At 72.4% G+C, this 55,567-nt stretch carries 56 protein-coding genes (1 of these 56 cut by a window edge); 28 read left to right on the top strand and 28 right to left on the bottom strand.

Annotated elements, in window-relative coordinates; translation table 11 throughout:
- The 3 genes in view from pdhA to ACXJKA_RS03160 are tightly spaced (each overlapping or abutting the next) and all read left to right on the top strand, a layout consistent with a single transcriptional unit that may run on beyond the window.
- Nucleotides 1–915, top strand: partial view of a pyruvate dehydrogenase (acetyl-transferring) E1 component subunit alpha gene (gene pdhA, locus ACXJKA_RS03170; RefSeq protein WP_456823721.1) — the 3' portion only. It extends 207 nt beyond the left edge of the window; the window shows 915 of its 1,122 coding nt (coding positions 208–1,122); its start codon lies off the left edge, out of view; its stop codon occupies nt 913–915.
- Nucleotides 915–1,922, top strand: a complete 1,008-nt coding sequence (locus tag ACXJKA_RS03165) for an alpha-ketoacid dehydrogenase subunit beta (RefSeq protein ID WP_456823720.1) — start codon at nt 915–917, stop codon at nt 1,920–1,922. Before pdhA ends, ACXJKA_RS03165 begins: the two co-directional genes overlap by 1 nt.
- Complete coding sequence (locus ACXJKA_RS03160; RefSeq protein WP_456823719.1) at nt 1,919–3,283, top strand: dihydrolipoamide acetyltransferase family protein; 1,365 nt, start codon at nt 1,919–1,921, stop codon at nt 3,281–3,283. Before ACXJKA_RS03165 ends, ACXJKA_RS03160 begins: the two co-directional genes overlap by 4 nt.
- A gap of 4 nt (nt 3,284–3,287) precedes the next feature.
- On the opposite strand, the gene ACXJKA_RS03155 is transcribed toward ACXJKA_RS03160, so the two are convergent.
- The 4 genes from ACXJKA_RS03155 to ACXJKA_RS03140 all read right to left on the bottom strand — a co-directional run bounded on the left by ACXJKA_RS03155 (nt 3,288) and on the right by ACXJKA_RS03140 (nt 8,302).
- On the bottom strand, nt 3,288–4,463 hold the full coding sequence (locus ACXJKA_RS03155) for an NAD(P)/FAD-dependent oxidoreductase (protein WP_456823718.1): 1,176 nt from the start codon (nt 4,461–4,463) through the stop codon (nt 3,288–3,290).
- A gap of 87 nt (nt 4,464–4,550) precedes the next feature.
- The gene (sigJ, locus tag ACXJKA_RS03150) at nt 4,551–5,519 is read right to left on the bottom strand and encodes an RNA polymerase sigma factor SigJ (RefSeq protein ID WP_456823717.1); all 969 of its coding nucleotides are present in this window, start codon (nt 5,517–5,519) and stop codon (nt 4,551–4,553) included.
- Between the two features lie 261 nt (nt 5,520–5,780).
- Nucleotides 5,781–7,259: a DUF222 domain-containing protein gene (locus ACXJKA_RS03145; RefSeq protein ID WP_456823716.1), complete on the bottom strand. Its 1,479-nt coding sequence runs from the start codon at nt 7,257–7,259 to the stop codon at nt 5,781–5,783.
- Between the two features lie 446 nt (nt 7,260–7,705).
- Nucleotides 7,706–8,302 (bottom strand): SACE_7040 family transcriptional regulator, encoded by a 597-nt coding sequence (locus ACXJKA_RS03140; protein ID WP_456823715.1) that lies wholly within the window; start codon nt 8,300–8,302, stop codon nt 7,706–7,708.
- Nucleotides 8,303–8,407: 105 nt separating this feature from the next.
- On the opposite strand from ACXJKA_RS03140, the gene ACXJKA_RS03135 reads away from it, so the two are divergent.
- The 9 genes from ACXJKA_RS03135 to ACXJKA_RS03095 all read left to right on the top strand — a co-directional run bounded on the left by ACXJKA_RS03135 (nt 8,408) and on the right by ACXJKA_RS03095 (nt 17,619).
- Complete coding sequence (locus ACXJKA_RS03135; protein ID WP_456823714.1) at nt 8,408–10,006, top strand: carboxyl transferase domain-containing protein; 1,599 nt, start codon at nt 8,408–8,410, stop codon at nt 10,004–10,006.
- 5 nt (nt 10,007–10,011) lie between these two features.
- On the top strand, nt 10,012–11,928 hold the full coding sequence (locus ACXJKA_RS03130; RefSeq protein ID WP_456823713.1) for an ATP-binding protein: 1,917 nt from the start codon (nt 10,012–10,014) through the stop codon (nt 11,926–11,928).
- The gene (locus tag ACXJKA_RS03125) at nt 11,925–13,100 is read left to right on the top strand and encodes an acyl-CoA dehydrogenase family protein (protein ID WP_456823712.1); all 1,176 of its coding nucleotides are present in this window, start codon (nt 11,925–11,927) and stop codon (nt 13,098–13,100) included. The genes ACXJKA_RS03130 and ACXJKA_RS03125 overlap by 4 nt, the downstream gene beginning before the upstream one ends.
- Nucleotides 13,097–13,573: a MaoC family dehydratase gene (locus ACXJKA_RS03120; protein WP_456823711.1), complete on the top strand. Its 477-nt coding sequence runs from the start codon at nt 13,097–13,099 to the stop codon at nt 13,571–13,573. The genes ACXJKA_RS03125 and ACXJKA_RS03120 overlap by 4 nt, the downstream gene beginning before the upstream one ends.
- 11 nt (nt 13,574–13,584) lie before the next feature.
- Nucleotides 13,585–14,376, top strand: a complete 792-nt coding sequence (locus ACXJKA_RS03115; protein ID WP_456823921.1) for an HpcH/HpaI aldolase/citrate lyase family protein — start codon at nt 13,585–13,587, stop codon at nt 14,374–14,376.
- Nucleotides 14,377–14,679: 303 nt separating this feature from the next.
- Entirely contained in the window at nt 14,680–16,080 is a 1,401-nt protein-coding gene (locus ACXJKA_RS03110; RefSeq protein WP_456823710.1) for a dicarboxylate/amino acid:cation symporter, read from the top strand.
- Nucleotides 16,081–16,203: 123 nt separating this feature from the next.
- Nucleotides 16,204–16,329: a hypothetical protein gene (locus ACXJKA_RS03105; RefSeq protein ID WP_456823709.1), complete on the top strand. Its 126-nt coding sequence runs from the start codon at nt 16,204–16,206 to the stop codon at nt 16,327–16,329.
- Nucleotides 16,326–16,607 (top strand): SgcJ/EcaC family oxidoreductase, encoded by a 282-nt coding sequence (locus tag ACXJKA_RS03100; protein WP_456823708.1) that lies wholly within the window; start codon nt 16,326–16,328, stop codon nt 16,605–16,607. Before ACXJKA_RS03105 ends, ACXJKA_RS03100 begins: the two co-directional genes overlap by 4 nt.
- 7 nt (nt 16,608–16,614) lie before the next feature.
- Nucleotides 16,615–17,619 carry a sigma-70 family RNA polymerase sigma factor gene (locus ACXJKA_RS03095; RefSeq protein WP_456823920.1) on the top strand — a complete coding sequence of 335 codons (1,005 nt, stop codon included), beginning with the start codon at nt 16,615–16,617 and terminating at the stop codon, nt 17,617–17,619.
- Here the strand turns inward: ACXJKA_RS03095 and ACXJKA_RS03090 are convergent.
- The 3 genes from ACXJKA_RS03090 to ACXJKA_RS03080 form a co-directional block, all read right to left on the bottom strand.
- The gene (locus ACXJKA_RS03090; protein WP_456823707.1) at nt 17,606–18,430 is read right to left on the bottom strand and encodes an alpha/beta fold hydrolase; all 825 of its coding nucleotides are present in this window, start codon (nt 18,428–18,430) and stop codon (nt 17,606–17,608) included. The genes ACXJKA_RS03095 and ACXJKA_RS03090 overlap by 14 nt on opposite strands.
- A gap of 68 nt (nt 18,431–18,498) precedes the next feature.
- Entirely contained in the window at nt 18,499–18,807 is a 309-nt protein-coding gene (locus tag ACXJKA_RS03085) for a DUF5808 domain-containing protein (protein ID WP_456823706.1), read from the bottom strand.
- Between the two features lie 61 nt (nt 18,808–18,868).
- A complete protein-coding gene (locus ACXJKA_RS03080; RefSeq protein ID WP_456823705.1) occupies nt 18,869–19,687 on the bottom strand; it encodes a DeoR/GlpR family DNA-binding transcription regulator in 819 nt (272 codons plus the stop codon).
- A 320-nt stretch (nt 19,688–20,007) separates the two neighbouring features.
- Between ACXJKA_RS03080 and ACXJKA_RS03075 the strand changes: the two genes are divergently transcribed.
- The 7 genes from ACXJKA_RS03075 to ACXJKA_RS03045 all read left to right on the top strand — a co-directional run bounded on the left by ACXJKA_RS03075 (nt 20,008) and on the right by ACXJKA_RS03045 (nt 27,275).
- Nucleotides 20,008–21,264 (top strand): ABC transporter substrate-binding protein, encoded by a 1,257-nt coding sequence (locus ACXJKA_RS03075; RefSeq protein ID WP_456823704.1) that lies wholly within the window; start codon nt 20,008–20,010, stop codon nt 21,262–21,264.
- A gap of 83 nt (nt 21,265–21,347) precedes the next feature.
- The gene (locus ACXJKA_RS03070) at nt 21,348–22,313 is read left to right on the top strand and encodes a carbohydrate ABC transporter permease (RefSeq protein ID WP_456823703.1); all 966 of its coding nucleotides are present in this window, start codon (nt 21,348–21,350) and stop codon (nt 22,311–22,313) included.
- Between the two features lie 3 nt (nt 22,314–22,316).
- On the top strand, nt 22,317–23,201 hold the full coding sequence (locus tag ACXJKA_RS03065) for a carbohydrate ABC transporter permease (protein ID WP_456823702.1): 885 nt from the start codon (nt 22,317–22,319) through the stop codon (nt 23,199–23,201).
- A 50-nt stretch (nt 23,202–23,251) separates the two neighbouring features.
- Nucleotides 23,252–24,112 (top strand): ketose-bisphosphate aldolase, encoded by an 861-nt coding sequence (locus ACXJKA_RS03060; protein ID WP_456823701.1) that lies wholly within the window; start codon nt 23,252–23,254, stop codon nt 24,110–24,112.
- A 33-nt stretch (nt 24,113–24,145) separates the two neighbouring features.
- On the top strand, nt 24,146–25,336 hold the full coding sequence (locus ACXJKA_RS03055) for an ADP-dependent glucokinase/phosphofructokinase (RefSeq protein WP_456823700.1): 1,191 nt from the start codon (nt 24,146–24,148) through the stop codon (nt 25,334–25,336).
- On the top strand, nt 25,333–26,277 hold the full coding sequence (locus ACXJKA_RS03050; RefSeq protein ID WP_456823699.1) for a DUF4432 family protein: 945 nt from the start codon (nt 25,333–25,335) through the stop codon (nt 26,275–26,277). Before ACXJKA_RS03055 ends, ACXJKA_RS03050 begins: the two co-directional genes overlap by 4 nt.
- Nucleotides 26,274–27,275: a class I mannose-6-phosphate isomerase gene (locus ACXJKA_RS03045; RefSeq protein WP_456823698.1), complete on the top strand. Its 1,002-nt coding sequence runs from the start codon at nt 26,274–26,276 to the stop codon at nt 27,273–27,275. The genes ACXJKA_RS03050 and ACXJKA_RS03045 overlap by 4 nt, the downstream gene beginning before the upstream one ends.
- On the opposite strand, the gene ACXJKA_RS03040 is transcribed toward ACXJKA_RS03045, so the two are convergent.
- Nucleotides 27,258–28,115, bottom strand: coding sequence for an alpha/beta fold hydrolase (locus ACXJKA_RS03040; RefSeq protein WP_456823697.1), 858 nt, complete (start codon nt 28,113–28,115; stop codon nt 27,258–27,260). The two genes, ACXJKA_RS03045 and ACXJKA_RS03040, sit on opposite strands and share 18 nt — an antisense overlap.
- Nucleotides 28,116–28,194: 79 nt before the next feature.
- Nucleotides 28,195–29,379, bottom strand: coding sequence for a DNA polymerase IV (dinB, locus tag ACXJKA_RS03035; protein WP_456823696.1), 1,185 nt, complete (start codon nt 29,377–29,379; stop codon nt 28,195–28,197).
- A gap of 305 nt (nt 29,380–29,684) precedes the next feature.
- On the opposite strand from dinB, the gene ACXJKA_RS03030 reads away from it, so the two are divergent.
- Entirely contained in the window at nt 29,685–30,050 is a 366-nt protein-coding gene (locus ACXJKA_RS03030; RefSeq protein ID WP_456823695.1) for a nuclear transport factor 2 family protein, read from the top strand.
- A gap of 25 nt (nt 30,051–30,075) precedes the next feature.
- Here ACXJKA_RS03030 and ACXJKA_RS03025 read toward each other — a convergent pair whose 3' ends face one another.
- Entirely contained in the window at nt 30,076–30,456 is a 381-nt protein-coding gene (locus tag ACXJKA_RS03025) for a YciI family protein (protein ID WP_456823694.1), read from the bottom strand.
- A gap of 115 nt (nt 30,457–30,571) precedes the next feature.
- Here ACXJKA_RS03025 and ACXJKA_RS03020 point away from each other — a divergent pair, with 115 nt between their 5' ends.
- A complete protein-coding gene (locus tag ACXJKA_RS03020; protein WP_456823693.1) occupies nt 30,572–31,975 on the top strand; it encodes an amidohydrolase family protein in 1,404 nt (467 codons plus the stop codon).
- Here ACXJKA_RS03020 and ACXJKA_RS03015 read toward each other — a convergent pair.
- The gene (locus ACXJKA_RS03015; protein ID WP_456823692.1) at nt 31,972–32,508 is read right to left on the bottom strand and encodes a nucleotidyltransferase family protein; all 537 of its coding nucleotides are present in this window, start codon (nt 32,506–32,508) and stop codon (nt 31,972–31,974) included. The two genes, ACXJKA_RS03020 and ACXJKA_RS03015, sit on opposite strands and share 4 nt — an antisense overlap.
- A gap of 64 nt (nt 32,509–32,572) precedes the next feature.
- On the opposite strand from ACXJKA_RS03015, the gene uraD reads away from it, so the two are divergent.
- Complete coding sequence (gene uraD, locus ACXJKA_RS03010) at nt 32,573–33,040, top strand: 2-oxo-4-hydroxy-4-carboxy-5-ureidoimidazoline decarboxylase (protein ID WP_456823691.1); 468 nt, start codon at nt 32,573–32,575, stop codon at nt 33,038–33,040.
- The gene (gene uraH, locus ACXJKA_RS03005) at nt 33,037–33,369 is read left to right on the top strand and encodes a hydroxyisourate hydrolase (protein WP_456823690.1); all 333 of its coding nucleotides are present in this window, start codon (nt 33,037–33,039) and stop codon (nt 33,367–33,369) included. Before uraD ends, uraH begins: the two co-directional genes overlap by 4 nt.
- A gap of 7 nt (nt 33,370–33,376) precedes the next feature.
- Here the strand turns inward: uraH and ACXJKA_RS03000 are convergent, their stop codons facing one another.
- From ACXJKA_RS03000 to ACXJKA_RS02960, 9 genes are all read right to left on the bottom strand, one after another.
- Nucleotides 33,377–33,850, bottom strand: a complete 474-nt coding sequence (locus ACXJKA_RS03000; RefSeq protein WP_456823689.1) for a nucleoside deaminase — start codon at nt 33,848–33,850, stop codon at nt 33,377–33,379.
- A 49-nt stretch (nt 33,851–33,899) separates the two neighbouring features.
- Nucleotides 33,900–34,841: a factor-independent urate hydroxylase gene (pucL, locus tag ACXJKA_RS02995; RefSeq protein ID WP_456823688.1), complete on the bottom strand. Its 942-nt coding sequence runs from the start codon at nt 34,839–34,841 to the stop codon at nt 33,900–33,902.
- Nucleotides 34,838–35,503 carry a pyridoxine/pyridoxamine 5'-phosphate oxidase gene (locus ACXJKA_RS02990; RefSeq protein WP_456823687.1) on the bottom strand — a complete coding sequence of 222 codons (666 nt, stop codon included), beginning with the start codon at nt 35,501–35,503 and terminating at the stop codon, nt 34,838–34,840. The genes pucL and ACXJKA_RS02990 overlap by 4 nt, the downstream gene beginning before the upstream one ends.
- A 7-nt stretch (nt 35,504–35,510) precedes the next feature.
- A complete protein-coding gene (locus tag ACXJKA_RS02985; protein ID WP_456823686.1) occupies nt 35,511–36,299 on the bottom strand; it encodes a creatininase family protein in 789 nt (262 codons plus the stop codon).
- Nucleotides 36,296–37,621 (bottom strand): FAD-binding oxidoreductase, encoded by a 1,326-nt coding sequence (locus ACXJKA_RS02980; RefSeq protein WP_456823685.1) that lies wholly within the window; start codon nt 37,619–37,621, stop codon nt 36,296–36,298. Before ACXJKA_RS02980 ends, ACXJKA_RS02985 begins: the two co-directional genes overlap by 4 nt.
- 65 nt (nt 37,622–37,686) lie before the next feature.
- Nucleotides 37,687–38,862, bottom strand: coding sequence for an ABC transporter substrate-binding protein (locus ACXJKA_RS02975; protein ID WP_456823684.1), 1,176 nt, complete (start codon nt 38,860–38,862; stop codon nt 37,687–37,689).
- Nucleotides 38,863–38,936: 74 nt separating this feature from the next.
- The gene (locus tag ACXJKA_RS02970; RefSeq protein ID WP_456823683.1) at nt 38,937–39,782 is read right to left on the bottom strand and encodes an ABC transporter permease; all 846 of its coding nucleotides are present in this window, start codon (nt 39,780–39,782) and stop codon (nt 38,937–38,939) included.
- Nucleotides 39,782–40,564, bottom strand: coding sequence for an ABC transporter ATP-binding protein (locus tag ACXJKA_RS02965; protein WP_456823682.1), 783 nt, complete (start codon nt 40,562–40,564; stop codon nt 39,782–39,784). Before ACXJKA_RS02965 ends, ACXJKA_RS02970 begins: the two co-directional genes overlap by 1 nt.
- A 2-nt stretch (nt 40,565–40,566) precedes the next feature.
- A complete protein-coding gene (locus ACXJKA_RS02960) occupies nt 40,567–41,817 on the bottom strand; it encodes an amidohydrolase family protein (protein ID WP_456823681.1) in 1,251 nt (416 codons plus the stop codon).
- A gap of 211 nt (nt 41,818–42,028) precedes the next feature.
- Here ACXJKA_RS02960 and ACXJKA_RS02955 point away from each other — a divergent pair, with 211 nt between their 5' ends.
- Complete coding sequence (locus ACXJKA_RS02955; protein ID WP_456823680.1) at nt 42,029–42,967, top strand: PDR/VanB family oxidoreductase; 939 nt, start codon at nt 42,029–42,031, stop codon at nt 42,965–42,967.
- A gap of 4 nt (nt 42,968–42,971) precedes the next feature.
- Here ACXJKA_RS02955 and ACXJKA_RS02950 read toward each other — a convergent pair whose 3' ends face one another.
- Nucleotides 42,972–44,240 (bottom strand): amidohydrolase family protein, encoded by a 1,269-nt coding sequence (locus ACXJKA_RS02950; protein WP_456823679.1) that lies wholly within the window; start codon nt 44,238–44,240, stop codon nt 42,972–42,974.
- A gap of 42 nt (nt 44,241–44,282) precedes the next feature.
- On the opposite strand from ACXJKA_RS02950, the gene ACXJKA_RS02945 reads away from it, so the two are divergent.
- Nucleotides 44,283–45,284: an XdhC family protein gene (locus ACXJKA_RS02945; RefSeq protein ID WP_456823678.1), complete on the top strand. Its 1,002-nt coding sequence runs from the start codon at nt 44,283–44,285 to the stop codon at nt 45,282–45,284.
- 151 nt (nt 45,285–45,435) lie between these two features.
- Here ACXJKA_RS02945 and ACXJKA_RS02940 read toward each other — a convergent pair whose 3' ends face one another.
- Both ACXJKA_RS02940 and ACXJKA_RS02935 read right to left on the bottom strand, forming a co-directional pair.
- On the bottom strand, nt 45,436–48,144 hold the full coding sequence (locus tag ACXJKA_RS02940) for a molybdopterin-dependent oxidoreductase (protein ID WP_456823677.1): 2,709 nt from the start codon (nt 48,142–48,144) through the stop codon (nt 45,436–45,438).
- Nucleotides 48,141–48,941 carry an FAD binding domain-containing protein gene (locus ACXJKA_RS02935; RefSeq protein ID WP_456823676.1) on the bottom strand — a complete coding sequence of 267 codons (801 nt, stop codon included), beginning with the start codon at nt 48,939–48,941 and terminating at the stop codon, nt 48,141–48,143. The genes ACXJKA_RS02940 and ACXJKA_RS02935 overlap by 4 nt, the downstream gene beginning before the upstream one ends.
- Nucleotides 48,942–49,006: 65 nt before the next feature.
- Here ACXJKA_RS02935 and ACXJKA_RS02930 point away from each other — a divergent pair, with 65 nt between their 5' ends.
- On the top strand, nt 49,007–49,408 hold the full coding sequence (locus ACXJKA_RS02930; protein WP_456823675.1) for a VOC family protein: 402 nt from the start codon (nt 49,007–49,009) through the stop codon (nt 49,406–49,408).
- A 4-nt stretch (nt 49,409–49,412) separates the two neighbouring features.
- Here ACXJKA_RS02930 and ACXJKA_RS02925 read toward each other — a convergent pair whose 3' ends face one another.
- The 3 genes from ACXJKA_RS02925 to ACXJKA_RS02915 form a co-directional block, all read right to left on the bottom strand.
- Nucleotides 49,413–50,240 (bottom strand): class II glutamine amidotransferase, encoded by an 828-nt coding sequence (locus ACXJKA_RS02925; RefSeq protein ID WP_456823674.1) that lies wholly within the window; start codon nt 50,238–50,240, stop codon nt 49,413–49,415.
- Nucleotides 50,241–50,306: 66 nt separating this feature from the next.
- On the bottom strand, nt 50,307–50,960 hold the full coding sequence (locus tag ACXJKA_RS02920) for a hypothetical protein (RefSeq protein WP_456823673.1): 654 nt from the start codon (nt 50,958–50,960) through the stop codon (nt 50,307–50,309).
- 3 nt (nt 50,961–50,963) lie between these two features.
- Nucleotides 50,964–51,455, bottom strand: a complete 492-nt coding sequence (locus ACXJKA_RS02915) for a MarR family winged helix-turn-helix transcriptional regulator (protein WP_456823672.1) — start codon at nt 51,453–51,455, stop codon at nt 50,964–50,966.
- An 87-nt stretch (nt 51,456–51,542) separates the two neighbouring features.
- Here ACXJKA_RS02915 and ACXJKA_RS02910 point away from each other — a divergent pair, with 87 nt between their 5' ends.
- Both ACXJKA_RS02910 and ACXJKA_RS02905 read left to right on the top strand, forming a co-directional pair.
- Nucleotides 51,543–52,154, top strand: a complete 612-nt coding sequence (locus ACXJKA_RS02910) for an NADPH-dependent F420 reductase (protein WP_456823671.1) — start codon at nt 51,543–51,545, stop codon at nt 52,152–52,154.
- Nucleotides 52,151–53,002 (top strand): VOC family protein, encoded by an 852-nt coding sequence (locus tag ACXJKA_RS02905; protein WP_456823670.1) that lies wholly within the window; start codon nt 52,151–52,153, stop codon nt 53,000–53,002. Before ACXJKA_RS02910 ends, ACXJKA_RS02905 begins: the two co-directional genes overlap by 4 nt.
- A gap of 1 nt (nt 53,003) precedes the next feature.
- Here ACXJKA_RS02905 and ACXJKA_RS02900 read toward each other — a convergent pair whose 3' ends face one another.
- Nucleotides 53,004–53,888, bottom strand: coding sequence for a hypothetical protein (locus ACXJKA_RS02900; RefSeq protein WP_456823669.1), 885 nt, complete (start codon nt 53,886–53,888; stop codon nt 53,004–53,006).
- 62 nt (nt 53,889–53,950) lie between these two features.
- On the bottom strand, nt 53,951–55,567 hold a 1,617-nt coding region (locus ACXJKA_RS02895; protein WP_456823668.1), incomplete at its 5' end, for a helix-turn-helix transcriptional regulator.

Here is a 55,567-nt window from a genome sequence, read left to right as displayed (position 1 = left end):
CGGCAGGGGCAGCTCGGGCTGTGGCCGCCGCTCCTCGGCCAGGAGGCCGCGCAGATCGGCTCGGCCCGCGCGCTGCACAGCGACGACTTCGTCTTCAGCAGCTACCGCGAGAACGGCGTCGCCTACTGCCGCGGTGCCCAGCCGACCGACCTGGTGCGCGTCTGGCGGGGGACCGCCCTGGCGGGGTGGGACCCGCGCAGCATCGGCATGGCGACGCCGCAGGTGATGATCGGCTCGCAGACCCTCCACGCCACCGGGTACGCGCTCGGCTGCCTCAAGGACGGCGTGGACTCGGTCGCCGTCGCGTACTTCGGCGACGGCGCCACCAGCAAGGGCGACGTGCACGAGGCGATGGTCTTCGCGGCGACGTTCCGGGCGCCCGTGATCTTCTTCTGCCAGAACAACCAGTGGGCCATCTCCGAGCCGGTCGGCCTGCAGGCGCAGCGCCCGATCGCCGAGCGCGCGGCCGGCTACGGCATCCCCGCCATCCGTGTCGACGGCAACGACGTGCTGGCGGTGATGGCCGCGACGCGCGTCGCGCTCGACCGGGCCCGCAGCGGCGACGGCCCGACGTTCATCGAGGCCGTGACGTACCGGATGGGCCCGCACACGACGTCGGACGACCCCACCCGCTACGTCGACCCCTCGGACAAGGCGGAGTGGGCGGCCAAGGACCCGATCGCGCGGCTCGAGCGGCTCCTGCGCACGCGAGAGGCGCTGTCCGACGAACGCGCCGCCGCCATCACGCAGAAGGCCGAGACGTTCGCTGCCGAGATGCGCAAGGGCTGCTACGGGCTCGAGGTCCCCGAGCCGCTCAGCGTCTTCGAGAACGTCCTCGTCGAGCCGACGCCCGCGCTCGAACGCCAGCGCAGCCAGTACGCCGCCTACCTCGCGATGTTCGACGAGGAGGCGTGATGGCCACGATGACCCTGGCCGCGGCCCTCAACTCCGGCCTGCGGCACGCGCTCGACGACGACCCCACGGTGGTGCTGCTCGGCGAGGACATCGGCACGCTCGGGGGAGTGTTCCGGGTGACCGACGGCCTCCAGCGCGACTTCGGCGCCGACCGCGTCATGGACACCCCGCTCGCCGAGGCGGGGATCATGGGCGTGGCCGTCGGCCTGGCGTACCGGGGGTACCGGCCGGTCGTGGAGATCCAGTTCGACGGGTTCGTCTACCCGGCCGTCGACCAGCTGGTCACGCAGGTGGCCCGGATCCACTACCGGACCGGCGGCGCGATCCGCATGCCCATCACGGTCCGCATCCCGTACGGCGGCGGCATCGGCGCGGTCGAGCACCACTCCGAGTCGCCCGAGGCTTACTTCGCCCACACGCCCGGCCTGCGCGTCGTGACGTGCGCGAACCCGCAGGACGCGCACACGATGATCCGCCAGGCGATCGCGTGCGACGACCCCGTGGTGTTCTTCGAGCCGAAGCGGCGCTACTGGGTCAAGGGCGAGGTGGACGAGTCGTTCGACGACGTCCCGTTGCTCGACCGCGCCCGAGTCGTCGTCGAAGGCACCGACGCCACGCTCGCCACCTACGGACCGCTCGTCATGACCGCGCGGGACGCCGCGCTCGCGGCGCTCGACGACGGCCTCTCGGTGGAGGTGGTGGACCTGCGGTCCCTGTCGCCGATCGACCTCGACACTCTCGAGCTCTCGGTCCGCAAGACCGGCCGGCTCGTCGTCACGCACGAGGCCCAGGGCAACGGCGGGCTGGGCGCGGAGATCGTCGCGAGCATCACCGACCGCTGCTTCGACGCCCTCAAGTCCGCGCCGGTGCGCGTGACCGGGTTCGACACCCCGTACCCCGCCGCGAAGGTCGAGGACCACTTCCTGCCCGACCTCGACCGCCTGCTCGATGCGGTCGACCGCGTGATCGGTAGACAGAACTCGTTGACCGGTTGGAGGGCGTCATGATCCAGACGATCACCCTGCCCGACCTGGGAGAGGGCCTGACGGAGTCCGACCTCGTCGAGTGGACCGTCGCGGTCGGGGACACCGTCGAGCTCAACCAGGTGGTCGCCGAGGTGGAGACCGCGAAGGCGCTGGTCCAGCTCCCGTCGCCGTACGCCGGGGTCGTCGCGGAGCTGCTGGTCGAGGCCGGGGCGACCGTGCCCGTCGGAGCGCCGCTCATGACGATCACGGTCGACGTGCCGGCCGAGACCGCTCCGGCATCCGTCGACACGCCGCCGACGGCCGCCGTGCCCGCGCCCGCGCGCACCTCGGTCCTGGTCGGGTACGGCCCGCTCGTCGAAGGATCGGCCCTGCCCCGTCGCCGGTCGCGGTCGGCGGCGTGGATGGCGGCACACGCCGCCGCGGACGTCGAGGGTCTGGGCCTGGCGGGTCGGCGCATCGGCCCCAAGGTGCTCCCGCCCGTCCGCAAGCTCGCGCACGACCTCGGCGTCGACCTCAACCGGATGGAGGGCACCGGCAAGGACGGCATGATCACGCGCGAGGACGTCCTGCACGTGGTCTCCGGCCTCGGGTCGGCGCCGGTCGTCGACAGGTCCGAGGCGAAGGCGAGGCCGGTGAGCCGCCCCGCCACCCGCTCGACGCCCGTGAGTCCTGAGCCGCGGGCGCGCGAGGTCCGGACCCCCATCGCCGGCGTCCGCAAGCAGACCGCCGCGGCGATGGTGGCCAGCGCGTTCACCGCGCCCCACGCATCGACGTCGCTCACCGTCGACGTCACGCCGACGCTGGAGCTGCTCGAGCAGTTCAAGCTGGACCGTGCTCTCGAGGGGCACCGGATCACCGTCCTGACGCTCGTCGCGAAGGCCGTGACGATCGCGGTCGGCCGCAACCCGTCGCTCAACGCGCGCTGGGACGAGGCGGCCCACGAGATCGTGCAGCCCGCGTACGTGAACCTCGGCATCGCCGCCGCGACCCCGCGTGGGCTGCTGGTGCCGACCATCAAGGACGCCGACACGCTCCGGCTCCCCGACCTGGCGGACGCGATCGGTGCTCTGACCGAGGCCGCTCGCGCCGGCACGACCACGCCCGCCGAGCTCGCCGGCGGCACCATCACGATCACCAACATCGGCGTCTTCGGCGTCGACACCGGCACGCCGATCCTGGTGCCGGGTCAGGCCGCGATCCTGGCGATGGGCGCGATCCGTCGGCAGCCCTGGGAGTTCCGGGACGAGATCGCGCTGCGCCACGTCATGACGCTGAGCGTCTCCTTCGACCACCGCCTCGTCGACGGCGCCGAGGCGGCCCACTTCCTCACGGACGTCGGCGCGATCCTCGCCCGACCAGGCACCGTCCTGCGGATGGTGTGACCCCCTACTGCGCGGCGGCGGCGACCAGCGAACCCTCCTTCGCGGTGCGTCGCCGCCGCGCCGGGTACGGCACGGGGTGGGCGACTGCCAGCGCCGCGCCGGCGCAGACGAGCTCCTTGTACCAGGCGGCAAGTCGGCCGCCGGGCGCGAGGGACCGGGCGCGGTCGTCCGAGGTGACCATCTGGATGACGGCGTCGCGCCGCCCCAGGCTGATGCACTGGTGGACGTAGGCCAGCGGCACGCGCGGGAGCCTGCCGCCGGTGAGGCGCGCGACGATCGAGTCGGCGGCCTGCCACGACATCGGGATGCCCGAGGCGCAGGACATGCGCAGGGAGTTGCCCACCGGGCCGTGTGCCAGGGCCGCGTCGCCGACGGCGTAGACGTCCGGGTGCGAGACGGACCGCATGGTCTCGTCGACCAGGATCTGCCCGCGGTCCGTGACCGCCAGGGACGAGGCGGCGGCGATCGGGTGGACCGCGAAGCCGGCGGCCCAGATCGTCACGTCGGCCCGGATCGTCGAGCCGGCGTCGGTCACGACCGCGGTCGGGCCCACGCTGACGACACCCGTGTGCTCGTGGACCGTGATGCCGAGACGTTCGAAGGTGCCGCGCAGGTGCTTCTCGCCCTTCGGCGAGAGCCAGTCGCCGAACCCGGCCCGCGCCGCGATCGCCACGTCGAGGCGCGGGAAGGCCCCGGCGATCTCGCTGGACGACTCGATGCCGGTCAGCCCACCGCCGACGACGAGGACCCGCCCGCCGGGAGCGAGCCCGCGCAGCCGCTCGTGCAGGTGGAGCGCCCCGGGCCGGCTGGCGACCTCCTCGGCGTGCTCGAAGACGCCGGGCACGCCGTGGTCGTCGCGCGCGCTGCCGAGGGCGTAGACGAGCGTGTCGTAGCGCAGGTCGTCGGAACCCGCGAGGGAGACCGTCTTGCTGTCGACGTCGACGGCGGTGACGCGCGCGACGCGCAGGGTCACGCCCGTGCCGTCCAGCAGGTCGTCGAGGGGTCGCCGGCGCAGGTCCTGCCCGGTCGCCAGCTGGTGCATGCGGACCCGTTCGACGAAGTCCGGTTCCGCGTTGACCAGGGTGATCTCCACGTCGTCGCCGTGCAGGCGCCGCGCGAGGCGTCCGGCGGCGGAGGCGCCGGCGTACCCGGCGCCGAGGATGACGATGCGGTGTTTCATGAGTCGCTCCCTGTCGTGGATCGGTGACGCCCCTTGAACTGGACGTCGACCCGATCCCTGACAGGTGCGCGGTGTGACGGTGGTCACTCACCAACCGCTGAGCAGCGGCTCCCCGTGGTCCGACGCCGCCCACTGCCGCCCGGCGCGGCCGAGCTTCTCCGGGTTGACCTGGCTCAGCACCGCGGCGATCCCGTCGGCGGTCACTTCCAGGCTCATGACCCCGATCAGCCGGTCGCCGACCACCGCCACGAGCGCCGGGCTGCCGTTGGCGGTCCAGGCGTAGAAGTCGGGGCTGCCGCCGATGAGCGCGCGCTTGGCCTCGGCGGGCCGGAACAGGCCGCGCAGGAACTGCGCGACCGCCGCAGCGCCGAAGAACGGCTTCGCGCGCGCCGGGACGTAGCCGCCACCGTCGCCCACGCCCATCGCGTCGGCGGTCAGCACCCGGAGAAGCGGCTCGGTCTTCCCGCTCGTGGCAGCGGCCAAGAACTCGTCGACGACCTGCCTCGCCGCCGCCTGGTCGACCTCGGTGCGAACCCTCTCGGTGGCCACGTGCTGCTTGGCACGGTGGTAGATCTGCTGGCTGCTCGCCTCAGTGATGTCCAGCAGCTCGGCGATCTCGGCGTGGGAGTAGGAGAACGCCTCGCGCAGCACGTAGACAGCGCGCTCGCTCGGGGTCAGTCGCTCCATGAGCACCAGGACGGCGGTCGAGACGGACTCCCGCTGCTCGACGGTGTCCGCGGGGCCGAGCATCGGGTCCCCGGCGAGCAACGGCTCGGGAAGCCACTCGCCGACATAGACCTCCCGCCGCGCCCGGGCCGACTGCAGCTGCGTCAGGCACAGGTTGGTCAGCGCCCGTGTCAGCCACGCGGCCGGCACGCGGACCTGGTCGCGGTCGGCGCCCTCCCACCGTAGGAACGTCTCCTGCGCGGCGTCCTCGGCCTCCGCAGCGGAACCGAGCAGGCGGTAGGCGATGGCCTCCAACCTCGGCCGCAGGTTCTCGAAGACCTCGAGCTCGTCGGCCCGCAGCGGCCGCTTGTCCACGTCTCGCACACTCACGCCTCGACCTTACGACGGGGCCGGATGCGGCCCGAGCGGTACCCGGAGGACGGCACCCGGTAGCCCTCCGGTGCACATGTTCCAACGGGCCAGCGGACCCGGCACCGAAGGGCCAAGGGGTACGAACTCGCCCCGCGGGGTGGGGAGCCCTGCGCGTGCCCGGTCAGGTGGTTCGTCGCCGGTACTCGAGCACGCGGGACCTAGGGGTCGCGCCAGCACTGAATGCCGGGTGGCGATTCGCCCCGGCGTCAGACGTCGGAGTCAGAACGGTGGGTCGCCGAGGTCCGCGCGCGGTGGCGGCGCTGGTCGGTGTTCGAGCGCGCCGGCGGTGATGTGCACGGGGATGGGGTGTCGGGCGTAGGTCAGTCCGTGGCGGTCGGTCCAGGTGGAGACGCCGGTGGCGGGGTTGTAGGTGACGTTCCACCAGCCTTCGGTCGTGGCTTGGTGGTGGTGCTTGCACAGGGCGTGCAGGTTCGCCTCGCAGGTATGCGGGTCGTGGCTCCGGAGATCGGGCTGAGGGTCGTGCCCGCGGAGATCGGCCCGTGCTGGTCCCGAGCCCCCGAACGGTGGTCCGCCGTCGGAGGGTGATCCACCGTCGAAGGGTGGTCCGCCTTCGGAGGGTGGTCGGCCTTGGGTGGGTGGTCGGTCGTGGTCGTAGGGGATGCGGTGGTCGATCTCGCAGCGGGTGGCGGGTTGCCGGCAGCCCGGGAACGTGCAGGTGACGTCGCGGGCCTGGATGGTGCGGGTCAGGTCCGCGCCCGGCCGGTAGGCGGTGGTGCCCACGGAGCACACCTGCCCCGTGCCCGGGTCGGTAAGCACTCTGCGCCAGGTGCCGTCTTGGGCGAGCTCGCGGGCGACCTGCGCCGGGATCGGCCCATAGGACCCAAGGAACCCGGGGGCGTCGTCCAGGCCGAGCAACGTCGTCGCGGCCACGGTGACCTGGACGGCGACGCGTTGCCCGTGCTTGCGGGGCAGCGGGGTGCCGTCGGGGGTTGTCTGCCGGTCCAGGATGCCGGTGAACACGTCCGTGAATGCGTCCGCCCGCCGCTGGTCGATCGTGCGGGTGTCCCCGTCGAGGGTGGCGTGCCCGGCCAGGGCGTCGATCGCGGTGAACGCGGCGGTSGCCTCGGCGGCGGGCAGGTAGGCGATSAGGCGGGCCATCGCGTCGGGGGCCAGATCCAGGAACACCCCACGCCGGTCCCGCTCGGCCACSCGCCGCTGCTCGGCGAGGCCCGGGTTCAACGCGATCAGCGCAGCGCGCACGTGCCTCGTCAGCTGCGGCACCGTCATCTCGCCCGCGCGCTGGATCGCGTCACGGACCACCTCGTCCACCTCGCCGGCGGGCAGACCGGCCCCCGCTTTCGAGATCTCGTCCAGGATCACGTCGACCTTGCGCCCCTCCACGGCACCGGCCGCCCACGCGTCACCGACGGCGGGGTGCTGGGCGGCACCCCAGGCACGCAAGAACACGATCTCGGCGGACCGCTTCGTGCACACCAACGCGCACGCCAGCTCATCGGGCACGTGCCGCAACGCATCCGGGGTACGCGCCCCGAGCTCGCGAGCGAACGAACCCTGCAGCGCCTGCAGCATGGTCATCGCCTGCTGCGTCGCCGCGACCGCGTTCACCAGGGCCGCCCCAGACACCTCGGCCACCGGCACCGTGGTCAGCATCGCCACCAGGTCCGCCAACCCGACCCCGGGCAGCGGGAACTCCTCCACCGCAGCAAGGTCCACCACCCGGGCACCCGCCGGGGCCTCAGGCGTCCCGCCCGGGCGCCCTCCGTGCCCGGAGTCCGCCCACACCAGCGCGGGAACCGGGGGAATCACCGGCGAGGTAGCGGTGGGCGAGACGGGCGATGGGGCGGGTTCGTCGGACGTCGTGACAGGCAACGGTGCCGGCAGACTCGCCGCAGCCGGCGAGGGAGCCGACGCGGAAGCGGGGGCAGGAGCCGGACGCAGATCCGGGGGCGTGTCGATTCGGTCGCGTCCCTGCGCGGCAAGGTCGTCGCGCGTGCGCTCGGCCAGAACTGCCGTCATCGTCGCCACCTCCCGCCACGCGAACCGCCCGATCCGGGCATAGAACAACTGTACGACCGACCACTGACATCCGCCGCTGACCAGCGGAAACAACGGAAGACGACGTGCAGTGGGAGCGGCCCAGCAGGAGCCGCCGCGCCGCGGCTCTACCGCCCCAGCGCAGCCAATGCCATCTCCTCCAGGAGCGCGCGGGTTCGCGCGGTCGAGACCGACCGTGCGCTGTGCGGAGTCGAGTTGAGCAGCCCGAACGTCGCCTGGGCCCGCAGCCGCAGCTCGGCGCGCTCGGTCGACGGGCTGAGCCGCCGCAGCACGTCGACCCACAGGTCGACGTAGCGACGCTGCAGCTCACGAACAGACTCTTGGTCCTGCGGCGACAGGGCGGCGAGGGAGCGGTCCTGCACGCGGATCACGTCGGGGTCGCGCAGGGCGAAGTCGACGTGGAACCGCACGAGCGCGACGAGTGCTGCGGCGTCGTCGTCGGCAGACGACACCACCGCGCGGCCGCCAGTCAGCAGACCCTCGCTGACGCCGACGAGCAAAGCCGCGAGCACGGCCTGCTTGCTGGGGAAGTGCCGGTAGACCGCCGGTCCGCTGATGCCGACTGACGAGCCAAGGTCCTCGATCGACACCCCGTCGAAACCGCGGTTGGCGAACAGCTGCGCGGCGGACGACAGCAGGGCGCCGCGGCGCTCGGCCTTGGCGCGGCCGCGGGCTGTCGGGAGGGTGTCGAGCTGCTCGGCCATGAGGGCCCCTTCGTGGACAACGACGTGATCGCAGACTAGCCTGATTTCAGTTAGCGATCCCTAACCGAAGTAGATCTCTCCAGCCACCCCTTGGAGACAGCGTCGATGGAGATGCTCAGCACCACGGCCGACCCCGCCGCGCCGTCGTTCACCGCGAACGACGAGTCCCAGCGCGCCCTCGTCGGCGAGCTGCACGACCGGCTCCGGACGGCAGCGCTCGGCGGACCGCAGAAGTCCCGCGAGCGCCACGTGGCCCGCGGCAAGCTGCTCCCGCGCGAGCGCATCGACGTGCTCCTCGACGAGGGCAGCCCGTTCCTCGAGGTCGCGCCGCTGGCCGCCGACGGGCTCTACGACGGAGAGGCCCCGGGCGCCGGCGTCATCGCAGGCATCGGCCTGGTGCACGGCCGGCACGTCATGGTCCTGTCCAACGACGCGACCGTGAAGGGCGGCACGTACTTCCCGCTGACGGTGAAAAAGCACCTTCGGGCGCAGGAGATCGCGCTCGAGAACCGGCTGCCGTGCCTCTACCTCGTCGACTCCGGCGGCGCGTTCCTGCCCAAGCAGGACGAGGTGTTCCCGGACCGGGACCACTTCGGGCGGATCTTCTTCAACCAGGCCCGGATGTCGGCCGAGGGCATCCCGCAGATCGCCTGCGTGATGGGCTCGTGCACGGCCGGTGGTGCGTACGTGCCGGCGATGAGCGACGAGACCGTCATCGTGCGGGACCAGGGGACGATCTTCCTGGGCGGCCCGCCGCTGGTGAAGGCGGCGACCGGCGAGGTGGTCACGGCCGAGGACCTCGGCGGCGGCGAGCTGCACGCTCGGACCTCGGGGGTCACGGACCACCTGGCGGAGAACGACGCGCACGCGCTGCAGATCGTCCGGGACATCGTCGCGACCCTGCCGGTCCCGACGACGACGGCGTGGGAGATCCACGAGAGCCGCCCGCCCAAGGTCGACGAGGGCCAGCTGTACGGCGTCGTGCCCACCGACCTGCTGACGCCGTACGACGTGCACGAGGTCATCGCCCGGCTGGTGGACGGCAGCGAGCTGCACGAGTTCAAGCGCGAGTACGGGACCACGCTGGTGACCGGGTTCGCGCGACTGCACGGGCACCCCGTCGGCATCGTCGCCAACAACGGCGTGCTGTTCAGCGAGTCGGCGCTCAAGGGCGCCCACTTCATCGAGCTGTGCGACCAGCGCGGCATCCCACTGGTGTTCCTGCAGAACGTCAACGGCTTCATGGTCGGCCGGGACTATGAGGCCGGCGGCATCGCGAAGCACGGCGCCAAGATGGTCACGGCCGTCGCAACCACCCGCGTGCCCAAGCTGACGGTCGTGATCGGCGGCTCGTTCGGGGCCGGCAACTACTCGATGTGCGGGCGGGCCTACGACCCGCGGTTCCTGTGGATGTGGCCCGCGAGCCGGATCTCGGTCATGGGCGGCCCGCAGGCGGCATCCGTGCTGGCCACGGTGCGCCGCGAGCAGCTCGGAGACGACTGGAGCGCCGAGGACGAAGAGGCGTTCAAGGCGCCGCTGCGCGAGCAGTACGAGACGCAGGGGAGCCCCTACTACGCCACCGCGCGGCTCTGGGACGACGGGATCATCGACCCCGCCGACACGCGTCGCATCCTCGGCATGGCCCTCGACGTCTGCGCCACTGTGCCGCTCGGCGAGCCGCGCCTCGGCCTGTTCCGGATGTGACGGCCGTGTTCACCAGCGTGCTCGTGGCGAACCGCGGGGAGATCGCGTGCCGGGTGATCTCGACCCTGCAGAGGCTCGGCATCCGGGCCGTCGCCGTCTACACCGACGCCGACCGGTCCGCGCTCCACGTCTCGCGAGCCGATGAGGCCGTGCGGATCGAGAGCTACCTGTCGATCGACGAGGTGATCGCGGCAGCCCGACGCACCCGAGCCGAGGCCGTCCACCCCGGCTACGGCTTCCTCTCCGAGAACGCGGACCTGGCGCGCGGCTGCGAGGCGGCCGGGATCGCGTTCGTCGGCCCCGGGGTCAAGGCCCTGGAGGTCATGGGCGACAAGATCCGCGCCAAGGAGCACGTGTCGGCGGCCGGGGTGCCGGTGATCCCCGGCTCGTCGGTGGCCGATGCCGAGTCCGCCGAACGCGTCGGGTACCCGCTCCTGGTCAAGCCGTCGGCGGGCGGGGGCGGCAAGGGGATGGTGGTCGTCGAGCGAGCGGAGGACCTTGCCGATGCCATCGCCGGCGCCCGTCGCCTGGCCGCGTCGGCGTTCGGCGACGACACACTCCTGCTCGAACGCCTGGTGACCACCCCGCGGCACATCGAGGTCCAGCTGCTTGCCGACGAGCACGGCGCGGTGATCCACCTCGGCGAGCGCGAGTGCTCGCTGCAGCGCCGGCACCAGAAGGTCATCGAGGAGGCGCCGTCGCCGCTGCTCTCCGCGCAGACGCGGTCGTCCATCGGCGAGGCTGCCTGCGACGTCGCGCGAACCGTCGGCTACGTCGGTGCCGGGACAGTGGAGTTCCTTGTGTCCGACGACGCGCCGACGGAGTTCTTCTTCATGGAGATGAACACGCGGCTGCAGGTCGAGCACCCGGTGACCGAGATGGTCACCGGGCTGGACCTGGTCGAGTGGCAGCTGCGGATCGCGGCGGGGGAGCCGTTGACGCTCGGCGACGTCGAGCTCACCGGTCACGCGGTCGAGGCCCGCGTCTATGCCGAAGACCCTTCGCGCGACTTCCTGCCGTCGTCCGGGACCGTGCTCCTTCTCGACGAGCCTGCCGGCGAGGGCATCCGGGTCGACAGCTCCCTGCGGGCCGGGCTCGAGATCGGGTCGACCTACGACCCGATGCTCGCCAAGGTCGTCGCGTGGGGCTCGACGCGGGACGAGGCGCTCGCTCGGCTCGACGGCGCGCTGGCCCGCACGACCATCCTCGGCGTCCGCACCAACATCGCGTACCTCCGGCAGATCCTTGCCGATGCCGACGTGCGCGCCGGTCGGCTCGGCACCGGGCTGCTCGGGCGGCTGACTCCCCCGACCCGCGAACCCGACTCGGTGTCCGTCGTCGCGGCGGCGCTGTGGCTCCACGGCACGCCGGGGGATGGCCCGTGGCGGTCCGACGGCTGGCGCCTGGGCGACCCCCGACCCACCCGCTACGAGTTCCGGGACGTCGGCGAGGTCTCCGTGCTGGGCGATGCGGTCGCGATCGGCGACCGCGAGCCTGTGTCCGCGAGGCTCGTCCGGCGCGGGACCGACACGGTCGAGGTGGAGGTCGACGGCGTCGTGCACTCGCGGCGCATCGCGGTCGACGGCTCCGTCATGTGGGTCGGCGCCGACGAGCTGCGCGTCATCACCCGGGTCGAGCGGCTCGCCGAGCAGCTGGCCACGCGCAGCCGCGGCGAGCGCGCCGCGGACCCGGTCGTCCGTTCTCCGATGCCCGGCATCGTCGTCTCGACCGACGTGGCGACCGGCGACAGCGTCGTCGCAGGTCAGAGCCTCCTGGTCATCGAGGCGATGAAGATGGAGCACCGGGTCGTCGCGCCCAGCGACGGCATCGTCACCCTCACGGTCCGACCGACCGACCGGGTGGCACTCGACCACGTGGTGGCCACCATCTCCGGCCACCCCGACGAAGGGATCCCGGCATGACCTACGACCTCACCCCCGAGCAGCAGAAGCTCGCCGACGAGGTGCGCGACTTCGCCGACACCGTCGTCGCGCCGGCCGCCTACGAGTACGACACGAAGCGCGAGCTGCCGTACGAGATCCTCGCCCAGATGGGGGAGATGGGGCTGTTCGGCTTGCCGTTCCCGACGGAGCTCGGCGGCCAGGGGCGCGACTACGTCGACCTCTGCCTGGCGGTCGAGCAGCTGGCCCGGGTCGACCAGTCCATCGCCGTGACGCTCGAGGCCGGCGTGGGGCTCGGGGCGATGCCGGTGTGGCGCAGCGGGACCGAGGCCCAGAAGCAGGAGTGGATCCCGATGCTCGCGCAGGGCAAGGCGCTCGCGGCCTTCGGGCTCACGGAGGCCGACGCGGGCTCGGACGCCGGCGGGACGAAGACGACGGCGCGCCTCGAGGGCGACGAGTGGGTGATCAACGGCAGCAAGCAGTTCATCACCAACTCCGGCTCCCGGATCACCCGGCTGCTCACGATCACCGCGGTGACCGGCGAGAGCGTCCGCGACGACGGCTCGGTCAAGAAGGAGCTCACCGCCATCCTGGTCCCGGCCGGGACGCCCGGGCTCACCGTGCTGCCCGCCTACGACAAGGTCGGCTGGCACACGTCGGACACCCACCCGTTGCGGTTCGAGGACCTGCGCGTGCCGTCGGAGAACCTGCTGGGCGTACGCGGCCGCGGCTTCGCGCAGTTCATCCAGACGCTCGACGAGGGCCGGGTCGCGTTCGCGGCCCTCTGCGCGGGCGCCGCGCAGGGCTGCCTCGAGGAGGCCATGCGCTACGCCAAGAGCCGCAACGTGTTCGGCCACCCCATCGGCGAGAACCAGCACATCGCGTTCACCGTCGCCCGCATGGAGTCCCGCGTGCACTCGGCCCGGCTGGCCTGGCTCGACGCGGCGCACCGGCTGGTCGCGGGCCAGCCGTTCAAGCTCGAGGCCAGCCTGGCCAAGCTCATCGCGAGCGAGGCGGCCATGGCGAACGCGCGCGACGCGACACAGATCTTCGGCGGCTACGGCGTCATGAACGAGAACCCCGTGGCACGGCACTACCGCGACTCCAAGATCCTGGAGATCGGCGAGGGGACGACGGAGGTGCAGCTCATGGTGATCGCGCGCGAGCTGGGCTTTGCGGGGGCGCCTCGATGACGCACGACGTCGAGCAGCGTGGCCTCTACTACGAGGAGCTCGAGCTGGACACCCGCTACGTCCACCGGCCCGGGCGCACCCTGACCGAGGCGGACAACGTCCTGTTCAGCACCCTGACCATGAACGGTCAGGCGCTGCACCTCGACGCGGCGTGGTCGGCGCAGCAGCCGTTCGGGCAGCGGCTGGTGAACTCGATGATGACGCTGGCGGTCCTCGTCGGGAGCTCGGTCGACCAGCTCACGCAGGGCACCATCGTCGCGAACCTCGGCTTCACCGACGTGCGCTTCCCGCACCCGCTGTTCCACGGGGACACGCTGTACTCGTCGACGATCGTGCGGGACAAGCGGCTCTCGGAGTCGCGGCCGGGCCACGGGGTGGTGACGCTCGAGCACACCGGGCGCAACCAGAACGACGTCGTCGTCGCGGTGGCCACGCGGTCGGTCCTGTTCTGGTGCCGGGAGGCCGCATCGTGACCGGGTTCGCGATGGGCCCGGCGCTGCTGTTCTGCCCCGCCGACCGGCCCGAACGCTACGAGAAGGCCGCGTCCCGTGCCGACGCGGTGATCCTCGACCTCGAGGACGCGGTGTCCGCCGACGCCAAGCCGGCGGCCCGGTTCAGCCTCACCGACATCCCCCTGGACCCCAGGCGCACGATCGTCCGGCTCAACCCCGTCGGCACCGACGACCTCCGCGAGGACCTCTGCGCCCTCATGGCGACGCCGTACCGGACGGTCATGCTGGCCAAGACCGCGTCCGCCGACGACGTCCGCCTTCTGGCCCGCTACGACGTGATCGCCCTGGTCGAGACGGCTGCGGGCGTCGTGAACGCCGCGGCCATCGCCGCCGAGCCGAACGTCATCGGGCTCATGTGGGGTGCGGAGGACCTCGTCGCGTCGCTGGGCGGGACGTCGAGCCGGCACGCCGACGGGCGGTACCGCGACGTCGCGATGCACGCGCGATCCACCGTCCTGCTCGCCGCAGGCGCGTCCGGCAAGGCCGCGATCGACGCCGTGCACCTGGACATCGCCGACGTCGACGGTCTGGCGCGCGAAGCCACCGACGCCGCCGCCAGCGGGTTCGCCGCGACGGCGTGCATCCACCCGTCGCAGGTGGCGGTCATCCGCTCGGCGTACCGACCGGGCGAGGCCGAGGTGGAGTGGGCGCGGGCCCTGCTGGAGGCGGCCCGCGGCGAGCGCGGGGTCTTCCGGTGGGAAGGACGCATGGTCGACGCACCCGTCCTCCGGCACGCCGAGCGGGTTGTGCAGCGCGCTGGTTGACGCGGCGGACCGCGACTGTGATGTCTCTCTCGTCGCGGTCGGGAAGCATCCGCGACGGCGCACGTGTTGCCCCCGGAGGCTGCCGACCCTGGCCACCCTCGACACCCTGGGAGCACCCCGCGTGAGCACGTGGAACCTGACCGAGCGCATCGCCGTCGACCTGCACCGGGTCGCCAGCGCGCTCTGTCGTCCCGTCCACGGTCGCTGAACCGCCCCGGCTCCGCCGCAGCCTCGCGGCCGGACGCCCGATCGCCCCTCGTCGTGACCCGCGCCGCACCGCGGCGCGCCCCCGAAAGGCCTCACGTGTCTGACACCTCCACGCAGCCCGAGCGCCGGCTGCGCCTCCCGTCCTTCTCCGTCCAGGTCCTGCTGGGCCTCGGCCTCGGCGTGCTGCTCGGCTGGATCGCCCTGCAGATGGGCCCGACCGCGTCGGGCGACCCGAACTGGCTGACCACGACCCTCGACACCATCGGCTCGTCGTTCGTCACCCTGCTCAAGGCGATCGTGCCGCCGCTGGTCTTCCTGGCGATCGTCACGTCCATCGCCAACCTCCAGCAGGTGACCAACGCGGCGCGGCTGGCCTGGCAGACGCTGCTGTGGTTCGCCATCACCGCGGCGATCTCGGTCGCGATCGGCATCGGGCTCGGCCTGCTGTTCCAGCCCGGCCACAACTCGACCCTCAGCCCCGAGGCGGGCTCCGAGGTCGGGGTGACCGGCAGCTGGCTCGACTTCCTCAACGGCCTGATCCCGAGCAACTTCCTCGGGCTCGGCGCCAGCACGCAGCAGGGCGACGCCGGGCTGTCGACGTCCGTCTCGTTCAACGTGCTCCAGATCGTGGTCATCGCGATCGTCGTCGGCATCGCGGCCCTGCGCAGCGGTACCGCCGCTCAGCCGTTCCTGGCGTTCACGCGGTCCGCGCTCGCGATCGTGCAGAAGGTCCTGTGGTGGGTCATCCGGCTCGCACCCCTGGGCACGCTGGGCCTCATCGGCCGCGCCGTCGCCACGTACGGCTGGGACCTGCTCGCGCCGCTCGGGACGTTCGCCGTCGCCATCTACGTCGGCCTGGCGCTCGTGCTCTTCGTCGTCTACCCCGTGATCCTGCGTACCAACGGGCTCGGCATCATGAGCTTCTTCCGGGGTGCGTGGCCGGCGATCGAGCTCGCGTTCGTCTCGCGCTCGTCGGTCGGGACGCTGCCGCTGACGCAGCGCGTCGTCGAGCGGAACCTGGGTGTGCCCCGGTCGTACGCGTCGTTCGCGGTACCGCTGGCGGCGACGACGAAGATGGACGGCTGCGCCTCGATCTACCCGGCGATCTCCGCGATCTTCGTCGCGCAGCTGTTCGGCATCGACCTGTCGCTCAAGGACTACCTGCTCATCGCCTTCGTGTCCGTCGTCGGCTCCGCCGCGACCGCCGGGCTGACCGGCGCGGTGGTCATGCTCACGCTCACGCTGTCGACGCTCGGCCTGCCGCTCGCCGGTGTCGGGCTGCTGCTGGCGATCGACACGATCCTCGACATGGGCCGTACCGCGGTGAACGTCGCCGGCCAGGCGCTCGTGCCGACGATCGTCGCCAAGCGTGAGGGGATCCTCGACCTCGACCAGTACGCCTCGGCCTCCGCGGAGGACATCTTCGCCGACGACGTGGAGCCTGCCGCGGTCGTCGACGAGGCGGCGGATCGGCGCGAGCCCGTCCTGGCCTCCTGAGACCGGACGCGGCGGACCGATGAGTTCGCCGCGTCCCGCCGGTATGTATCCGCGGGACCACAACCGGCCCCGCGACGGTGCAGGAGATCCTGCACCGTCGACCGGCACAGACAGGAGTGCACGATGACGACGCTCGACACGCTCGACACGACGGCCGTCGAGGCCCTGCTGGCACAGATGGGCACGGCCTGGGCCGCCCACGACGCCGACGCGTTCGCGGCCCTCTCGCCGACGGCGGCACAGTGGTGACGGCCGGCACGTACATCCAGGGCAAGGACCAGATCCGCGCCTTCATGGTCGCGGGCTTCGACGGTCCGCTGAAGGGCACGGCCTCCGTCGAGGAGCCGCAGCGGATCAGGTTCCTGTCGCCCGACGTCGCGGTGGTGAACAGCCTGGGCGGGTACCGCCCGGCCGGGGCGGCGAGCGTGCCGCCGCACCTCCAGCGGCGCGCCACGTGGGTGCTCGCGCGGAACGAGGCGGGCTGGCTCGTCGAGTCGTACCACAACTGCGCCGCGAACCCGGCGTGATGCTGGTCTGAGCGGGCCACAATCGGAGCAGGAGAGGAGCGCGTCGCCGGTGTCGATCAGCGAGGACTTTGCACGTCAGACGCTGCCGTACCGGCGCGAGCTCCTGGCGCACTGCTACCAGATGCTCGGTTCGGTGCACGACGCCGAGGACCTCGTGCAGGAGACGATGCTGCGGGCCTGGCGGGCGTACGACCGGTACGACGACCAGCGCGCGTCGATGCGCACCTGGCTGTACCGGATCGCGACCAACGCGTGCCTGACGGCMCTCGAGAGCCGTCGGCGCCGGCCGATGCCGTCGGGCCTGGGCGCCCCGGGCGACGACCCCCGGGCCCCGTTGGTGCCCGACCGCGAGGTGGCGTGGCTCGAGCCGATGCCGGACGCGCTCGTCGACGGCGACCCGGCGACGGTCGTCGTGGCCCGCGGCCAGCTGCGGCTCGCGCTCGTCGCGGCCATGCAGCACCTGCCGGCCCGGCAGCGCGCGATCCTCCTCATGCGCGAGGTGCTCGAGTGGTCGGCGGCCGAGGCGGCGGACGCCCTGGGTACCACCCCGGCTGCGGTGAACAGCGGTCTGCAGCGGGCGCGGGCGCGGCTGGACGGGCTGGGCATCGGCGCGGACCACCTGACCGAGCCGGTGACCGCGGACCAGCGGGCTGTCGTCGACCGCTACGTCACGGCGTTCGTCGTCGGGGACCTGGCGGCGATCGGGCAGCTGCTCACGGAGGACGTCGTGCTCGAGATGCCGCCGGTCCCGGCGTGGTACCGGGGTCGCGACGACTACGTGGCGTTCCTGGCGAACGTGTTCGATCGGCGCGGCACGGACTGGTGGACGACGCCCGTCGGCTCCAACGGGCAGGCGGCGTTCGCCGCCTACGTGCGGGAGGGGGAGACGTACCGGCTGCACTCGGTCCAGGTCTTCTCGGCGACCGCGGAGCGGATCACGGGGTCGGTGGTGTTCACCGACCCCGCGATCCTGGCCTCGTTCGCCGTCCCTGAGCTGGTCAGGACCGGATGAACTCCAGCAGGTCGGCGTTGATCGTCGCGGCCTCGGTGGTCGGCATCCCGTGCGGGAACCCGGCGTACGTCTTGAGCGTCCCGTTCTGCAGGAGCGCGGCGGACAGGGGGCCGGAGTCGGCGTAGGGGACGACCTGGTCGTCGTCGCCGTGCATCACCAGCGTGGGCACGGTGATCTTCTTGAGGTCCTCGGTGAAGTCGGTCTGCGAGAAGGCGACGATGCCGTCGTAATGGGCCTTCGCGCCGCCCATCATCCCCTGACGCCACCAGTTCTCGATGATGGCCTCGGACGGCTCCCGGCCCGGGCGGTTGAAGCCGTAGAACGCGGTCGAGGGCAGGTCGCGGTAGAAGTTCGACCGGTTGGTGGCCACCTGCTCCTGGAGGCCGTCGAAGAACTCCTTGGGCAGGCCCCCGGGGTTGGAGTCCGTCTTCACCATGATCGGCGGAACGGCGGCGATCAGCACGGCCTTGGCCACGCGGCTCTCGCCGTGGCGGGCGATGTAGTGCACGACCTCGCCGCCGCCGGTCGAGTGGCCGATGTGCACGGCGTCCTGCAGGTCCAGCGCGGATGTGAGCGCGGCCAGGTCGTCGGCGTAGTGGTCCATGTCGTGCCCGCCGTCGGTCTGGGTCGAGCGGCCGTGGCCCCGGCGGTCGTGGGCGATCACGCGGTAACCGTGCAGCAGGAAGAACATCAGCTGGGCGTCCCAGTCGTCGGACGACAGCGGCCAGCCGTGGCTGAACACGAGGGGCTGGCCCGAGCCCCAGTCCTTGTAGAAGATCTCGACGCCGTCGGTCGTGGTGATCGTGCCCATGGGTCCTCCAGGGAGCAGGGGTGCTGTCCTTCCGAGGCTATATGGGGCATCAGCGACCGCGCGGGCGATCAGCTGGAGATCCGCTCCTTGATCAGCCCGAGCACCCGGCCGAGGTTGAGGGTCCAGCCGACGCCGAAGACGCGCGGGTTGATGATCGACCCGCCGTCGGGGTTCCAGAGGCGCTCCTTGATGCGCTCGGGCGTGGGCACCCGGAACTCGTACGGCACGAAGCCGATGACGACGCCGTTCCACCGGCGCTCCTCGGGCGGCGTGCGCAGCTCCTTGACCAAGGCGGTGACCGCCAGGCCCAGCGTGATGAGGCGGACCAGCCGGCGCAGGTCGCGCGGCCCGTTCGAGCGTTCGTCGTGCACTGCCATGGTGTGGGCTCCCGTCGCGGTGGAGCCTCCATGATCCACCTGCGGGGGCCTGACGGAAGGGTCAGGCGGCAACCGGAGGGAACAGCACCTCGACGCCTGCGGCCTCGAGCGCCGCGGCGAGGTCGGGCGGCGGGGCGGCGTCGGTGACCAGGTAGTCGGCGCGTCGTAGCTCGGCGACCTGCGCGAACAGGCGGCGGCCGAACTTGGTCGAGTCGGCGAGGATGGCGACCCGGGCGGAACGGTCCATCATCGAGCTCATCATGGCGGCCTCGCCGAGGTTGCTGGTCGAGTACCCGGCGTCCGCGTTCACCGCACCCACGCCGATGAGGGCGAGGTCGCACCGGATATCCCTGTCGGTCCCGCTCTCGGTCGGGAACGCGACGGCACCGATGGTCCCCTGCGCGCTGAGGCGGACCACGCCACCGAACACGTAGAGGTCGCGGAACGCGAGCGGGTTGATCTCCATCGGCATCCGCAGCGAGTTCGTCGCGACCGTGAGGTCCCTGTGCTCGGAGAGATGGTGCGCGAGCGCGAGCGTCGTCGTGCCCGCGTTGATCATGAGCGCCGCGCCGTCCCGCACGAGGCCGGCGGCCAGTGCGCCGATCTGGTCCTTCGCCGATGTCTGCAGGCGCATGCGTACCTCGACACCCGTCTCGGGACGAGGGAGCGCCTGCGGGCTGATCGCGCCGCCGTGCGTGCGGATGAGGACACCGTCCGAGTCGAGGGCGTCAAGGTCGCGTCGGATGGTGTCGGGGGAGACGTCGAACCGCTCGGCGAGGTGGGCGACGGTCACCTGACCGTGCTCGGCGACGTACGCCGCGAGGTCGGCCTTCCGGCCCGCGGGCAGTCGTCGCGAGGTTCCGTCGGTGGTCGCAGACATGGGACTACTGAAGCACACAAGTGCGAGTTCGTGCGAGAAACCGCATCGGCACGCCGGGTCACTCGCACGCCCGCTCAGGGAGCAGCAACCGGTCATCTGCCCAGTTCAGCGCCAAATTGCAGGCCAGATGGACGGCCCCTCGGCAGGTTGGAGGCAGGTCACGGGGTGGTTGCGACTGACAAACAGCGCTTGACGACGCATATCCACGGGTCTACTTTGGCGGAAACTCGCAGAAGTGCGCAGACAGTCGCACGAAGCGGCAGGACCGAGAGATGGGGACAGTCATGGGCAAGGGCGCTCACGTTGGACGCTTCGCCGCCGTGGCGAGTGTCGCGGCACTGGCACTCGCAGCGTGCTCGAGTGGCGGTGGTTCGGGCTCGGACAGCACGTCGGGCGACGGCGGCGACGTCACCCTCGAGTTCTCGCAGTGGTGGGAACCCGAGCTTCCCGACGGGGCCTTCCGCGGGCTGATGGACAAGTTCGAGTCGGAGAACCCCGGAATCAAGGTCAAGCTCCTGTCGGGGCCGTACGCCTCGACCAAGGAGCAGGTCGTGGCGGGCGCCGCGTCCGGCACCATGTCGGACGTCGTCGGGCTCGACGGCGCCTGGGTGAGCGACTTCGCCAAGCAGGGCGCGATCACGGACCTCACGGCGGTCATGAAGGACGCCGGCTACGACGACTCGCAGCTGGCCAGCCAGGTCCAGGTCGACGGCAAGACCTACATGATCCCGGTGGTCAACTTCGTCTACCCGATGTTCACCAACGACGCCCTGCTGAGCCAGGCCGGCGTCACGGCGCCGCCCACCAACCGGACCGAGTTCGCGGACGCCGCCAAGAAGATCACCGCGCTCGGTGACAACGTGCACGGCTGGGTGCTCCCGCTCTCGCTCGAGGCGCCCAACGGCATCCAGAACGACGTCATGTCGTGGGTGTGGGCGTCGGGCGGCTCGATGCTCAAGGACGGCAAGCCCGCCCTGACCGACAACGAGGCCGTGACCAGCGCCACCGACTACATCCAGAGCCTGTGGGACGACGGCGTCATCGCGCCGGGATCGTTCACCATGAAGGAGCAGGACAAGGTCGAGGAGTTCACCAACGGCCGGGTCGGCATGATGATCGACTCGCTCGCCCACGTGACGGACCTGCGCGAGTCCAACCCGGACCTGAAGTTCAGCATCTCGGCCATCCCGGCCGAGGACGGCTACGACGGCAAGCGCGGCATCCCGTACGCCTCGTGGGGCATCGGCATCGCCGACAACTCCGAGCACAAGGCCGAGGCGTTCAAGCTGGTCGAGTTCCTCATGAGCGAGGACGTCAACTCCGAGCTCTCCACGATGGCCAACGCCTTCCCGGGGAACACGGCATCCGTCCCCGACTTCGTCAAGGACGACGAGCTGTTCCAGACGGCCTTCGACATCTACAAGTCGGGCTACCCGGCCAACGAGTTCACCGGCCTGCCGGTGGCCGAGCAGCTGATGCGCGACTTCGGTGAGCAGTTCCAGAAGGCGCTCGACGGTCAGCAGTCCATGGAGGACGCGCTCGCCGCGACCCAGAAGACGTGGGAAGGGGAGTTCTAGGTCTCCAGCCCTGAACCCCCTCGGGCCGCGCCGGGACCACCTGGCACCCGGCGCGGCCCGCCCCCGAGGAGAGAGCCGTTCCCATGTCCCAGACCATCCGTCCGCCACAGGACGCACCGACCGCGCAGGCGATGCCGCCGGCGCCGGCGGGAGCTTCCCGGTCGCGGACGCTCAACCGGCTGCGGCGCACGCTGACGCCGTACGGATTCCTCACCCCCACCGGGGTGCTGCTGATCATCCTGATGATCACGCCGATCATCATGGTCGTCAGCTACTCGCTGCTCGACGGGGTGATCACCAACAAGAACCCCGCGTTCGTCGGCTTCGACAACTACCTGGCGGTCCTCACCGACCCGGTGTTCGTCACGGCCGTGCGGAACACCCTGGTCTTCACCATCAGCTCGGTGATCGCGCACTTCGTCATCGGGCTGACCTTCGCACTGATGCTCAACTCGCCGTTGCTGGGCAACCGCACCAAGGGCATCTTCCGGGTGCTCTACATCCTCCCGTGGCTGTTCACGGTGGCGATCGTCGCGGTCCTCTGGCGGCTGCTGCTCAGCCCGAACGGCGTCATCAACTACCTGCTGGGCACGGCCGGCCTCACGGACGGCCAGACGGAATGGCTGGCCAACCCGTCGACCGCCCTCGCGGCGGTGACGTTCATCAACATCTGGTCCGGCTACCCGTTCTTCATGATCTCGCTGCTGGCGGGTCTGCAGGGGATCCCGAAGGACCTCTACGAGGCCGCGCGGGTCGACGGCGCGGGCGTCGTCGCGCAGTTCCGCAACGTGACCCTCCCGATGCTCCGGCCGATCATCATCTCGATGGCGCTCCTGGACTTCATCTGGACCACGCAGCAGTTCGCGCTCATCTGGATGACCACCGGCGGCGGACCCATCACGGCGACCGAGGTGCTCTCCACCTTCACCTACAAGCTCGCGTTCACCCAGTACGAGTTCTCGGTCGCCTCCGCGGCCGCCGTCCTCGTGCTGCTGATGTCGATGGTGCTCGCGTTCTTCTACGTCCGGCACCAGAAGGCGAGGGACTGAGCCATGGTCACGTTGACCGCGCCCGTCATCACGAGCGACCGCCCCCCGCTGCGGGTGCCGCCCAAGCAGCCTGGCAAGAAGGCCCTGCTCATCGTGGCCCTGATCCTGGGCGCCTGCTTCTCGGCGCTGCCAGTGGTCTGGATGCTCTCGAGCTCGTTCAAGACGAACCCCGAGATCTTCGAGTTCCCGCCGCGGCTCATCACGCCCGGCTTCTCGTTCGACGCCTACACGACGATCCTCACGGACCCCGTCAAGCTGCGGTTCTTCTTCAACAGCTACGTCATCGCTCTGTCGGTCACCGCGCTGTCGCTCGTGGTCGCCCTGCACGCGGCGTACGCATTCAGCCGGTACGAGTTCTGGGGCAAGAAGACGATCAACGTGGTCGTCGTCTCGGTCCAGGCCGTGCCCCCGATCACGCTGCTCATCCCGTACTTCGGGCTGGTCGTTGCGCTCAAGCTCTACAACACGTACCAGGGCCTCATTCTCACCTACATGGTGTTCACCCTGCCCTACGCGATCATCATGCTCACCGGGTATTTCAATACCCTTCCCAAAGAGCTCGACGAGGCCGTCAAGGTGGACGGCGCCGGCCCGATGACCGCATTGTGGCGCATTCTCGTCCCCATCTCTGTCCCCGGCCTCGTGTCGGTCGGCGTCTACACGTTCATGATCTGCTGGAACGAGTTCCTGTTCGCGCTGACGCTGACCCGTACGGAAGACATGCGCACGGTGCCCATCGGTATTCAGCTGCTCATGGGACAGCACTCGTACGAATGGAACGAGATGATGGCGATGAGCATTCTCGGGTGCATTCCAGTGCTCGTTCTCTTCCTCTTCTTCCAGCGCTACTTCATCGGGGGGATGACCGCCGGCGCTGTGAAGATCTAGACCCCCCTCCTCCGCAACACCCAACACAGGAAGTTGATACACAAATGTTGATGAACGGCCGAGACCTGCTCGCGGTGGCGAACGAGAACTATTTCGCCATCCCTGCCTTCAACATCAGCGACTACGCGATGGGCAAGGGGATCTTCGAGATCTCCGAGAAGCTGAGGTCGCCGCTGATCGTGGCGATCCACCCCGACGAGGTGTCGCACATCGGGGGCGACGCCCTGGCCGCCCTCATCCAGCGCGCGCACCGCTCGTCGGTTCCCGTCGCCATCCACTGGGACCACGGCGGCACCTACGAGCAGGTGCTCGAGGCCATCCAGCTCGGGTTCACGTCGGCGATGATCGACGCGTCCATGCAGCCGTTCGAGGACAACGTCGCGATCACCAAGAAGGTCGTGGACACCGCGCACGCCGTCGGCCTCTCCGTCGAGGGCGAGCTGGGCACCATCGGCAAGCTCGACGAGCAGGCCGAGGACGGGGTGCTGGTCTCGCAGATCGCGTTCACCGACCCGGCCGAGGCCGTCGAGTACGTGCAGCGCACCGGCGTGGACAGCCTCGCCATCGCCATCGGCACCGCACACGGCCTGTACCCGAAGCACGTGACGCCGCAGCTGAAGCTCGACCTGCTGCAGCAGATCAAGGCGCTCCTGCCCATCCCGCTCGTGCTGCACGGCGGCTCCGGCAACCCGGACGACGAGATCGGCCAGTCGGTCAAGCTCGGCGTCAACAAGATCAACATCTCGAGCGACATCAAGGTGGCGTACCACGACAAGATGCGGGAGGTCCTCGCGGATACCTCGCTGCGGGAGCCCAACTCCATCCAGCCGCCGTGCATCGAGGCCATGCAGGAGGTCGCCGCGCAGAAGATCCACCTGTTCGACGCCGCCGGCAAGGCCGACCTGTACTGATACGCCGCACCGCGTCACGAGGAGCACCGATCGATGAGCACGACGTTTGTGCTGGGCATGGGCGGGACGGTCGACTACGAGGTTCGGTGGGACTCGGCGGTGCTGGAGCAGCTGGCCGCCGAGCACGGCGTGGGGGCCGACGACCTCGACCTCACCACCCCGGTCGAGTCGGTGCGTGACCTGGTACGAAGCCTGCTCGCGTTCGTCCGCGACGGCGTCGGGGGAGAGCGGTTCGTCGCCTCCTCCGACATCGTCGAGGCGTTCGCGTCGCGGTTCGCCAAGGAGATCACCCTCGGCGGGACGTGCGTGCGAGCGGCGATCGCCATGGACGTGCTCGGGGTGCCGAGCACCATGCACCTGGTCTCCATCGACGACAACGTGCGCCGGCTGCTCCCGGCGTCCGTCGACTACGTGTCGAGCGCGGTCCAGGACTCGCTGGATCCCCACCTGATCGTGCAGTACCCCGCCGGTGCGCGGGTCATGGTGGGCGACGTCGAGCTGGTCGCCCCGCACCCCAACCGCGTCATCTACGCCAACGACCCGCCGCACCGCGAGCTGCGGATCGCGCCCGACCTGTCGGAGGCGCTACGCACGGCCGACGTGTTCCTGCTCTCGTCCTTCAACGTGATCCAGGACCCCGCGACCCTCGAGGCGCGCCTGACGCAGGTGCGTGACGCCATGCTGGCGCTCCCCCCGGACTCCCTCGTCGTCTTCGAGGACGCGGGCTATCACGTGCCTGCGCTGAGCCGACGCGTGCGCGACGAGATGGTGCGGTTCGCGGACGTCTACAGCCTCAACGAGGACGAGATGCAGGCCTACCTCGGACGGACGGTCGACCTGCTCGACGCGCCGAGCGTCGCCAAGGCCGTCCGGGAGCTTCACGAGGTGGTCCCGGCGCCGACGCTCGTCGTGCACACCAAGTACTGGGCGCTGGCGGTCGGGCTGCGGGCGGCATCCCTGCGGCAGGCGCTCGTCGGCGGGATCACGATGGCGAGCACGCGCTTCTGGTTCGGCGACGGCTTCACGGCCGACGACTACGCCGCGACCGGATCCCTCACCCCCGGGACGACCGCGCAACAGCTTGTGTCGGACGTTGCCGACCTGCTCGGCTCCGACGCCTGCGTCGTACCGGCACTCGACCTGAGCGGCGTCGCGGAACCGACGACGATCGGGCTCGGCGACTCGTTCGTCGGCGGGTTCCTCGCTGCCCTGGACCGGCGATGACCGCCTGGACCGAGCTGACCGACGACGGCCGCGTCTCGCAGCCGTCGGCCCTCGCGAGCGTCGAGGAGCTCGGCGGCCGCCTCGTGGTCCGGCTGGCGGGGGGCCTCGCGTTCGACGTGCTCCCGGGGCGCGGGCTGGACCTCGGTGCCACGTGGTGGGGCTCGACCCCGCTGGCGTGGCGTTCGCCGAACCCCGTGGACCCCGGACCGGGGCGCGGCTGGGAGGAGCGGTTCCTCGGCGGGCTGCTGGCGACGTGCGGGCCGGACAACATCGGCGAGCCGCGCGGCTCGTCCGGGCAGCACGGCACCCATCACCTGACTCCGGCGACCGAGGTGCGCTGGTCGCGGGAGCGTGTGGGGGCCGCCTGGCAGGTGTGCGTGACGGGCACGGTCGCGCACACCTCGCTGGGCGGCCCACGGATCCTGGTCGAGCGGTCGATCGTCGCCTCGACGGGGACGGCGTCCGTCGAGGTCCGCGACGTCGTGCGCAACGTCGGCGACGAGCCCGTCGGCGTGCCCCTGCTGTATCACGTCAACCTCGGTGCGCCTCTGCTCCGGCCCGGCGCGCGCCTCGAGGTCGATGCCGACGAGACTGTCGCCCGCGAGCCGCTGCCGWCGGGCCGCGACCCCCTGCTCACGCCCCTGCCGGCTCGAGGGCTCGCGCCGGTGGTCGCCGAGCACGTGGCGGTGCGCGGTGCGCGCGCCACGCTGGTCGGCGACCACGAGCACCCGTCCGTGGTGGTGACCTGGACCGGCGACACGCTGCCGCGGCTGTGCACGTGGAGCTGGCCGGCGTCCGGCGCGTACGTGCTCGGCGTCGAACCCACCAACGCCCCGCTGTTCGGGCCGGAGCGCGACCTGCCGCACGCAGGGGCCCCGATTCTCGAGCCGGGCGCGACGTGGCGCACTGGTGTCCGCATCAGTGTCGAAGGACCCTCGTGAAGCCTCTGCCCCTGCCCGCCAACCAGCCCGCCGACCGGTTCTATGCCGGGGGCCGACAGATCGCCGCCTTCCGCGGCACCGCCGGCGCCGCGAGCCGCGAGCCTGAGGACTGGGTGGGCTCGACCACATCGGTGTTCGGGCAGTCCCCGGTGGGCCTGACCCAGCTGCCCGACGGCTGGTTGCTGCGCGACGCGATCGAGGCCGACCCCGTCGCGTGGCTCGGGTCCGAGCACGTCGCCGCGTACGGCTCCGACCCCGCGCTGCTGGTCAAGCTGTTGGACGCGGGCCAGCGCCTGCCCGTCCACGCCCACCCCGACGTGCCGTTCGCCGCGGAGCACCTCGGGCTGTCGCACGGCAAGACCGAGGCGTGGGTGGTCCTCGAGCCCGCGCGCGTGCACATCGGGTTCACGCGGGACGTCACCCTCGACGAGCTCGCCGGGTGGGTGGCGACGCAGGACGCGGTCGCGATGCTCGGCGCGATGCATGTGCTGGACCTCGACGCGGGCGACGCGGTGCTGGTGCCTGCCGGGCTGCCGCACGCGATCGGCGAGGGCGCGTTCGTCGTGGAGCTCCAGGAGCCGACCGACCTGTCGATCCTGCTCGAGTGGTCCGGGTTCGAGATCGACGGTGCGGCCGACGGGCACCTCGGACTCGGGTTCGACGTCGCGCTCGCCGCCGTCGACCGTCGCGGATGGTCCGCCGACGAGATCGCGCGGCTGCGCGGCGCGACCGCGGCGGCGTCGGGCGACCTGCTGCCCGACGCCGCGACGTTCTTCCGTGTCGAGCGGTGGACCGGCCCGCGCGTGCTCGACGCCGGGCTGGCCGTGCTGGTGGTCGTCGCGGGGACCGGGTCCATCGGCTCCGGCGAGAGTCGTGTGCCCGTGCGGCGCGGCGAGACCGTGCTGCTCCCCGCGGCCGCAGGACCGGTGACCGTCGAGGGCGACGACGTCCAGCTGGTCGTGTGTCGGCCGCCGCGGCCCTCAGAGCACCTCGCGTAGCCGCGCCGCGAACGCCTCCGGCTCGCCGGCGTGGCCGAACTCGGGTCCCGAGAAGCCGCCGTGGTGGCTGGGGAAGACGGCGAGCTCCAGCCCGAGGGCGTCGGCGAGCGCTTCCGAGGTGCGCCACGTGAAGAGCCCCTTGCTCTCGATGCCGGCGGCGATCACGACGCGGGTCGACGCGCCGGTCAACGCGTCCAGGTCCGGGACGTACGCGGTGACGGCGTTGGAGACGCCCGAGAGCAGGGGGTCGGTCCGCGAGCCGTCGTCGTCGGTGGGCAGACCGAACGTGGCTGGGTCCGGCAGCGAGCCGGCGAAGGCGTCGGTGAACTCGCCCTGCCACGACGTCAGCCCGATGAACGCCGCCATGCCGGCGCCCCAGCCGCGCTGGTGGTACGCGTCCTGGACGGCCCGCTCGGCAGCGGCGGCGGCCTCGGCGTCGGGAAGCACCGCGAGGATCGGCGGCTCGTGCGCGACGAGGGTGCGGACGTCGTCGGGGTGCGTCGAGACGAGCTGCAGCCCCGTGACCGCGCCGCCGCTGCTCCCGAACAGGTCCACCGGACCCAGCACACCGATGAGCGCGTGCAGGTCCTCGGCCTGCTGCTGCGGGGTGTTCGTCGGGTCGCCGTCGGTGCGCTCGCTGCGACCGAGGCCGCGGGGGTCGTACGTGACGAGCGTGCGGTCCGGGAGGAACGACGCGAGCGCCGCGAACCCCTCCGCCGTCATCGGTTGGCCGATGAGCAGCAGCGGCAGGTTCCCGTCGGCGGGCGGGAGCGGGCCGCGGACGTCGTAGACGATCGACGCGCCGGGGACGTCGAGAGTGTGGGTGGTCGGCGTCGACATCGCGACAGGGTCCCTTCGTGCGGGCAGTGGATGCGTTCATCGCACCACGCCCCGACCGGATCGCGCTACGGTCCCGTCCTCAGTCGGGCAGCAGCGGCACCGCGAGGCCCTCGCCGCGGCGCAGCAGGCTCGCGCGCACCACCGCCTGCGTCCCGAACCGCACCGCGACCGCGTCGACCGCGGCGTCGAGGCCGCCACGGTCGGGGCCGTCGAGCAGCAGCTCGGGCTGGACGAACGCGTCCGACTCCAGCCCACCCAGGGCGACGCCGACCAGCGTGATCCCGCGCTCGCGGACCAGCGGGGCGGCGGCTGCGAGGAGCGCCACGGCGGCCGCGGCGATCTGCTCGCCGGAGTCGGTCGCGAACGCGAACGTGCGCGACCTCGTCGCCTTCGTGTAGTCCTCGAAGCGCAGCCGCAGCACGACGGTCCGCGCCACCCGGTTCGCCTTGCGCAGGCGGCGGCACACCCGGTCGACCAGGCCCAGCAGCGCCGCACGGACGAACTCGGGCGCGTGCGGCCCGTGCCCGATCGCGCGCTGGGCACCGATCGAGCCGCGCGACTTCCCGACGACCACCCGCGCAGGGGTGTGCCCGTGCACCACCGCGTACAGGTGTCTCCCGGCCGCGGGTCCGAGGGCGCCGACGAGCACGGAGGACGGCAGTGCCGCGATGTCGCCGGCCGTCGCCAGCCCGTACCCGTGCAGCTTGCGCGCGGTCACGTCGCCGACGCCCCAGAGCAGCTCGAGTGGCAGCGGGTGGAGGAATGCGTCCTCGCCGTCGGGCGGGACCAGCAGCAGCCCGTCCGGCTTGGCCACGCGGGACGCCACCTTCGCCAGGAACGGCGTCCGCGCGACGCCGACGGTGATCGGCAGCCCGACCTCGTCGCGGACCCGGGCGCGCAGGCGCGCACCGATCTCGACGGGCGGCACGTCGATCCGGTGCAGCCCGGCGACGTCGAGGAACGCCTCGTCGATGGACACGCCCTGGACCAGGGGAGTGGTCTGGCGGAACAGCTCGAAGACGGCCTTGCTGGCCTCGACGTAGGCGTCGAACCGCGGACGGACCACCACCAGGTCCGGGCACAGCGCGCGGGCCTGCCGGCCGCCCATCGCGGTCTTCACGCCCCGGCGCTTGGCCTCGTAGGAGCAGGCCAGGACGACGCCGCCGCCGACGGCGACCGGTCGGTTGCGGAGCCGGGGGTTGTCGCGCTGCTCGACGGACGCGTAGAAGGCGTCGAGGTCGGCATGCAGGATGGTGGAGCGCACGAACACATGTTCGAACACGGGTCTGACACTACGGTGCTGACCGGTTCGATGCCGGGCTCAGTCGTAGAAGGGCGGAAGCAGCTCCGGGTCCTCGGACGTGCTGCGGGCCGGGTCCGTCGTCTGCTCGCGTTCCGCGAGTCGCCACCAAGGTGCGTTCACACGTGCCATCGTCTCGCCGGCCGACGTCCGGGAGCAGGGACGATGGTCCCGAAGGACCGCTGCCCGCGCCCTCTCGAACGCCGGTGTCGGAGGCCGGGCATAGCGTGCATGCCCGACAGCCGTTCCGTCTGAGGAGGTGGGTTCGCATGGCCGCAGCACCGTTGGACGTCGCCCTCGCGTACTTCGACGCCTGGTCGCACGGCGACCTCGACGCCGCGATGGTGTACATCGATCCCGACATCGTCTGTGACGCTCCGGCCGGCCGCCTGGAGGGTGCCGACGCCTTCCGCGCGTTCATGACGCCGTTCGTCGGGATGCTCGTGAGCGCCTCCGTGATCGCGGCGTTCGGTGACGACGAGAAGGCGCTCGTCATGTACGACACCGTGACGCGGCTCGTGCCGGACGCGCCGGGCGCCGAGTGCGTGACCGTGGTCGACGGGCGGATCACCCGCAGCAGGTTCCTCTTCGACCGCGCGCCCTTCGACGCCGCGCGCGCGGCCGCGGCGGGCTAGAGATAGGCCGCCGCGGGCGCGCGCGTCACTCCCACACGTAGGCCGGACGCAGCTCGGCGGGGCTGCCCGGACCCGCGAACTGCACAGCGATCTCCTCGGCGCGCTCGCGCGTCGCCACGTTGATGAGGAAGAAGCCGGCCAGCTGCTCCTGGGTCTCGGCGAACGGCCCCTCGCTCGCGAGGGAGCCGCCGGTGCGCCAGCGGTAGACGGTCGACTCGCGGGGGTCGGCGAGGGCTTCGCCCATGACGAGCTCGCCCGACGCCGACAAGTCCGTGAGCAGGGCGTCGAAGGACTTGTCCATCACGGCCGTCTCGTCGGCGGGCACGGCGCGGCCCTCGTCGGTGAACAGCGAGGTCGGGTGGCCCCAGGGCTTGGGGTTCGCGTGGATGAGGATCACGTACTTCACGGCGGTTCTCCTTGGTCGTGGGCGTTGACATCCCCATGACGAAGTCGACCACGTGAACTCGACACGCGACATCCCGGCAATCTCTCCGTCATCTGCGCCCTGCACGATGACCGCCATGCGCCTCCTCGTCCACGACGCCCTGCTGATCCCCGTCTCCTCCGCCGGGCCCGACTGGTTCCTCGGCTGGTTCCTGGTGGGCGACGACGGGCGGATCGCCTCGATGGGCGACGGTGCGCCGGACGCGTCGTTGCTGGTCAGCGGCGTGCCGGTGCTGGATGCGGGCGGCGCGATCGTCGCTCCCGGGTTCGTCTCCGCGCACTCGCACCTGTTCACCTCGGGCATGCGCGGGATCTCGCCCGGCTCGACGCTCTACCCGTGGGTGCTGTCGATGGTCGAGGTCATGGACAAGTGCTCGCCCGAGGACGTCTACTGGTCGACCCTGCACGGCGCCCTCGACTTCCTCGCCAACGGCGTGACCAGCGCGTACAACTTCACGCACTCGCGGGTGACGTGGCGTTACGACCCCGTCTCGGCATCACCTGCGCTGGGGCGGGTCGCTCCCGTCGAGTTCGTCACGCGGCAGCTCGACGCCGTCGCCGACGCCGGGCTGCGGGTGGTCAACGCCATCCGGCTGGACGACGAGGCCGGCCCCGAGGACGAGATGCTCGGCGTGTTCGGGGACATGGTGCGGGAGTCGGCCCTGCGCACGCCCGCCGACCAGCACCTGGGAGCGTCCGTGATGGGGGCCGTGCAGTGGGCGTCGACACCGCGGTCGGCCGAGCTGGAGGTCGCGGTCATGCGCGAGCACGGGATCACCAACCAGGCGCACTTCGTCGAGACCGCGCAGGGCATCGAGACCCAGCGCGAGAAGTTCGCGTGGTACCGGTCCGCCGGGGCGTTCGGGCCGGACTTCCTGTTCGGGCACTTCGTGCACCCGACAGACGAGATGGTCGACGTCGCCGCGTCCACGGGGTGCGGGGTCGTGTGGCAGGCGACGTCCAACGGGCGCCTGGGGTCCGGGTTCGCGGACGTCGTGCGGCTGCGGGAGGCGGGCATCCGCGTGGGGCTCGGGCTGGACGACCAGTCGTGCACGGACATCTCCGACCCCTGGGGAAACATGCGCATCGGGCTCTACAGCACGCGGGCGCTGCACACCGACGCGTCCGTGCTGATGCCCACCGACGTCCTGCGGATGCACACGCTCGGGGCGGCGGAGGTGCTCGGCGTGCAGGACCGGATCGGGTCGCTCGAGGTGGGCAAGCTCGCCGACTTCCTGCTCGTCGACCACCGCTCCCCGGACACGGGTCCGGTCTGGGACGTGCTGGCCACCTACGTGATGGCGTGCGGGCTGCGGAACCTCAAGCAGGTGTACGTCGGCGGCGTGCTCGTGTCGGAGCAGGGGACCTCGACGTCCGCGCTCGCGGCCGCCGCGCCGGGCGAGCTGCGGTCGCGGATCACCGAGGCGGCCGCCCGATGGGGCGTCGAGCTGCCGCTCGCGGCGCTCGAGGCGCGGCCCTAGGTGGCTCCGTCGACGTCGTGCCCGTGGTGCAGGTCGCCGCACTCGACCTCGGTCACGCCGTGCGCTCGCAGGTAGGCGCGCGCGCCGCGGTCGCCCGTGAGGGTCTGCGCCAACGGCTCCCAGTGGTCGCGGGCGATGAGCACCGGATGGCCCGGGCGTCCGTCGAACACGGCCTGACGGAGGCTTCCCGACGCCCCCAGGACGCGCTCGACGACGCTGACGGGCGTGCCCGGCAGGTCCACCAGCGTGACCAGGACGGCGTCGCCGGTCGCGTGCGCGAGGCCCGTGCGCAACGACTCCCCGACGCCGTCCGCCCAGCGCTCCGCCAGCACCGCGTGGACCCGGTCATCGGAGGGCAGCAGAGCGTGGGCCTCGTCGGCACCCGCGCCCAGGACGACCACGACCCGCACGCAGCCGCCCTGCAGGAGCAGGTGCACGGCCTCCTCGAGCCAGCCGTCGACCAGGGCCTTGGGCTGGCCCCGGCGGCGGCCGGCACCGGCCGCGAGGACGATCCCGTCGATGATGGGGGGCACGCCTGTACCGTGCCATCGCGGGGGTGCGGAGCCAAACCTGCTGTGCGACGACGAAGGTGGCGTGATGATCGCTGACGATGCCGAGACCCGGTCCCGGCTGACCGCCGCGCTGCACGTGGCGCGCTGGGTGGACGAGGTCGCGGCGGGCTGCCCGTACCCGTCCGTCGACTCGCTCGTCGGCGTCGCGGACCTCGCCGCCCGGTCGCTCACAACGGCCGAGGTGGACGAGGCGCTGTCCACGCACCCTCGGATCGGGGAGAAGGCCGGCGGCCTCAGCGCATCCGAGCAGGCCGCGTCGGCGACCGACGACCCGGCGCTCGTCGAGGCCATGGCCGCCGGGAACCGCGCCTACGAGGAGCGGTTCGGGCGCATCTTCCTCATCCGCGCCGCCGGTCGCAGCCGTCCCGAGATCCTTGCGGAGCTGCAGCACCGGCTCGGCGCGTCCGACGAGGAGGAGGTTGCCGAGGTGGCCGACCAGCTCCGCCAGATCGCGCTCCTGCGCCTCCGTGCCCTGTTCGAGGAGTCCCGATGAGCCAGCTGACCACGCACGTGCTCGACACCACCCTCGGCCGCCCGGCTGCCGGGGTGCCGGTCGTGCTCGCCAGGCTCGCCGGCGGGTCGTGGACGTCGATCGACTCGGGCGTCACGGACGACGACGGTCGCGCGCGCTCGCTCGGGCCGTCGTCGGTGGCGCCCGGGCGGTACCGGTTCACGTTCGACACAGCCGCCTACTTCGCGGCGACCGGGCAGGTCGGGTTCCACCCCGAGGTGGTCGTGACCTTCGACGTCGTCGACGACAGCCACTACCACGTGCCCCTGCTGCTGAGCCCGTTCGCGTACTCGACTTACCGGGGGAGCTAGGGGCGCGTCAGTACTCGACCTTCGCGGGGCGGGCGAGCCAGGCGTCGATCGGGTCGGCGGCCGTCGGGACCCGGTGGGCGAGGACGGGCATGGGCCACGTGTCGCGGTCGGCGGCGAACAGCTCGTAGAAGGCTCGGTCGTCGAACCCGGCGCGGGCGGCGTCGTGCCGGTCGGCGGCGAAGACCACCCGGTCGGCCCTCGACCACAGGCACGCCGCCAGGCACAGCGGGCACGGCTCGCAGGACGAGTAGATGGTGGCGCCCTCGAGGGAGAAGTGCTCGATGGTGCGGCAGGCCGCGCGGATCGCCTGGACCTCGGCGTGGGCGGTCGGGTCGTTGTCGCGCGTGACCCGGTTCTGGCCGACGCCGATCACCACGCCGGCGCGGACGACGACCGCGCCGAACGGACCGCCGCCGTCGGCCACGTTCGCGGTCGCGAGCGCGACGGCCTGCGAGAGCCAGCTCTCGTCGTCGGGCGTCATGAGGCACCTCCGGGGTGGATCGGCAGAGCGGTCAGGACGGGCGAGGGGGTCACGGGGCACCCACCGATCGGGTCCAGGCGGCCTCGTCGGTCGCGGCGCCGTCGCGGGCGATGACCGCCTCGATCAGGCCGTAGGGGCGGTCGGCGGCGAAGAAGACCTCGCCCGGGTTCTCGAGCCCGAAGGGGCGCAGGTCCGCGAGGAAGTGGTGCTTGTTGGGCGCGGCGAACCGGATCTCGACCACCTCGGGGATGGCGTCCAGCACGGCGACGCCCATGTGCCAGAGCGTCTGCTGCAGGGCGAGCGAGTGCAGCGTGGCGAAGGTCGAGAGAATCACCGACCGGGCCGCGGCGTACGTGGCGTCGTAGTCGAGCCGGGCGTCCGGTGCGTACCGCCACTGGGCCACCAGGGACGTGGCGAGGACGCGGTCGCTGGCCTCGGCCAGCGTCGTGTACTCGTTCTGGAGGAAGCCGCGGAACTCCGAGCCGGTCGACTTCAGCACCGTGAGGTCCTTGAGGCCGGCGATCACGGTGGTGCCGTTCTCGTCGGCGGTCACCGACGCCGTCCGCACCTCCTGGCCGCTGCGCACCCACGTGTGGTCGTGCTCCGCCCCGTCGACGACGGCCCGCACCCACGCGTACTCCTGGACGTCCACCCGGGCACCGGCCACCGGGGCGACGTCGTCGACGAAGTGCCGGGCCAGCAGGGTCGCGAACTGCTCCGGAGACGCGATCCCGTGCTCCTTGGCGTACGCGAACGCCATGTTCTTCTGCGTGTCCGTCGGCAGCACGGCCGACTGGTCGCCGTCGAGGTAGGCGGCGTCGAAGTCGCCGCGCAGCGCCGTCGAGACGTTGAGGTCGCGGATCTGGTGGCGCGGGGTGTCCCGCACGACCCGGACGACGCGCGTCTCGGCCTTGCCGTACTGGTGGGCGTGCAGCCGGGCCGTCATGGGCGAGCCGAGCCGGGGTGGCGTGACATGCGTGTCTCCTGTCATCCGGGGAGCTCGCTGACGGTCCAGGTGCCGTCGGTGAGCCGGTACTCCTGGCGGTGGCTGACGGACGTGGGGTCGCCCGTCCAGAACGTGACGCTGGTCGGCCGGACCAGGAAGCCGATCCAGGACGCCGGGGGCTCGAGCTCGGGGTTCTCGTCGGTGAACGCGTCCCAGGCGCCCCGCCGGTCGTCCTCCGGCAGCGCGGCGACGGCCGGGGTGTTCACCCACGCCAGCTGCTGGAGGTACCGCGACCTGCGCGCGTACGCCCGGTCGGTCTCGGCCGGGTCGGCCCGCTCGGCAAGGCCGCGGACCACGAGCTGCCGCAGCGGCTCGGTCCAGCGCGCCACGAGCGCGACCGTGGGGTGGGCCGTCAGCTGCGCGACCTTGCGGGAGTCGGCGTCGGTGTGGAAGTAGAGGCCGTCGCTGTCGAGCTCGCTCAGCAGGACCGTGCGGGCATCGGGAGCGCCGGTCGCGTCGACGGTCGCCAGGGTGACGGCCGGGCGGTCGGGGTCGTCGTTGGCCGGCAGCCACTGCGCGAGCAGGCGGACGACCTCCTCGGGCAGCGCAGCCGGCACGTCGGCGTCGACCGGGACGGCCGGGGGGATGGGGTCCCACACCGGGTGGTCGAGCGGCTGTTCCGTTGTCGGTTCGGGCAGGGGCGTCATCGGCACATCATGCGCCGGGGGCGGCGTGCGTGAAGGCCGCAATCTCGGTGAGCACGTCGACGGCTCGGTCGACCGAGGCGTCGAACAGCGCGGCGCCGGCGGCCGCGGTGGCGCCGGTGGGGTCGCCGATCACGCCGTCGGGTCCGAAGTCGTTGCTCAGCCAGCCGAACTGCGCCGGGGTGCTGTGGAAGCCGAGGTGGGTCATGGCGCCGATGTGCTCGGGGACGTTCCGGCGGGCCCGCGCCATGTCGACCAGGTCGGGCCGCAGGTGCAGCACCAGAGACGTCTCGCCGTAGCCGGCGTGGATGCCGAGGCCGTGCTCGTCGGGCTCGCGCTCGCCACCGGCCCCCGCGATCTGCACCCCGGCGGGCATCGAGAAGGTCAGCAGGCCGTGCAGGCGGCGGATCTCGCGCAGCGCGACCCCGAGCAGCGCCGTGTTCCCCCCGTGGCCGTTGAGGAACACCAGTCGTCGGGCCGGGGTCGCGGCTACGGACCGGCCGATGTCGACGAGCGTCGACATCAGCGTCTGCCACGAGACCCAGACCGTGCCGGACGCCCAGGAGTGCTCGTCGGACTTGGTGTACGTGAGGGTGGGCAGCTGCCACACGTCGAGCCCGGCCGCCGCGGCGCGCTCGACCGCGGCCGTGGCGACGCGCTCGGCGATGAGGGCGTCGGTGATGAGTGGCAGGTGCGGGCCGTGGTGCTCCATGGCGCCGGTGGGCACCACCAGGACGGAGTCGGGTCCGAGCACGCGCGCCGTGGCCGGGCCGGAGAGCTCGGCGAGCAGGCGGGTCATCGGATCGCTCCCTTGCGCGGGCCGGCGTACCCGGGGTTGAGCTTGCCGGGGTTGAGCAGCCCGTGCGGGTCGGTGGTCCGCGCGAGAGCCAGGGTGCGTTCCACCTCGAAGTCGACGTTCCACTGGTGCGGGTTGTGCACGCCGACCCCGAGCGCGCCGAGGGCAGCGATGACCTCGTCGAGGTGCTCCGGACCCTCGTAGACACCCGCGAGCATGCCGATGGGCACGGTGTGCCCGGCCTCGAGGTGCAGGAGCCCGCCGGGGATCGTGGCCTGGACCTCGTCGAGCCGGTCGATCAGCGCGTCGCCGCCGACCTCGAGGTGGACGTAGGTGCCGGGGTCGGCCTTCTGCAGCCACTCGATGGGGTGGTTGTAGGACAGGACGGAGAGCTTGAGGGAGGCCTGTGGGCCGTCGCGGAGGTCCTCGACGGTGCCGCCCGCGGCCGTGACCAGGGCGGTCGCGGCGTCGACGGCGGCGGGGTCGAGGATCGCGCGCAGGCTCGCTCGGCCCTCGGGGATCGCGGAGTCGGGCGGCAGGGCCTCGGACACCGTCGGGTGGTCGGCGGACACCAGGCGCGGCCGGGGCGACAGCTGCCCGATCTCGCGCAGCACCCGGAACGCGTCGTGCTGGGAGTCGAAGCTCGCGTAGAACCCGCGCCAGTCCTGCAGCGGCTCGAGGCGCACGGTGGCCCGCGCGAGGATGCCGGCCGTGCCGTAGTTGTGCACGTACGCCTGGGCGTCGTCGCCCTCGACGTGGACCAGCGCAGCGTCGCCGGAGGCGTGCACCACGTCGAGCGCGACGACGAACCCCTGGTGGTTGGCGCCGTGCACGATCGTCCCGGTCCCGCCCGAGCCGCCGGACAGGAACCCGCCGACCGTCGACTGGGCCGTCGACGGGTACATCCACAGCTCCTGGCCGGTCTCGCGCGCGGCCGCCTCGATCGCGACCATCGTCGCGCCCGCCTCCGCCGTGACCCAGCCCTCGCCCACCTCGACGATCGCGCGGGCGCGGGTCAGGTCGAGCACCAGGCCGCCGGGCATCGGGATCGCCTGGCCGTAGTTGCCCGTGCCCTTGCCGCGCGGGGTCACCGCGACGCCGTGCCGCACCGCGGCCGCGACGCACTGCGCGATCTGCGACGCGCTCGTCGGGAACGCCACGACGTCGGCCAGCCCGAGCGGGAGCAGCTCGAGGATGAGCGGCGACATCGTCGCGCCGTCCACGCTGACCCGCTCGCGCACCCGGTGGTCGGTGGTCACGCCGTCGTCGCCGAGCAGGTCGCGCAGCTCGTCGGTCAACGCCTCGACGGCCGTCGTCGTCTCCATGAAGTGTCCTTCCACGTGCATGCGGGCGGCGGGCGGGACGCGAGCCCCGCCCGCCGCCCCGGGGATCAGAAGCCGATCGACTGGTCGAGGAACTCGTTGGTGTAGAGGTCCTTGGCCACCAGGCCCGCCTTCGGCGGGGCGCCCGCGTCGGTGTAGATCGGGCCGGCGATGTCGATGATCTTCTGGATCCGCGCCTCGTCCATGTCGCCGACGTAGTCGTTCTCGCCGTTCGACGCGATGTCGAGCTTCTTCATCTGCTCGACGGCGAAGTCCGCGACGCCCTCGGAGTAGACCCAGCCGTTGTTGTACTGGCCGACGAGGTCGAGGATCAGCGCGTTCGTCGTGGCCGGGTCGTTGATGTAGTCGACGTCCGCCTGCTGCATGACGGGCACGAGCTTCTCCAGGCAGGGCGTGAGGTCCTCGAGGTCACCGGTCCGGACCGACATGGCCTCGGGGTAGAACGGGAAGCCCGCGTCGTAGATGGTCTCGAGCTTGACGGGCTTGCCCCAGGCCGTGACCTCGTTCTCGTAGATGTACGGCTCGGCCGTCGCGAAGCCCTGCTGCGCGTCCTTGCCCTGCGCGGCGACGAAGTTGGCCGGCGTGCCGTCGTAGCTGCCGTCGGTCACCGAGGCGTCGAGCGTGCCCGAGCCGATGAGGTAGCTCATGTAGGCGGCCCCGTTGAAGTAGCGGATGACGCCGCCCGAGTCCTTGAGCGCGGAGCCGAGGCCCTTGATGTCGGTGACGTCGGGGTACGTCGCCGGGTCCCACATGACCATCATCGGGGACTTGTCGTTCTCGGCGAACACCGCGGTCGTCGGGAACTTGTCGGACAGCTGCACGGCCTCGTCGGTGGAGACGTAGCCCAGCGTGATCGACGTGTCCTGGTACATCTGCGCGGACGCCTGCGTGAAGCCGATCGCGGGGCCGCCGGCGCGGACCTCGATCTTCACGCCCGTGGGCTTGCCGCCCGACACCAGGTCGCCGGTCACCGACTTCTGGTTGGCGTCGACCGTGTAGCCCTCGCCGACCAGCTCGTAGAGGTGGCCGTGGTCCGCCTCCGGGTTCCAGTCGGTCTGCACGACGACGGTCGCGGGACAGACGTCGGACAGGTCGACCCCGCCGGCGGCCGCCGTGGCGGCGGTCGTCTCGGAGTCGCCGGCGCCGCCGGCGCAGGAGGCCAGGGCGGCCGTGGTGAGCAGGATGCCGACCGCTGCCGCAGCCGAGCGGGGAGTAGTGCGCATGGGGGCTCTTTTCAGGGGAGGGACGGGCGGGGTGGAACGACGGCAGCGGGAGGGGGTGGGCCCGCGGCCGGGGATCAGGTGAAGTCGTACCAACGGCCCACGACGAGCCGTCCGAGCCAGCCGAAGATGACGAAGACGGCCACGCCGAGCAGGGACGCGACGAGGATCGCGGCGTACAGCTGGGGGCCCTGGAGACGGGACGCGTAGACCTGGATGAGGACACCCAGGCCGGGGTTGCCGCGCTGGAAGAACTGGTCGCCGACGACCGCGCCGACCACCGCGAGCCCGGCCGACGTGCGCAGGCCGACGAAGATCGAGGGCAGCGCGGCGGGGAACTGCAGCTTGCGCAGCAGGGTCGCGCGGCTGACCCCCTGCAGCTGGAAGAGCTCTCGCTGCTGCTTGGCCACCGACTGCAGGCCGAACAGGGTCATCGACACCATCGGGAAGAGCGCGATGAGGATGGTGACGATGACGCGGGCCTGAAAGTTGTAGCCGAACAGGATCCCGATGAGCGGGACGAGGGCGAGGATCGGGATGCACTGCAGCACCACCGCGTACGGGAAGAGCGACCGCTCGATCCAGGCTGCCTGCGACATGACCACCGCCCACGCCATGCCGAGGATGATCGCGAAGACGAGGCCGGTCATCGCGACCTCGGTGCTGTGCAGCAGGGCGGTGGCCAGGGTCTGCAGCTCCTCGGGGTCGGTGAGGACCTCGAGCACCTGGTGCGGATACGGGACGAAGTACGGCAGCCCGCGCGAGGCGTAGTAGGCGGCGAGCGCGTACCAGAGGCCGAGGAAGCCGATGAAGACGACGACCGGACCGAGCCAGGTGATCACGGACTTCTTGCGCCGGGTCGGTGCCGCCTTGACGGGCCGGCGGGTGGGGGCGGTGACACCCTCGAGCGTGGTGGTGGCCATCAGCTGTGCGCCTCCTTGAGGGCGTGCGAGACCTCGCCGACGACCGCGGCGAACTCGGGGGAGAACCGGATGTCGGGATCGCGCGGCATCGGGAACGGGACGTCGAAGGTGCCGACGAGCCGGCCGGGGCGACCCGACATGACGACGACCTTCGTCGACAGGTAGACGGCCTCCGCCACCGAGTGCGTGATGAACAGGCCGGCGAAGTGCTGCTCGCTGAACAGCTTGAGCAGCTCGTCGTTGAGGCGGCTGCGCGTGATCTCGTCGAGCGCGCCGAACGGCTCGTCGAACAGGAACAGCTCGGGGTCGAGCGTGAACGAGCGGGCCAGCGACGCGCGCATCTTCATGCCGCCGGAGAGCTGCTTGGGCAGGTGCTTCTCGAAGCCCGCGAGCCCGACCAGGTCGATCGCCTTCGCGGCGGCCCGCCGGCGGTCCTTGACGCCCCGGCCGTTGAGCTCGGCGAGCAGCTCGACGTTGCCCTGCACGTCGCGCCAGGGGAGCAGGGTCGCGTCCTGGAAGACGTAGCCGATGTGGTCGGTGGCCAGCTCGACCACCCCCGCGCTCGCGGTCTCGAGGCCCGAGGCGATGCGCAGGAGCGTCGACTTGCCGCAGCCGGACGGGCCGACGACGGAGACGAACTCGCCCCGGCCGACCGTGAGGTCGACGCCCGACAGAGCGGTCGTCCCGTCCGGGAACGTCATGGCGACGTCGTGGAACCCCAGCAGGGGTCCGGCCTCGCGCGCCGGGGACGCCGGCGTGCTGGTGGGTGTCGTGAGGGACACGGTCACCTCGCTTCGGGGTAGGGGCTGGACAGGACCGCGGGGGTGGCGACCTGCGTGTGGGTCTCGCTCTGCGCGACGAGGCGTCCTTCGTGCAGGACGTAGCGGTCGGCCGTCGCGGTGGCGACGACGCCGACGAGGTCCGTGCCCCGCACCGCGAGCAGCTCGGCGCGGGCGCCGACCTCGACGCCCGCGACCGGCAGGCCCATGACGTCGCGCGCCCCGGTGCTCACCGCGGCGTACGCCTCGTCGACGGACAGGTGGCCCGCGACGACCAGGAGCATCGCGGTCTCCAGCGCGTCCGACCGGCCCAGCGGGTTGAACGGGTCGCGCACGTTGTCCGCGCCGGCGGCGAACCTCACGCCGGCGTCCACCAGCGCGCGGACGGCGGTCAGCCCGCGCGGGGTGGCGACGTCGGAGCCCCAGCCCTGCAGGTAGAGGTTGGTGATCGGGTTGGCGATGATCCCGAGGTCCGCGGCCAGCACGTCGGCGATGACCTCGTCGCGCCGGGGCCCGTCCAGCGTGCCCAGGCGGACGCAGTGGCCGGCGCTGACGGGCGCGTCCCAGTCGCGGACCGCGCGGGCCAGCACGTCGAGCGTGACCTCGCAGTCGAGGCTCTCGTCCGTGTGCACGTCGACGCCGACCCCGTGCGCGACGGCGACGTCGAGCAGCCGGTGCAGCTCCGCGACGGGGTCGGGCGCGAGGTGCGGTGCGCCGCCAACGAGGTCGACCCCCGCGGCCAGCGCGGCGTCCATGTCCGTCACCGGCGTCAGGTAGCCGCCCAGCGTGACCAGCTCCAGGTCGACCAGCCCGCGCAGCTCCTCGCGCACCTGGACCAGGGCCCGCACGCCGCGCAGCGGGTCGTCGCCGTTGAGCAGGTCGACGTGGGTGCGGATGGCCGTCGTGCCGTTGGCCAGCATGGTGAGCGCCTGGGTGCGGGCGCGGGTCGCGATGTCCTCGACGGTCATCCGCGCGGAGTGCGCACGCCACGAGTCGATCGCGAGGCGCAGGTCGCCCATCGGCGGCCGGATCGCGTCCCACGACAGTGCCTTGTCGAGGTGCGCGTGCGGCTCCGCCGGGGCCGTCAGGAGAAGGAAGCCGTCCAGCTCGAGGGTGGCGTCGGGGTCGCCCGCCGCGAGCGTGCCCCCGGGGACCACGTCCGCGACGACCGCGCCGTCCAGCAGCACGTCGACCACCCGGCCGTCGGCCAGACGCGCGTGCGTCAGCCGCTCGATGGGGCGGGGCAGAGCCGGCATCGCGTCCCTCCTTCCGGAGCGCGCGACTCACCCGGGCGGGTGCGCCGTCGCGGGTGGTGAAGCAATTTCTTCGTGCTCTGCGCACGCTAAGCAGGCTGAGTTACCGACGTGTAACCACAGCGGTCCTTCCGTGTCACGGAGTGGGGTTTCCCGTTAACACGAGCCTCGTAGCCTGGCGCTCCGCCCGAGTCGACCGATCTGGAGGACGCCCGTGAGCGTGTTCAGCGACATCCAGCGGCCCGTCGTGGTGCAGGCGCGCGCCGAGGTGGCCGACGGCGTCGTCGCGCTCGACCTCGTGCCGACGAACGGCCGACCGCTGCCGCCGTGGACGCCCGGCTCGCACATCGACCTGCTGCTCGGTGACGGCCTCGAGAGGCAGTACTCGCTGGTCGGCGACCCGGCCGACCGCACGACGTACCGGGTCGCCGTCCTGCGCGAGCCCGACGGCCGCGGCGGCTCGGTCGCCGCGCACGCCCTCGACGTGGGGGACGCCCTGCGGCTGCGCGGGCCCCGCAACCACTTCGCGTTCTCCCCGGCCGGTCCGACGGTGTTCGTCGCGGGCGGCATCGGGATCACGCCGGTGCTGTCGATGGTGTCGGCCGCGATCGGCGCCGGTTCTGAGTGGACGCTGCACTACGCCGGGCGCTCGCGGTCGACGATGGCGTTCGTCGACGAGCTGGTCGCGGCCCACCCCGATCGCGTGCACGTCTACGCCGCCGACGAGGGGCGGCGTCTCGACGTCGGCGCGGTCACCGCCGGACCGGCGGGTCAGGTGTTCTGCTGCGGGCCGCGGCGGCTGCTCGAGGYCGTCGAGTCGTCCGTCGAGGCGGGGTGGACCGTGCACACCGAGCGGTTCGAGGCGCGCGAGTTCGGGCCGCCGGTCTGGAGCGAGCCGTTCGACGTCGAGCTCGCGCTGTCCGGCACGACCCTGACGGTCCCGCCCGGGCGCAGCATCCTCGAGGTCGTCGAGGACAGCGGCGCCATGGTCGTCTCGTCGTGCCGGGTGGGCACGTGCGGCAGCTGCGAGACGCCGGTGCTCGAGGGGACGGTCGAGCACCGCGACTCCGTGATCGGGCCGGGCGGCAGCGGCACGACGATGATGATCTGCGTCTCGCGCGCCGTGGGCGCGAACCTGGTGCTCGAGCTGTGAGGGCTCAGCGCCCGACGCGGCGGCGGAGGTCGGCCACCACGTCGTGCTCGTCGGCGGTCTGCAGGACGAAGTCCCGCACCACCACGCGCCCGGCGACGACGACGTGCCGCGGCCGGCGGCCCGGCGAGGCCCAGAGCAGGCCGGCGACCGGGTCGGCCACGCCCGCGTCGGCCACGCCCGACACGTCCCACACGCACAGGTCCGCCGCCGCACCGGGGCGCAGGTGACCCAGCTCCGGGCGGCCCAGGCCCGCCGCCGAGCCGGCCGTCGCCATACCGAGCACCTCGCGCGCGGTGAGCGGGCGGCCGACCAGCGGCGCGACCTGCATCGCGAGCCGCGCGTCGGCGAGCAGGTGGCCGGCGTCGTTGCTCCCMCCGCCGCTCGTGCCGAGGCCGACGGGGACGCCCGCGTCGAGCAGGGCGGCCACCGGCGCGACGCCCCAGCCCATCGGCAGGTCGCAGCCGGGCGCGTGCGTCGCGGTCGCGCCGCTCGCCGCGACCCGGGCCAGCTCGTCGTCGGTGATCCCGCACAGGTGCGCGAGCGTGACGTCCGGCGCCAGCCAGCCCCACTCGTCGAGCAGGTMGAGCGGGCGCCGGCCGTACCGCTCGACCGCCGCGGCCACGTCGACCTGCTCGTTCGCCTGGGTGCGCCGCCGCAGGCCGTGGCGCGCCGCGACCTCGCCGAGCAGCCGGAACGTCTCGGGGCCGTCGCTGTGCACGCCCGCCGGGCCGACGGCGAGCTGCAGCAGGGGGCTCTGCGGCAGGGCCGCCACGATCGCCTCGGCGGACAGCGCCGCGCGTTCCGGGTCGTCGCGGGCGCTGCCGCGCACGAGCACCAGCCGCGCGCCGAGCCGGTGCGCCGCCTCGACGGTCCCGCGGGCGACGTCGACCGACGCGGCGACGTCGTCGGGCCAGGTGAGGTGGTGGTCGGCGACGGTGGTCACGCCGCTGAGCAGGGCCTCGGCGAGGCCGGCGGCAGCCGCCGCTCCCGCGAGCTCGCCGTCCACGCCCGCGGCGGCGTAGGCCGCGGCCATCGTCGGCAGCCACGACGCCATGGGGACCCCGCGCGTGCCGGGCAGCGTGCGGAACGCGGTCTGCAGCAGGTGGTGGTGCGCGTTGACCAGGCCGGGCGTGACCACGCAGCCGGCCACGTCGAGCAGCTCGGCACCGGGTGCCGCGTCCTGCGTGACCACCCCGTGGGTCACGTGCACGTCCCCGACGCGTTCGGTCTGCGCATCGACGACGACGGCCACGGCCCCGGAGAGTGTCAGCATGGGGTCTTGGTAGCACCGTCACGTTGCGGGGAGGTGACCTGAGTGCTCGAGATCGCGGACCGCCTGCTCGCGCGCCTGACCGCAGGCCACCGCGTCGCCGTCGCCACGGTCGTGTCGATGACCGGCAGCGGGCCGACCGTCGTCGGCACCTCGATGGCAGTGGACGACACCGGCGCGGCCATCGGCAGCGTCGCGGGCGGGTGCGTCGAGGGCGCCCTCTACGAGCTGTGCGCGTCCGTGCTGGCCGGGTCGGCGCCTGGCGTCCAGGAGTACGGCGTCACGGACGAGGACGCGTTCGCCGTCGGCCTGACCTGCGGGGGAGTGCTGCGCGTGCATGCGCGCGAGCTCGGCCCCGCGGACCTCCCGCCGCTCGCCGCCGCCGCGCGCGGAGAGGACGCCGTCGTGGTCACGCCGCTCGACGGTCCCCTCCCGCGCGGGTACGAGCCGTCGGTCGACCGCTCGGGCCTGCTGCGCGTCGCCAGGCCCGACGGAGGCGTCGAGGTGTTTGTCGAGGTCGCGTCCGCGCCGCCGCGCATGCTCGTCTACGGCGCGCTCGAGTTCTCCGCCGCGCTCGCGGCCGCGGCGCGGGCGGTCGGGTACCGGGTGACCGTGTGCGACGCGCGCGCCGTGCTGGCCACGCCCCGTCGGCACCCCGGGGCCGACGAGGTCGTCGTCGACTGGCCTGTGCGCCACCTCGGCCTGCAGGTGCTCGGTCCGCGGGACGTCGTCTGCGTGATGGCGCACGACGACCGGTTCGACGCCGACCTCGTCCTGGCCGCGCTGCGGTCCGGCGCGGGCTACGTGGGGGCCATGGGCTCGCGCCGGACCCAGGACCGGCGGACCGCGGCCCTCGTCGAGCGCGGCGCCCGGCCCGACGAGCTCGCCCGCCTGCACGCGCCTATCGGCCTCGACATCGGCGCCTCGACCCCGGCGGAGACCGCGATCTCGGTGCTCGCCGAGGTCCTCGCCGCCCGCGGCTCGTCGTCGGGCCGCCCGCTGACGACGTTGTCGGGCCCGATCCACCACCCGCCCCCCACCCCCTGAGCACCAGCGCAGCGTCCGCACTTTCGGTCGTCAGGGCGCTCGATCGTGCGGACGTCCCGGCCAGGCTGGCGCAACGTCCGCGGATCCGGTCGTCGGGGCGCTCGAAAGTTCGGACGCTCCGGTGGGTGAGCGGGGACCGGGGTCGGGCGGGTCAGCTGTGGAGCAGGCGCCAGAGGCGGTCGGCGGTCATCGGGAGCTCGTGGGGGCGGACGCCCAGGGCGTCGCGGACCGCGTTGGCCAGGGCCGGGGCGACCGGGTTGTAGGGCGCCTCGCTCATGGACTTGGCGCCCAGGGGGCCGAGGTCGTCGGTGGTCTGCGCGAAGAGCACCTCGGTGCGGGGCAGGTCGATCATCTGCGGCACGTGGTAGCTGCGGAACGAGGCGGTGGTGACGCGGCCCTCGTCGTCGAGCCGCATCTCCTCGTACAGCGCGGTGCCGACGGCCTGCCCGGTGCCGCCCTCGACCTGCCCGCGCAGCTGCTCGGGGTGCAGGACGGTGCCGGCGTCGACGGCCTGGATCGAGCGCAGGATGCTGACCTCGCCGGTGTCGGGGTCGACGGCCACCCGGAACGCGTGGACGTTGAACGCGACGGACCGCGGGGAGCCGTCGTGGGAGCCCTGGCCCGTGAGCCCGGGCACGGCCCGCGCGATCTCGGTGAGCGGGACCCCGCTGGCGCTGTCGGGCGTCAGGCCCTCGTCCCACGAGCGGGGCTCGTCGCTCGGGTGCTCGCGCAGCGCGGCGGCCGCGGCGAGCACCTTGCCGCGCAGCTGGAGCGCCGCGCGGTGCAGCGCGAGGCCCGCGACGACGACGCCCGCGGACCCGAACGCGCCCGTGTCGTAGCCGGCCACGTCGGTGTCGGACTGCCGGATGACGATCCGGTCGACGGTGGTGCCCAGGGCCTGGGCGACGAGCTGGCCGTGCACCGTCGTCGTGCCGTTGCCGAACTCGGTGGTGCCGATGCTCGCCTCGTAGCGGCCGTCGTCGAGCAGCCGGACGGTGGCCTCGGCGTAGTGGCCGCGCGGGGCGATGGTCGCGATCATCGCCACGGCCATCCCCTCGCCGACGAGGGTGCCGTCCGGCGCGGGGGCGTCGAGCGAGCGATCGGCGAGGGCGGTCTGCGCCAGGTCGAGGCACTGGTCCAGGCCGTACGAGCTCATCCCGAGGTCGCTCACCTCGTCGGGGTCTGTGACCAGCAGGCGGTCGCCCGGCACGACGACGTTGCGGCGGCGCAGGTCGAACGGGTCGATGCCGGCGGACCGCGCGAGGTCGTCCATCGCGGACTCGATGGCGAAGATGATCTGCCCCAGCCCGTACCCGCGGAACGCGCCCGACGGCAGCGTGTGGGTGTAGACGGCCTCGGCATCGATGCGCTTGTTCGGGCAGCGGTAGACCGCCATGGACTCGCTGACCCCGTGGAACATGACGCCCGGCCCGTGGTTGCCGTACGCGCCTGTGTTGTTGAGCACGTCGATGCGCATCGCGGTGAGCACGCCGTCGGCATCGGAACCCAGCTCGACCTCGACCCGCACCGGGTGCCGGCTCGGCACGATCGTGAACTCGTCGGCGCGGGTCATCTCGTACTGCACGGCGCGGCGCGTGCGCAGGACGGCGAGCGTGACCACGTCCTCCGTGAGCAGCTCCTGCTTGCCGCCGAACCCGCCGCCCACCCGGCCCGTCAGGACGCGGACGCGGTCCAGCGGGAGGTCGAAGATGTGCGCGATCTCCTTGCGGACCAGGTACGGGACCTGGGTGCTGGTGCGCAGCACCAGGCGGCCGTCCTCGTCGAGCCAGCCGCGGGTCGCGTGGGTCTCGAGCGCGGCGTGGGAGACGCGGCTGGTCCGGTACGTGCCGCTGACGCGGTGTGCCGACGACGCCAGCGCCGCGCTCACGGAACCCATCTCGTCGTGCAGCTGCGCGACCACGTTGCGCCCCGGCTCCGAGATGCGCGCCTCGGGACCCTTGTCGCCGTGGACGAGAGGTGCGCCGGGCCGCCGCGCCTCGGCGGGGTCGACGACGGCGGGGAGCACCTCGTACTCGACCCGGACCAGTGCGCACGCACGCTCCGCCTCGCGCAGCGACTCGGCCACCACGACGGCGACCCGCTGGCCGCGGAACCGCAGGACGGGGTCGAGCACGCGGGTGTCGTCGGGGTCGTCCAGGCGGGACTCGTGGCGGGCGGTCGAGAAGAGCGTCGTGGGCGCGTCCTCGTGGGTGAGGACGGCCAGGACCCCGGGCGCCGCGAGGGCCTCGGTGGCGTCGATCGACACGATCCGGGCGTGCGCGTGCGGGCTGCCCAGCACGGCGAGGTGCGCGAGGTCGGTGGCGGGCACGTCGAGCGTGAAGGGCTCCCGGCCGGCGACGATCCGGCGTGCGGCGGGGGAGCGGACCGAGCGGCCCGCGTCCTGCCCCGCCAGCGGGTCGACGGTGTTGCGGCGGCGCGCGACGGCGTCGCAGATCGACCGGTAGCCCGTGCAGCGGCACAGGTTGCCCTTGAGCAGCCGGGCGGTCTCCTCGTCGTCGCCGTCGGTGAGGTCGAGGCCGGCCACGGTGGTGACCAGGCCCGCGGTGCAGAACCCGCACTGGAACGCGGCGGCGTCGACGAACGCCCGCTGGACCGGGTGCGGCTCGTCGACCGTGCCGAGACCCGAGACCGTGGTCACCGACCGGCCGTCCGCGCGGTACGCGGGCACCAGGCACGAGTGGGTCGGCCGACCGTCGAGCAGCACGGTGCACGCGCCGCAGTCGCCCGAGTCGCAGCCCTTCTTCACCTCGACGTGGCCGTGCTCGCGCAGGAGCGTGCGCAGGACCTGGCCCGGCGCCGGATCGGCGTCGAGCGGTGCGCCGTTGACCTCGAACCTCATGCGAGCTCCCCCCGGACCTGCTCCGCGAGTCGCAGCGTCATGGCACGCCGCCAGTCCGGGGCGCCGTGGGGGTCGTCGTACCAGTCGTCCACCTGCTCGACCGCGGCGCGCAGCTCGTCCGGGCCCGGGAAGGCCGCGAAGGCGAGCCGGTGCGGGTGCGGGACGCCCGCGGTGAGCGTGACGACGAGGCCACCGCCCGCGGACCGGCGGCCGACGACGATCGCGCCGGACCGCCCGTGCCGGGTGAGTGCGACGCGGCGGAAGACCGCGGGCTCGGCGAGGACCTCGGCGGGCACGACCACCGCACGCAGCACCTCGCCGGGCGCGAGGGTCGTCGTCCGCACGCCCGTGACGAACGACGCGACGGGCTCGCGCCGCTCGCCGCCGTCGGGCGTCCACACCACGGCGGTCGCGTCGAGCGCGACGGCCCACGTCGTGAAGGCGCCCGCCGGAAGGGCCAGGCAGATGTTGCCGCCGACCGTCGCCCAGTCCCAGATCTTCTCCGACGCCACGAGCGACCGCGCGCACCGCTCGACCAGGTGCTGCGACGCCCAGCCGGCCACGGGCGGGAGGTCGACCAGCGCGCGGACGGTGCAGGTGGCCGCCACGGACAGGCCCTCGGGCGTGACCTCGATCGCGGGCCAGCGCAGCGACGTGAGGTCGACCAGCTCGGTCAGGTCGGGCTGCGGCTCGGAGAACAGCCACGTGCCGCCGGCCAGGGGCGCGCTACCGGGACCGAGCGCGAGGTCGGTCCGGTCGTGTGCCGCGCGGACGCGGTCGAGTGAGGTCAGGTCCATGGTGCGCCGAGTGAACCGTACCCACGTGTCGGGCATGTGACGACGACCCGTCCTACGGTCGGATCATGACGATCCGACACCTGCGCCAGCCGACCCTGGACTGCGCGGAGCCCCGCGACCTGGCCGAGTTCTACCGCCGGCTGCTCGGCTGGGACTACGCGCCCGGCCACGAGGACGAGGACCCCGACGGCGACGACTTCCTCCTGCTGATCGACCCGGACCGGCCCGTGCGCCTGGCGTTCCAGCGCTCGGACGCGGTGGTGGCGCCGTGGCGCGTGGGCGCCCGCGTGCACCTCGATCTGGACGTCGACGACCTGGACGTGGCACACGAGGACGCCGTGCGGCTGGGGGCGCGACCCCTCACGGGCACGCCCGCGGAGGAGGGGCACGCCGACGACCCGTTCCGCGTCTACGCCGACCCCTCCGGGCACCCGTTCTGCCTGTGCCTCCCCGACCCCGACGCCTGACGGCTCAGACCGGCGCGAACTCCCTCAGCTCCTCGCGACCGCCGTCGACCACGAGGCAGCTGCTCTCCGGCACCTCGTGCCAGGCGCCCTTGAGGTCACCCAGCGGCTCGGACACCACCACGCGGGTCGAGGCGTCGAGGTCGTGCAGCACCGGGTTCTCCGGGTACTGCTGCTTGAGGACGGCGACGTCGGCGTTGCGGAACAGCGACCGGCTCTGCCCCTCGGTGGAGTACCGGAACGCCCACATCCGCTCGCCGTCGGTGGTGCAGACGGTCATCTGCACGGGGAACGCGACGTCGTGCGCGCGACCCACCTGCTCGACCAGCCCCACGGCGCGGGCCACGGCGGCCGGCGGGTCGTCCTCGAGGCCGAACGTGAGGGCGAGGAAGAACAGGATCTCCGAGTCCGTCGACCCCTCGATGAACGGGTAGAGGTCCGGGTCCACCGCGAGCGCGAGGTCGCGCTTCATGGCGGAGAACCCGGCGAGCAGCCCGTTGTGCATCCAGAGCCACCGGCCGTACCGGAACGGGTGGCAGTTGGTCTGCTGCACCGCGGAGCCGCTGGTGGCGCGGATGTGCGCGAGCACGACGCCCGAGCGCACGTGCGCGGAGAGCTCGCGCAGGTTCCGGTCGCTCCACGCCGGTTCGATGCTGCGGAACACCCCGGGGGTCGGGGAGTGGTCGTCGTACCAGCCGACCCCGACCCCGTCGCCGTTGGTGGCCTCCGCGCCGAGCCGGCTGTGCAGGCTCTGCATGACGAGCGAGTTGGTGGGCTTGTAGAGCAGGTCCTCGATGAGGACGGGTGATCCGGTGTACGCGAGCCAGCGACACATGTCGGCCTCCTTGCCGTGCGGTCACCAGCACACCAGGTGCGGACCCGGTTGTCTGCATCTCGGGCGTCACCAGGGCGGCGACGGCAGCCCCTCGTCGTACGCGCCACCCGCGCCGCAGCCGCCCATGTACCCGTCGGGCATGCGCGGGTACACCTCGGTCCAGTACCGATGTGCGAGGGCCGCGGCCTCGACCGGCGACGCCCCGAGCGCCTGGGCCATCGCGGCGTCCCGCTGCACCGCGGCGCACTCGGCGTGGGCCTCGTCCGTGATCCCGACCATGTGCATGGTCTCGTGGGTGAGCACGTGCACCGCGATCACCTGGTCGAGCGTCGGGTGCGACGTGGCCGACCACAGCCAGGCGCGCAGGTGGGCGCACGGGCTCCGCTTGATCAGCGTCGACCGCTCGGGGACGCCGTCGGTGCCCCAGCGCACGAAGCCCAGCTCGGGTCCCAGGTCGAGGAACGCCTGCCCGAGTCCTTGGCAGTGCACCGTCACCGGCCCGCCTGCGACCGCGACCGCCGCGCGCTCGAGCCGGCTCTCGACCCACCCCTGCACGGCCAGCGGCACAGCGCAGGACAGCGCCAGCGCGAGCGAGAGGCCGACGCTGATCTTCGGGAAGGGCGCGACCCGGCCGAGGGCGTCGACGCGGTGCAGCACCCAGCGCACGGCCAGGCCGGCCGCGAGCGTGAGGAAGCCGATCAGCGTGAGGGTGAGCAGCACACCTCAGTCATCGGTCGTCGCGGGCTCCACCATGACGTGCGCAGGGTCGAGGACCTCAAGGATGCGGCCCATGATCCGGTCGAGGTCGGCCACGTCGGTTGCGGTGAGGGGGTCGATCACGGTGGTCAGGACCGTGGCGGCGTGGCCGGGGGCGGCGCCCTCGACCGCGCGCCATCCCGTGGGCGTGAGGATCGCGTTGGTCGCGCGCCGGTCCTCGGCGCAGGGCTCGCGCCGGACGAGGCCGCGCTTCTCCAGCCGGGACACCACGTGCGACAGTCGGGCGAGGGTCGCGTTCGTGTGCGCGGCAAGCGCCGTCATCCGCAGGGTGCGTTCCGGCGCCTCGGAGAGCATGGCGAGCGTGAAGTACTCGAAGTGGCTCAGGCTGGAGTCGCGCTGGAGCTGGGACTCGAGCGTGCCGGGGAGCAGCTCGACCACCGCGATGAGCTTCTTCCAGGCGCGTAGCTGGTCCTCGCTCAGCCATCGCACGTCGCTCATGAGAACGACTCTATCAAATACTTGACGCTACAAGTATTAGAGGTAGGATTGTTGAAGCGACAACAAATATCCCAGGAGGACGACGCTGTGAGCACTGTGACGATCATCGGGGCCGGGACCATGGGCCGCGCCATCGCGTGGCGCGTCGTCGCCGGCGGAAACGAGGCCCAGGTGCTCACCCGCCAGCCGGTCAAGGTGGCCATCCCGGGCGCGAAGCACGCCACGATCGGTGACGCACTCACCGGCGACATCGTCGTCCTCGCGCTGCCGTACGGCGCGTACGACGAGGTCCTCGCGCAGTACGAGGGCCAGCTCGACGGCAAGGTGCTCGTAGACGTGTCCAACCCCATCGACGCCGCCACGTTCGACGGCCTGGTGGTGCCGGTCGACAGCTCCGCCGCCGCAGTCCTCGCGGAGGCGATCCCCGGAGCGACCGTGCTCAAGGCGTTCAACACGACCTTCGGCGCGACCCTGACCAGCGGCGAGGTGGGCGAGGAGAAGACGACCGTGCTCATCGCGGGTGACGACGCCGACGCCAAGGCGGCGCTGATCGCGGTGGTCGAGGCGGGCGGGCTGCGCGCCGTCGACGCCGGCTCGTTGAAGCGCGCCCGCGAGCTCGAGGCCTTCGGCTTCCTCCAGATCGCGCTGGCCGCGTCCGAGCAGACGTCGTGGACCGGCGGGTTCGGGCTGACCCGATGACCGAGATCCTCGACGCGCGCACCGACGTCGGCGCCGTGACGCTCAAGGTGGGCGACCTCGACGCCATGACCGACTACTACGCGCGCGGTGTCGGCCTGACCGTGATCGGCCAGGAGGGCGACCGCGTCACGCTCGGGCGGCAGGGCGTGCCGTCCGTCGTCCTCGAGCACACCCCGCTGCTCAAGCACGCGCCGTCGTCGGCGGCCGGCCTCTTCCACACCGCGATCCTGTTCGACCAGCAGGCCGACCTCGCCTCCTCGGTGTTCTCGGTCGCGCGGCACTTCCCGTCCTCGTTCACGGGCAGCTCCGACCACCTGGTGTCCAAGGCGCTGTACTTCGACGACCCCGAGGGCAACGGCGTCGAGCTGTACTGGGACCGGCCGCGCGAGCAGTGGGGCTGGGAGAACGGCCGCGTCGCGATGGCGACCGAGTACCTGGACCCGAACGGTTTCCTGCGCGAGAACCTCGCGGACCCGGACTCTCTCGACGGAGCCGCGGCCGTCGGGCACGTGCACCTCAAGGTGGGCGACATCGGGACCGCCCACCAGTTCTACGTCGACACCGTCGGCTTCGAGGTCACCGCCGAGTACGGCACGCAGGCGCTGTTCGTGTCCGCCGGTGGGTACCACCACCACCTGGCGATGAACACGTGGCAGAGCCGCGGTGCGCAGGGCCGGTGGCCGGCGCTCGGGCTCGGTGAGGTCACCATCGAGCTGCCGACGGTCGACGAGCGCGGAGCCCTCGGCGCCCGCCTGGCGAGCCGCGGCATCGCGGTGCGCGACGACGGTCAGGTGCTGGCCTTCGAGGACCCGTGGAACAACGAGATCCGGGTCGTGGTCGCGGGCTGAGTCACGTCTCCGGGGGCGTCGTCTCCACCGCCTCCTCGTTCCAGTTCTCCAGCGTCTGCAGCACCCAGAAGACGACGAACAGCAGGAGCAGGATCGCCTCCACGACGAGGATCGTCGCGAACCAGAGCGTGAACCCGGACAGCGCCGCGACCGCGTACAGCGCGGCGGCGACCACGATGGTCAGCACCATGAGCAGGCTGATCAGCTTGTACGTGCCGGCGTACCCGTGCGGTGTCATGCCCCGGACGTTTCCGCGCTCGGGCGCGCGCCGGCCGTTGATCCACGCGACGCCGGCGATGAGGACGAAGAACGTCATCGCCGACGCGTAGTGCGCGCCGGTGAGGAACGTGTCGCGCGAGAAGACGAACCAGAACCCGAACGCTGCCCAGACGCCGGTCGCGACGAGCAGCGCGATCGTCATCGCGCGGCCCCGCGGGCGCGCGCTCCACCACGCGAACACCAGCCCCACCCCGCCGACGACCAGCAGGGCGCTGACGTTGTTCTCGACGCCGGGCACCAGGTCGGCCGGCAGGCACGTCTCGACGCCCGCCTCGCAGCCGTGCTTGAGCGGCGTCGGCACGAACGCCACCAGCGGGATCACCATGCCCGCGAGGTCGAGCAGGGCGTCCTCCCAGCCGGGCCGGCCCTTGATCGCGATGAGCGCGGGACCGATGGCGACCAGGGAGCCGATGAACACCGCGTTCACGGCGGTGTAGTAGTACGCGCTGATCGAGCCGAGGCGCGGGCTGTCGCCCCAGATCATCTCGATCGCGAGCGACGTCGCCAGCAGCAGCGCCATCCCGACGACGGAGACGCGCAGGTACCGGTACGTCTTGCGGGTGGTCAGGTCCAGGGCGACGGTGTCCACTGGCGCGACGTCTGCCATCGTCGGCCCCCTCCCGTTCCCGCCAGGCTAGAGGCTCGCGGCCTGCCGCGGCTGCAGGACGGTCAGGCGTCCTGCCCCGGGATCGCGTCCGCCAGCTCGGCGCGGGAGCGCACCCCGAGCTTCAGGTACACGTTGCGCAGGTGGTACTCGATCGTCTTCGGGCTGAGGAACAGCGCGGCGGCGGCCTCCCGGGTGGTGCGCCCCCCGGCGAGCATGCGGGCCACCTGCAGCTCCTGGGGCGTGAGGTGGTCGAGGCCGGTCGAGCTGCGGCGCTGCGCGGTCTCGCCGGTGGCGCGCAGCTCGGCGGCCGCCTGATCGGCCCACGGGACCGAGCCGAGCCGCTCGAACGTCGCGAGCGCGACGCGCAGGTGCGGCCGCGCGTCCACCCGGCGCTTCAGGCGGCGCAGCCGGGAGCCGTAGGCCAGCTCGGTGCGGGCGGTCTCGAAGTCGTCCGGTGTGTGGCCGTGGTAGGCCAGCGCCACCGAGAAGCAGACGTCGACGACGGTGTCCGGGCAGGTCAGGCCCGCAGCACGGGCGGCCCGCGCGAGCGACCACGGCTGGCCCTTGAGCTCGGCGCGCTCGGTCAGCGACGTCGCCAGGGCGTGCGCCTCGTCGTCGCGACCCAGGTGCACGAGCGCCTCGACCATCTCGGCGGCGGGGGACAGGTCCACGTCCACCAGGCCGAGCTCGGTGAGCAGGCCGACGAGCTCGGTGTAGCCGTCGAGCGCGGCCTCGACGTGCCCGAGGCCCAGCTCGAGCTCGGCCAGCGCCGTCATCGCCCACGCCTGGAAGAAGCCGAGGTGGTGCGCGCGAGTGAGATCCAGTGCCTCGGCAGCGTGCGACCGGCAGGCGTCCGCGTCGCCCGCGCGCGCCTCGAGCCAGGCCAACCCGGCCAGGCACGCGGCGACGTCGGTGGACTGCCCGGCCTCGCGCGCGAGCTGGACCGCCTCGGTGTATCCGGCGACGGCGTCGTCCCAGCGGTCGGTGGTCGCCTGGTCGCGGGCGACGTAGAACAGCAGCGACGGCAGCCCGCCGATGTCCGTACGGCGCCGGGAGTGCGCGACGACGGCCGGGATGAGGTCACGGCCCACGGCGTTCTCGCGCAGGTACAGGGGGCCGACGACGAGCCAGGGTGCGAGCTGCGGGTCCTCGAGGAACTGCGCGGACTGCGCTATGGCCGTCCGCAGCAGGTCGGGCCCGCCGTGCCCCGACAGCACTCCCGCGACCGCGGTGGCCATCGTGCCGACCCAGCGCGCCTCCGGGGTCCGGGGTTCGAGCCCGTCGATCCGGGCCGCGACGGCTGCGGCGGTCGCGATGTCGCCGGCGAACTGGCTGGCGAGGACGCCGTCGGCGAGCAGCCGGATCGCTGCGTCAGGGTCGACGTCGGCCGCCTCGAGCCCGGCCGCCACGAGCACGTCGCGCGCCCGCTCGACCGATCCGGTGCGAGCGGCGATCGCGCCGTCCAGCGACGCCGCACGGATGCGCAGGTCAGGGGCCTGCGGCAGGGCGGACGCGCGGTCGAGCAGCTCGATCGCGGCGTCGGGCAGTCCCGCGCGCCACGAGCTCTCCGCGGCCGACACCAGTCGCGGCCCCCGGTCGGCGGGCCCCGGGGTGAGCCGMGCCGCACGCTCGAACCCCGCCGCGGCGACCGCGTGCGCGCCGCGGGCGCGGGCGCGGGT

This window comes from Cellulomonas sp. P5_E12, assembly GCF_054049315.1.
This window is presented reverse-complemented; position numbering and strand designations above follow the sequence as displayed.

Bases quoted from the DNA above. Each gene is read 5' to 3' on its own strand.
- ACXJKA_RS03165 (WP_456823720.1), top strand. From the start codon at position 915: ATGGCCACGATGACCCTGGCCGCGGCCCTCAACTCCGGCCTGCGGCAC.
- ACXJKA_RS03160 (WP_456823719.1), top strand. From the start codon at position 1,919: ATGATCCAGACGATCACCCTGCCCGACCTGGGAGAGGGCCTGACGGAG.
- ACXJKA_RS03155 (WP_456823718.1), bottom strand. From the start codon at position 4,463: ATGAAACACCGCATCGTCATCCTCGGCGCCGGGTACGCCGGCGCCTCC.
- ACXJKA_RS03140 (WP_456823715.1), bottom strand. From the start codon at position 8,302: ATGGCCGAGCAGCTCGACACCCTCCCGACAGCCCGCGGCCGCGCCAAG.
- ACXJKA_RS03135 (WP_456823714.1), top strand. From the start codon at position 8,408: ATGGAGATGCTCAGCACCACGGCCGACCCCGCCGCGCCGTCGTTCACC.
- ACXJKA_RS03125 (WP_456823712.1), top strand. From the start codon at position 11,925: ATGACCTACGACCTCACCCCCGAGCAGCAGAAGCTCGCCGACGAGGTG.
- ACXJKA_RS03120 (WP_456823711.1), top strand. From the start codon at position 13,097: ATGACGCACGACGTCGAGCAGCGTGGCCTCTACTACGAGGAGCTCGAG.
- ACXJKA_RS03115 (WP_456823921.1), top strand. From the start codon at position 13,585: ATGGGCCCGGCGCTGCTGTTCTGCCCCGCCGACCGGCCCGAACGCTAC.
- ACXJKA_RS03105 (WP_456823709.1), top strand. From the start codon at position 16,204: ATGACGACGCTCGACACGCTCGACACGACGGCCGTCGAGGCCCTGCTG.
- ACXJKA_RS03090 (WP_456823707.1), bottom strand. From the start codon at position 18,430: ATGGGCACGATCACCACGACCGACGGCGTCGAGATCTTCTACAAGGAC.
- ACXJKA_RS03085 (WP_456823706.1), bottom strand. From the start codon at position 18,807: ATGGCAGTGCACGACGAACGCTCGAACGGGCCGCGCGACCTGCGCCGG.
- ACXJKA_RS03080 (WP_456823705.1), bottom strand. From the start codon at position 19,687: ATGTCTGCGACCACCGACGGAACCTCGCGACGACTGCCCGCGGGCCGG.
- ACXJKA_RS03070 (WP_456823703.1), top strand. From the start codon at position 21,348: ATGTCCCAGACCATCCGTCCGCCACAGGACGCACCGACCGCGCAGGCG.
- ACXJKA_RS03065 (WP_456823702.1), top strand. From the start codon at position 22,317: ATGGTCACGTTGACCGCGCCCGTCATCACGAGCGACCGCCCCCCGCTG.
- ACXJKA_RS03060 (WP_456823701.1), top strand. From the start codon at position 23,252: ATGAACGGCCGAGACCTGCTCGCGGTGGCGAACGAGAACTATTTCGCC.
- ACXJKA_RS03055 (WP_456823700.1), top strand. From the start codon at position 24,146: ATGAGCACGACGTTTGTGCTGGGCATGGGCGGGACGGTCGACTACGAG.
- ACXJKA_RS03040 (WP_456823697.1), bottom strand. From the start codon at position 28,115: ATGTCGACGCCGACCACCCACACTCTCGACGTCCCCGGCGCGTCGATC.
- ACXJKA_RS03030 (WP_456823695.1), top strand. From the start codon at position 29,685: ATGGCCGCAGCACCGTTGGACGTCGCCCTCGCGTACTTCGACGCCTGG.
- ACXJKA_RS03020 (WP_456823693.1), top strand. From the start codon at position 30,572: ATGCGCCTCCTCGTCCACGACGCCCTGCTGATCCCCGTCTCCTCCGCC.
- uraD (WP_456823691.1), top strand. From the start codon at position 32,573: ATGATCGCTGACGATGCCGAGACCCGGTCCCGGCTGACCGCCGCGCTG.
- uraH (WP_456823690.1), top strand. From the start codon at position 33,037: ATGAGCCAGCTGACCACGCACGTGCTCGACACCACCCTCGGCCGCCCG.
- ACXJKA_RS03000 (WP_456823689.1), bottom strand. From the start codon at position 33,850: ATGACGCCCGACGACGAGAGCTGGCTCTCGCAGGCCGTCGCGCTCGCG.
- pucL (WP_456823688.1), bottom strand. From the start codon at position 34,841: ATGACAGGAGACACGCATGTCACGCCACCCCGGCTCGGCTCGCCCATG.
- ACXJKA_RS02990 (WP_456823687.1), bottom strand. From the start codon at position 35,503: ATGACGCCCCTGCCCGAACCGACAACGGAACAGCCGCTCGACCACCCG.
- ACXJKA_RS02985 (WP_456823686.1), bottom strand. From the start codon at position 36,299: ATGACCCGCCTGCTCGCCGAGCTCTCCGGCCCGGCCACGGCGCGCGTG.
- ACXJKA_RS02980 (WP_456823685.1), bottom strand. From the start codon at position 37,621: ATGGAGACGACGACGGCCGTCGAGGCGTTGACCGACGAGCTGCGCGAC.
- ACXJKA_RS02975 (WP_456823684.1), bottom strand. From the start codon at position 38,862: ATGCGCACTACTCCCCGCTCGGCTGCGGCAGCGGTCGGCATCCTGCTC.
- ACXJKA_RS02970 (WP_456823683.1), bottom strand. From the start codon at position 39,782: ATGGCCACCACCACGCTCGAGGGTGTCACCGCCCCCACCCGCCGGCCC.
- ACXJKA_RS02960 (WP_456823681.1), bottom strand. From the start codon at position 41,817: ATGCCGGCTCTGCCCCGCCCCATCGAGCGGCTGACGCACGCGCGTCTG.
- ACXJKA_RS02940 (WP_456823677.1), bottom strand. From the start codon at position 48,144: ATGAGGTTCGAGGTCAACGGCGCACCGCTCGACGCCGATCCGGCGCCG.
- ACXJKA_RS02935 (WP_456823676.1), bottom strand. From the start codon at position 48,941: ATGGACCTGACCTCACTCGACCGCGTCCGCGCGGCACACGACCGGACC.
- ACXJKA_RS02930 (WP_456823675.1), top strand. From the start codon at position 49,007: ATGACGATCCGACACCTGCGCCAGCCGACCCTGGACTGCGCGGAGCCC.
- ACXJKA_RS02925 (WP_456823674.1), bottom strand. From the start codon at position 50,240: ATGTGTCGCTGGCTCGCGTACACCGGATCACCCGTCCTCATCGAGGAC.
- ACXJKA_RS02915 (WP_456823672.1), bottom strand. From the start codon at position 51,455: ATGAGCGACGTGCGATGGCTGAGCGAGGACCAGCTACGCGCCTGGAAG.
- ACXJKA_RS02905 (WP_456823670.1), top strand. From the start codon at position 52,151: ATGACCGAGATCCTCGACGCGCGCACCGACGTCGGCGCCGTGACGCTC.
- ACXJKA_RS02900 (WP_456823669.1), bottom strand. From the start codon at position 53,888: ATGGCAGACGTCGCGCCAGTGGACACCGTCGCCCTGGACCTGACCACC.